General features: G+C 35.7%; 57 protein-coding genes (2 of these 57 running past the window's edge). 42 read left to right on the plus strand and 15 right to left on the minus strand.

All coding sequences use genetic code 11. The annotated features are described in order from the left end of the window. The 12 genes from H7A25_10695 to H7A25_10750 all read left to right on the plus strand — a co-directional run. Positions 1-2343: the 3' portion of an MCP four helix bundle domain-containing protein gene (locus tag H7A25_10695; GenBank protein MCP5500362.1), read on the plus strand. It extends 21 nt beyond the left edge of the window; 2343 of the gene's 2364 nt are visible here — the last part of the coding sequence; its start codon lies beyond the left edge, outside the window; it ends in the stop codon at positions 2341-2343. Beyond that, positions 2321-2485, plus strand: coding sequence for a hypothetical protein (locus H7A25_10700; GenBank protein ID MCP5500363.1), 165 nt, complete (start codon positions 2321-2323; stop codon positions 2483-2485). The genes H7A25_10695 and H7A25_10700 overlap by 23 nt, the downstream gene beginning before the upstream one ends. Positions 2486-2532: 47 nt before the next feature. Further along, entirely contained in the window at positions 2533-4335 is a 1803-nt protein-coding gene (locus H7A25_10705) for an MCP four helix bundle domain-containing protein (protein MCP5500364.1), read from the plus strand. A 71-nt stretch (positions 4336-4406) separates the two neighbouring features. Further along, positions 4407-4712 (plus strand): hypothetical protein, encoded by a 306-nt coding sequence (locus H7A25_10710; protein MCP5500365.1) that lies wholly within the window; start codon positions 4407-4409, stop codon positions 4710-4712. Positions 4713-4714: 2 nt separating this feature from the next. After that, positions 4715-7216, plus strand: a complete 2502-nt coding sequence (locus H7A25_10715; GenBank protein MCP5500366.1) for a chemotaxis protein CheA — start codon at positions 4715-4717, stop codon at positions 7214-7216. Between the two features lie 14 nt (positions 7217-7230). After that, positions 7231-7668, plus strand: coding sequence for a chemotaxis protein CheW (locus H7A25_10720; GenBank protein MCP5500367.1), 438 nt, complete (start codon positions 7231-7233; stop codon positions 7666-7668). 21 nt (positions 7669-7689) lie between these two features. Further along, positions 7690-8052, plus strand: coding sequence for a response regulator (locus H7A25_10725; GenBank protein ID MCP5500368.1), 363 nt, complete (start codon positions 7690-7692; stop codon positions 8050-8052). Positions 8053-8054: 2 nt separating this feature from the next. Further along, positions 8055-9314, plus strand: coding sequence for a hypothetical protein (locus H7A25_10730; GenBank protein ID MCP5500369.1), 1260 nt, complete (start codon positions 8055-8057; stop codon positions 9312-9314). A 54-nt stretch (positions 9315-9368) separates the two neighbouring features. After that, positions 9369-10028: a flagellar basal body L-ring protein FlgH gene (locus tag H7A25_10735; protein MCP5500370.1), complete on the plus strand. Its 660-nt coding sequence runs from the start codon at positions 9369-9371 to the stop codon at positions 10026-10028. Beyond that, on the plus strand, positions 10025-11074 hold the full coding sequence (locus H7A25_10740; GenBank protein MCP5500371.1) for a flagellar basal body P-ring protein FlgI: 1050 nt from the start codon (positions 10025-10027) through the stop codon (positions 11072-11074). Before H7A25_10735 ends, H7A25_10740 begins: the two co-directional genes overlap by 4 nt. Further along, the gene (locus H7A25_10745; GenBank protein MCP5500372.1) at positions 11071-11538 is read left to right on the plus strand and encodes a rod-binding protein; all 468 of its coding nucleotides are present in this window, start codon (positions 11071-11073) and stop codon (positions 11536-11538) included. Before H7A25_10740 ends, H7A25_10745 begins: the two co-directional genes overlap by 4 nt. Positions 11539-11553: 15 nt before the next feature. Beyond that, entirely contained in the window at positions 11554-12819 is a 1266-nt protein-coding gene (locus H7A25_10750; GenBank protein ID MCP5500373.1) for a diguanylate cyclase, read from the plus strand. Here H7A25_10750 and queF read toward each other — a convergent pair. Further along, complete coding sequence (queF, locus tag H7A25_10755) at positions 12816-13217, minus strand: NADPH-dependent 7-cyano-7-deazaguanine reductase QueF (protein ID MCP5500374.1); 402 nt, start codon at positions 13215-13217, stop codon at positions 12816-12818. The genes H7A25_10750 and queF overlap by 4 nt on opposite strands. Positions 13218-13259: 42 nt before the next feature. Then, entirely contained in the window at positions 13260-14294 is a 1035-nt protein-coding gene (locus H7A25_10760; GenBank protein MCP5500375.1) for a saccharopine dehydrogenase NADP-binding domain-containing protein, read from the minus strand. A gap of 189 nt (positions 14295-14483) precedes the next feature. On the opposite strand from H7A25_10760, the gene H7A25_10765 reads away from it, so the two are divergent. The 8 genes from H7A25_10765 (at position 14484) to H7A25_10800 (ending at position 21020) form a co-directional block, all read left to right on the plus strand. Next, positions 14484-15146, plus strand: coding sequence for a Uma2 family endonuclease (locus tag H7A25_10765; protein MCP5500376.1), 663 nt, complete (start codon positions 14484-14486; stop codon positions 15144-15146). A gap of 288 nt (positions 15147-15434) precedes the next feature. Next, the gene (gene gap / locus H7A25_10770; GenBank protein MCP5500377.1) at positions 15435-16442 is read left to right on the plus strand and encodes a type I glyceraldehyde-3-phosphate dehydrogenase; all 1008 of its coding nucleotides are present in this window, start codon (positions 15435-15437) and stop codon (positions 16440-16442) included. A gap of 8 nt (positions 16443-16450) precedes the next feature. Continuing rightward, a complete protein-coding gene (locus tag H7A25_10775) occupies positions 16451-17644 on the plus strand; it encodes a phosphoglycerate kinase (GenBank protein ID MCP5500378.1) in 1194 nt (397 codons plus the stop codon). Beyond that, complete coding sequence (locus tag H7A25_10780; protein ID MCP5500379.1) at positions 17644-18390, plus strand: triose-phosphate isomerase; 747 nt, start codon at positions 17644-17646, stop codon at positions 18388-18390. Before H7A25_10775 ends, H7A25_10780 begins: the two co-directional genes overlap by 1 nt. 38 nt (positions 18391-18428) lie before the next feature. Next, a complete protein-coding gene (secG, locus tag H7A25_10785; protein ID MCP5500380.1) occupies positions 18429-18815 on the plus strand; it encodes a preprotein translocase subunit SecG in 387 nt (128 codons plus the stop codon). 163 nt (positions 18816-18978) lie between these two features. Continuing rightward, a complete protein-coding gene (locus tag H7A25_10790; GenBank protein MCP5500381.1) occupies positions 18979-20166 on the plus strand; it encodes a pyridoxal phosphate-dependent aminotransferase in 1188 nt (395 codons plus the stop codon). After that, positions 20141-20773 carry a hypothetical protein gene (locus tag H7A25_10795; GenBank protein MCP5500382.1) on the plus strand — a complete coding sequence of 211 codons (633 nt, stop codon included), beginning with the start codon at positions 20141-20143 and terminating at the stop codon, positions 20771-20773. Before H7A25_10790 ends, H7A25_10795 begins: the two co-directional genes overlap by 26 nt. A gap of 22 nt (positions 20774-20795) precedes the next feature. Beyond that, on the plus strand, positions 20796-21020 hold the full coding sequence (locus H7A25_10800) for a hypothetical protein (GenBank protein MCP5500383.1): 225 nt from the start codon (positions 20796-20798) through the stop codon (positions 21018-21020). On the opposite strand, the gene H7A25_10805 is transcribed toward H7A25_10800, so the two are convergent. Continuing rightward, positions 21009-23354 carry a hypothetical protein gene (locus H7A25_10805; protein ID MCP5500384.1) on the minus strand — a complete coding sequence of 782 codons (2346 nt, stop codon included), beginning with the start codon at positions 23352-23354 and terminating at the stop codon, positions 21009-21011. The genes H7A25_10800 and H7A25_10805 overlap by 12 nt on opposite strands. A gap of 76 nt (positions 23355-23430) precedes the next feature. Beyond that, complete coding sequence (locus tag H7A25_10810) at positions 23431-24402, minus strand: PrsW family intramembrane metalloprotease (GenBank protein ID MCP5500385.1); 972 nt, start codon at positions 24400-24402, stop codon at positions 23431-23433. A gap of 188 nt (positions 24403-24590) precedes the next feature. On the opposite strand from H7A25_10810, the gene H7A25_10815 reads away from it, so the two are divergent. The 4 genes from H7A25_10815 to H7A25_10830 all read left to right on the plus strand — a co-directional run bounded on the left by H7A25_10815 (position 24591) and on the right by H7A25_10830 (position 29413). Further along, positions 24591-24953, plus strand: coding sequence for a PilZ domain-containing protein (locus H7A25_10815; GenBank protein ID MCP5500386.1), 363 nt, complete (start codon positions 24591-24593; stop codon positions 24951-24953). 9 nt (positions 24954-24962) lie between these two features. After that, a complete protein-coding gene (locus tag H7A25_10820) occupies positions 24963-26183 on the plus strand; it encodes a hypothetical protein (GenBank protein MCP5500387.1) in 1221 nt (406 codons plus the stop codon). A 230-nt stretch (positions 26184-26413) separates the two neighbouring features. Continuing rightward, complete coding sequence (gene adhE, locus H7A25_10825) at positions 26414-29071, plus strand: bifunctional acetaldehyde-CoA/alcohol dehydrogenase (GenBank protein MCP5500388.1); 2658 nt, start codon at positions 26414-26416, stop codon at positions 29069-29071. Positions 29072-29083: 12 nt separating this feature from the next. Next, complete coding sequence (locus tag H7A25_10830; GenBank protein MCP5500389.1) at positions 29084-29413, plus strand: STAS domain-containing protein; 330 nt, start codon at positions 29084-29086, stop codon at positions 29411-29413. Positions 29414-29453: 40 nt separating this feature from the next. Here H7A25_10830 and H7A25_10835 read toward each other — a convergent pair whose 3' ends face one another. After that, entirely contained in the window at positions 29454-30788 is a 1335-nt protein-coding gene (locus H7A25_10835) for a C69 family dipeptidase (protein MCP5500390.1), read from the minus strand. A 90-nt stretch (positions 30789-30878) separates the two neighbouring features. Between H7A25_10835 and H7A25_10840 the strand changes: the two genes are divergently transcribed. From H7A25_10840 to H7A25_10865, 6 genes are all read left to right on the plus strand, one after another. Next, complete coding sequence (locus tag H7A25_10840; protein ID MCP5500391.1) at positions 30879-32123, plus strand: adenylate/guanylate cyclase domain-containing protein; 1245 nt, start codon at positions 30879-30881, stop codon at positions 32121-32123. A gap of 27 nt (positions 32124-32150) precedes the next feature. Further along, the gene (locus H7A25_10845; protein ID MCP5500392.1) at positions 32151-33047 is read left to right on the plus strand and encodes a hypothetical protein; all 897 of its coding nucleotides are present in this window, start codon (positions 32151-32153) and stop codon (positions 33045-33047) included. A gap of 87 nt (positions 33048-33134) precedes the next feature. Beyond that, positions 33135-33767, plus strand: coding sequence for a hypothetical protein (locus tag H7A25_10850; GenBank protein MCP5500393.1), 633 nt, complete (start codon positions 33135-33137; stop codon positions 33765-33767). 52 nt (positions 33768-33819) lie between these two features. Beyond that, positions 33820-34656 carry a formyltetrahydrofolate deformylase gene (gene purU, locus H7A25_10855; protein ID MCP5500394.1) on the plus strand — a complete coding sequence of 279 codons (837 nt, stop codon included), beginning with the start codon at positions 33820-33822 and terminating at the stop codon, positions 34654-34656. 86 nt (positions 34657-34742) lie between these two features. Beyond that, a complete protein-coding gene (locus tag H7A25_10860; protein MCP5500395.1) occupies positions 34743-35768 on the plus strand; it encodes a membrane protease subunit, stomatin/prohibitin in 1026 nt (341 codons plus the stop codon). An 11-nt stretch (positions 35769-35779) separates the two neighbouring features. Beyond that, on the plus strand, positions 35780-36796 hold the full coding sequence (locus tag H7A25_10865; protein ID MCP5500396.1) for a sugar kinase: 1017 nt from the start codon (positions 35780-35782) through the stop codon (positions 36794-36796). Here the strand turns inward: H7A25_10865 and H7A25_10870 are convergent. Then, a complete protein-coding gene (locus H7A25_10870; GenBank protein ID MCP5500397.1) occupies positions 36789-37325 on the minus strand; it encodes a YceI family protein in 537 nt (178 codons plus the stop codon). The two genes, H7A25_10865 and H7A25_10870, sit on opposite strands and share 8 nt — an antisense overlap. 9 nt (positions 37326-37334) lie before the next feature. Further along, complete coding sequence (locus H7A25_10875) at positions 37335-38012, minus strand: hypothetical protein (protein ID MCP5500398.1); 678 nt, start codon at positions 38010-38012, stop codon at positions 37335-37337. 176 nt (positions 38013-38188) lie between these two features. On the opposite strand from H7A25_10875, the gene H7A25_10880 reads away from it, so the two are divergent. After that, on the plus strand, positions 38189-39622 hold the full coding sequence (locus H7A25_10880; GenBank protein ID MCP5500399.1) for a hypothetical protein: 1434 nt from the start codon (positions 38189-38191) through the stop codon (positions 39620-39622). Positions 39623-39682: 60 nt separating this feature from the next. On the opposite strand, the gene H7A25_10885 is transcribed toward H7A25_10880, so the two are convergent. Both H7A25_10885 and H7A25_10890 read right to left on the minus strand, forming a co-directional pair. Continuing rightward, entirely contained in the window at positions 39683-40396 is a 714-nt protein-coding gene (locus tag H7A25_10885) for a hypothetical protein (GenBank protein MCP5500400.1), read from the minus strand. Between the two features lie 98 nt (positions 40397-40494). After that, positions 40495-42261, minus strand: coding sequence for a SpoIIE family protein phosphatase (locus H7A25_10890; protein MCP5500401.1), 1767 nt, complete (start codon positions 42259-42261; stop codon positions 40495-40497). 193 nt (positions 42262-42454) lie between these two features. On the opposite strand from H7A25_10890, the gene H7A25_10895 reads away from it, so the two are divergent. The 4 genes from H7A25_10895 to H7A25_10910 all read left to right on the plus strand — a co-directional run bounded on the left by H7A25_10895 (position 42455) and on the right by H7A25_10910 (position 45964). Beyond that, positions 42455-42937 (plus strand): TlpA family protein disulfide reductase, encoded by a 483-nt coding sequence (locus H7A25_10895; GenBank protein MCP5500402.1) that lies wholly within the window; start codon positions 42455-42457, stop codon positions 42935-42937. Positions 42938-43025: 88 nt separating this feature from the next. Beyond that, the gene (locus H7A25_10900) at positions 43026-44378 is read left to right on the plus strand and encodes a thiolase family protein (GenBank protein ID MCP5500403.1); all 1353 of its coding nucleotides are present in this window, start codon (positions 43026-43028) and stop codon (positions 44376-44378) included. A gap of 150 nt (positions 44379-44528) precedes the next feature. Next, a complete protein-coding gene (locus H7A25_10905; protein MCP5500404.1) occupies positions 44529-44849 on the plus strand; it encodes a hypothetical protein in 321 nt (106 codons plus the stop codon). A gap of 53 nt (positions 44850-44902) precedes the next feature. Beyond that, positions 44903-45964: a PA0069 family radical SAM protein gene (locus tag H7A25_10910; GenBank protein ID MCP5500405.1), complete on the plus strand. Its 1062-nt coding sequence runs from the start codon at positions 44903-44905 to the stop codon at positions 45962-45964. On the opposite strand, the gene H7A25_10915 is transcribed toward H7A25_10910, so the two are convergent. Beyond that, positions 45953-46339, minus strand: coding sequence for a hypothetical protein (locus tag H7A25_10915; GenBank protein MCP5500406.1), 387 nt, complete (start codon positions 46337-46339; stop codon positions 45953-45955). The genes H7A25_10910 and H7A25_10915 overlap by 12 nt on opposite strands. Before the next feature lie 272 nt (positions 46340-46611). Between H7A25_10915 and H7A25_10920 the strand changes: the two genes are divergently transcribed. The 4 genes from H7A25_10920 to H7A25_10935 all read left to right on the plus strand — a co-directional run bounded on the left by H7A25_10920 (position 46612) and on the right by H7A25_10935 (position 51032). Beyond that, entirely contained in the window at positions 46612-48732 is a 2121-nt protein-coding gene (locus H7A25_10920; GenBank protein ID MCP5500407.1) for a response regulator, read from the plus strand. Then, positions 48725-49891, plus strand: a complete 1167-nt coding sequence (locus H7A25_10925) for a fused response regulator/phosphatase (protein ID MCP5500408.1) — start codon at positions 48725-48727, stop codon at positions 49889-49891. Before H7A25_10920 ends, H7A25_10925 begins: the two co-directional genes overlap by 8 nt. A 50-nt stretch (positions 49892-49941) precedes the next feature. Continuing rightward, a complete protein-coding gene (locus H7A25_10930) occupies positions 49942-50319 on the plus strand; it encodes a hypothetical protein (GenBank protein ID MCP5500409.1) in 378 nt (125 codons plus the stop codon). A gap of 155 nt (positions 50320-50474) precedes the next feature. Next, positions 50475-51032, plus strand: coding sequence for an HAD-IA family hydrolase (locus tag H7A25_10935; GenBank protein MCP5500410.1), 558 nt, complete (start codon positions 50475-50477; stop codon positions 51030-51032). On the opposite strand, the gene H7A25_10940 is transcribed toward H7A25_10935, so the two are convergent. From H7A25_10940 to H7A25_10950, 3 genes are read right to left on the minus strand one after another with little or no spacing between them, the layout of a single operon-like run. Beyond that, positions 51010-52218, minus strand: a complete 1209-nt coding sequence (locus H7A25_10940) for an HD-GYP domain-containing protein (GenBank protein ID MCP5500411.1) — start codon at positions 52216-52218, stop codon at positions 51010-51012. The two genes, H7A25_10935 and H7A25_10940, sit on opposite strands and share 23 nt — an antisense overlap. A gap of 3 nt (positions 52219-52221) precedes the next feature. Further along, positions 52222-52701, minus strand: a complete 480-nt coding sequence (locus tag H7A25_10945) for an SET domain-containing protein-lysine N-methyltransferase (protein ID MCP5500412.1) — start codon at positions 52699-52701, stop codon at positions 52222-52224. Beyond that, positions 52676-53371, minus strand: a complete 696-nt coding sequence (locus H7A25_10950; GenBank protein ID MCP5500413.1) for a 1-acyl-sn-glycerol-3-phosphate acyltransferase — start codon at positions 53369-53371, stop codon at positions 52676-52678. The genes H7A25_10945 and H7A25_10950 overlap by 26 nt, the downstream gene beginning before the upstream one ends. A gap of 130 nt (positions 53372-53501) precedes the next feature. On the opposite strand from H7A25_10950, the gene H7A25_10955 reads away from it, so the two are divergent. Then, complete coding sequence (locus H7A25_10955) at positions 53502-55223, plus strand: EAL domain-containing protein (protein ID MCP5500414.1); 1722 nt, start codon at positions 53502-53504, stop codon at positions 55221-55223. Beyond that, positions 55220-56275, plus strand: a complete 1056-nt coding sequence (locus tag H7A25_10960; protein MCP5500415.1) for a hypothetical protein — start codon at positions 55220-55222, stop codon at positions 56273-56275. The genes H7A25_10955 and H7A25_10960 overlap by 4 nt, the downstream gene beginning before the upstream one ends. Before the next feature lie 96 nt (positions 56276-56371). Here H7A25_10960 and H7A25_10965 read toward each other — a convergent pair whose 3' ends face one another. Both H7A25_10965 and H7A25_10970 read right to left on the minus strand, forming a co-directional pair. Continuing rightward, positions 56372-56860 carry a DUF3368 domain-containing protein gene (locus tag H7A25_10965; protein ID MCP5500416.1) on the minus strand — a complete coding sequence of 163 codons (489 nt, stop codon included), beginning with the start codon at positions 56858-56860 and terminating at the stop codon, positions 56372-56374. Beyond that, on the minus strand, positions 56847-57104 hold the full coding sequence (locus H7A25_10970) for a UPF0175 family protein (protein ID MCP5500417.1): 258 nt from the start codon (positions 57102-57104) through the stop codon (positions 56847-56849). Before H7A25_10970 ends, H7A25_10965 begins: the two co-directional genes overlap by 14 nt. 160 nt (positions 57105-57264) lie before the next feature. Here H7A25_10970 and H7A25_10975 point away from each other — a divergent pair, with 160 nt between their 5' ends. Beyond that, positions 57265-57671 carry the 5' portion of a hypothetical protein gene (locus H7A25_10975; GenBank protein ID MCP5500418.1) on the plus strand. The gene runs 76 nt beyond the window's last position, so the window shows 407 of its 483 coding nt (coding positions 1-407); its start codon is at positions 57265-57267; its stop codon lies off the right edge, out of view.

Here is a 57671-nt window from a genome sequence, read left to right on the forward strand (position 1 = left end):
GGAGCCAGACTCAATCTGGGTTATTTAACCATGATTGTCCTTACTGTTTTATTAGTAGTTTATGTTTTGTTTAAATTAAACGACTTAAATCAACTCATAAACCTCGTATCGAAAGATAGGATTCCCAAAATGGATAGGGTAAGTATCATGTCGGATAATCTCAACCAGATAGCCAGATCTCTTCGTAACCTCCTTTTGTTCCAAACAAAAAAAGAAATATTAGAAGAAAAGGAACTTATCTTAAAAACCAGGACAAAGGTCGGAGAAGATGCTGATTACCTGAAAACGGTTGTAAAGTCAGAGAAAGGTAAACAACTTCTTGGAAATGTCTTAACCCAGAGAGAAAAGTTTATTAGCTACCTGGATAAGTACATGGAATTGATTATTGAAAAAGAAGATAAAGAAGCAGCTTCCAAACTTCTTTTTGGAGAATTACGACCTGTCCAGCTCGACTTAATCAATTCCCTGGCTGATCTTTATAAGTTCCAGGTAGGTCTCACAGCCAATAGTGCAACCGAATCAGAACAGATGGTATCGAATTCTAGAAACATTCTGATTGCTTTAACCCTGACTTTTTTAATTCTTGCTTTTGCAATTAGCTTCTTCACTTCCAAATCGATTACGGCACCCTTACAGGAAGTGGTGAATACATTAAATATAGTCGAAAACAATGGAGACTTTTCTGTCCAGGTAAAACTTGAAAGTAAGGATGAAGTTGGAAAAGTAGGAGATGCTTTAAATTCCCTTCTTTTAATATTTCAGAATATGCTAAAAGACACAGAAACCCTGATTCGTGCAGCTATCGATGGAAAACTGGCTACGAGGGCAGACGCAAACAGGTATAAAGGAGACTTCCGGAAAATCGTAGATGGAGTCAATCAGACCCTTGATGCAGTGATTAATCCTTTAAACGTAGCAGCCGACTATGTGGACAACATATCCAGGGGAAACATGCCTCCTAAGATTACCGATAATTACAATGGAGACTTTAATGTTATTAAGGAAAACCTGAATAGCATGATAGGAAACCTCAGTGGTTTTGTGGGAGATATTCAAAAAATGCAGGAAATCCACGATGCAGGAGACATTGACTACAAAGCTCCAGCTGACAAATACCAGGGCTTCTACAAAGATATGGTGAACCAGGTTAACAATCTGGCACATTCCCATATTACTTTAAAACGACAGATCATTGAATATGTTTCTACCTATTCGAGAGGTGACTTTTCCAAAGTCATGGATAAACTTCCCGGTAAGAAAATCTTCATCAATAATGCTCTCGATGCTCTCAGAAGCAATATGAAGACTCTCAATGAAGAAATGCAAAAAATCTACAATTCCGCTTCTGTAGGTGAACTCTCTGTCAGAGGAGATACCAAACGCTTCGACTTCGATTTCTACAGCAATATGGTGGGAAGTGTCAACATTCTTCTGGATTCCGTTGTCAACCCTCTCAACGAAACCATTCAGGTCGTCAACTCTATGTCTGCCGGAAACCTCAATAAAAAGGTCAACGGAGACTATAAGGGTGCTTATCTCAAACTCAAAGATTCGGTGAATGCTACCATTGTAAAAATCTCCGAAATTGTTATTGAGCTTACCAAAGCTTCCAAAGAACTCAACCAGAACTCCAATAAACTCAGCGATGTGGCTCATAAACTCAGTTCAGGGGCTACAGAACAGGCTGCCAGTGTAGAAGAATCTTCTGCTTCCATGGAAGAAATCACGGCTACTATCGCCCAGAATAATGATAATGCGAAAGTTACCAATTCCATCTCTGCCAAGGCTTCTTCTAAAGCGGAAGATGGAGGCAAGGCAGTTCTCGACACTCTCGATGCCATGAAAAACATCGTGAAGAAAATCCACATCATCGAAGAAATTGCCTCTCAAACCAATCTGCTCGCGGTTAACGCTTCTATTGAAGCTGCAAGGGCCGGAGAGCACGGACTCGGTTTCTCCGTTGTGGCTACCGAAGTTCGTAAACTCGCTGAAGGCAGTAAGCTTGCCGCCAAGGAAATCTCCGAACTCGCGGCTAACAGTCTTACCGTCGCAGAAGAAGCCGGTAATCTCATTCAGGACATCATCCCTGATATCAAGAAAACGGCAGATCTCGTTCAGGAAATCTCGGCTGCCTCGGAAGAACAAAAAGCAGGCATGGAACAAATTAACGCTGCCATGAGTCAGCTCAGCAGTGTTACCCAATCGAATTCCGAAGAAGCAGAAAATCTCGCCGCTACTTCAGAAATTCTCAAACGTCAATCGGTTAGTTTGAGTGAAACTATTTCTTACTTCAAGTTGCAGGGACATCTTGAAGATGAAAATGAAGAAGAAAACAATGAATGAAATGCTTGTTGAAAAAATAAAGAGTTACACCAGTCACTGTATTTTCTCAGAAAACTCAGGAGGTTTTTTCAATCGTAGGCGAGCCACCGGTGGCTCGCTGGCTTCTTTAAAACAAAAGGTTCCACTGGAAAAAGTAAATTGACTGCTTTCGTATATTCAAAAGAACTGTACTGCTAAAAAGGTGATTAAATGAATTTCATAAAAAGATACAAACGTAAATTGCATTCCCTGAGTATAGCAAAAAAACTTAAATTAGGTTTTAGTGTATTAGTTTTTTTAACTTTATTGCTTGGAGTAATAAATGTTGTGCAAATGTTTAGCCTTGCAGGCTTAACCGAAAAATTGTATAAACATCCTTATACTGTAGGTAGATCCATTCGAGATGCAAAAATCAACATAATAGCGATCAATCGTTCCATGAAAGATGTTGCTCTGGCACAAAACAATAAAGAAGTAGAAGATGCCGTTCAGAAAATAAATACTTATGAAAAAGAAGCTTTTTTAGCTTTTGATATTGTGCTTGAAAGGTTTTTAGGTGATAAAACAGAGATAGAGGAAACAAAGAAATTATTTGCTTCCTGGAAACCTATACGAGATGATATCATCGAGCTTTCCAAAAAAGGTAAAAGAAAAGAAGCCGCCAATAAAGTTAAGGTCCAGGGAACAAAATTCGTTGGGGAACTTACTATTAGAATTGATAAAGTAATCAGTTTTGCGAAAAATAAAGGTGACACGTTTTATTCGAACGCTCAAACTACTAAGATAGTTATTATTATGATAACGATTATTTTAATCATTATCATTACCCTGACTTCCCTCAAAGTTAGTTCCCTGATATCCGATTCTATCATGTCCCCCTTATCCCTTCTGCTTCAAACCATTAATAATGTAGAAAAGAAAGGTGATTTCTCTTCACAGGTAAGAAATATTGGAGTCGATGAGATAGGAAAAGTAGGACAGGCCTTAAATAATATGCTTAAGGTTTTCCGAAAAATGAGTGAAGACATTGAACATCTCCTGGATTCTGCAAAAGCAGGAACTCTTTCCGTTCGAGCTAATGAAGAAGAATACACCGGTGATTTTCGCAAAATTATTGAAGGAATTAACTCTACCTTAGATAGCATCGTATTCCCTATCAACGAATCTATAAAGTCTATTAATGCATTAGCCAAAGGAAATCTTGATAGAAAAATTGAAGGTGAATTCAATGGTTCTTTTAGAGAACTTCAAACTTCCATAAATACCACTATCGATCAACTTTCTGGAACTATACAGACCATCAGCAAAAGTTCGAAAGATTTATACGAATACTCTAACAAATTAAATAGCGTTGCAAGTGCTTTAAGCTCAGGCTCAACCGAACAGGCAGCCAGTGTCGAAGAATCTTCTGCATCTATGGAAGAAATTACAGCTACAATTGTTCAAAACAGTGAGAATGCAAAAGTAACAAATAGATTGTCTTCTAATGTTTCCAAAAGGGCTGAAGAAGGTGGAAAAGCAGTAACCAACACCCTTGAGGCAATGAAATCCATAGTAAAAAAAATCCAGGTTATCGAAGAAATTGCTTCGCAAACAAATCTTCTGGCTGTAAATGCCTCTATTGAAGCTGCCAGAGCAGCTGATCACGGATTGGGTTTTTCGGTTGTAGCTACCGAAGTCAGAAGGCTTGCAGAAAGTAGTAAATTAGCAGCCCGTGAAATTGTAGAATTAGCTGCAGCGAGTTTGGAGGTAGCAGAAACAGCCGGAAATCTGATAAATGCAATTATTCCGGACATACAAAAAACTGCTGATTTAATACAGGAGATATCCTCAGCTTCTGAAGAACAAAAAGCAGGGATGGAACAAATTAATGCTGCTATGAATCAATTAAGTAACGTAACTACAAGTAACTCGGAAGAGGCAGAGAAAGTATCATCAACATCGGAAATTTTACAGGAACAAGCACAAAAGTTACAAGAAGTAATCTCATTTTTTAAGATCAATCGATTATGAATAGAAAAGTTATGAAAGCATAAAAAAGCAATTGAATTATTTAAAAAGGAATATTATCTTAGGGGTATACTATGAATGTTTTTCAAAAAGCCGGAACCATAAATGTTTTTCTGGATGAATCAGATTTCGAAAATACAAATGATAGATTTGTATCATCCCTTATAGAGCTTATATCTCTTTCAGAGAACAAAGAAATTCGGTATAAGTTGAAAAATATAGTGGATATCCCCCTTGATAAACTTGGTATATTACTTTCATTTTCTCAAAACCTGAGAAAGAAAAATGCGACTATCTCCATGCAGGTGAATGAAAAACTGGAAACCGCGCTCTCAGAACTCGGTGTCGGAGATTTATTAGATTCTATAGATAGGGAATAATTATGTTACCTGATTATGAAAAATTAATAGCTGATTTTGTAGTCGAAGCTGAAGAGCTTTTAAATACAGCCGAGACCGCCATTCTGGATCTGGAAAACAATTATGAACCCGAAAAAGTTCACCTTGTATTTCGGGCCATACACACACTAAAGGGCAATTCTGGAATGTTTGATTTTCAAAATGTAAAAGAATTATCCCACCGTTCGGAAAATTTACTGGATCTAATACGCTCCGAAAAAATAAGCCTGAACAAAGATATTATTGATTTATTATTAAAAACCATTGATAAACTTAAAGTTATTTTTAATAATATCAAGCAAGAAAAGAATTTCGATGTTTCAGAGTTAGTCCATGAACTCGAAGCAATAATCAATCAGCAACTCTTACCGAATACTCCCTCTGAACCAAAAATTGTAGATATAGAAGACAATGATATAAATTCTAATTCAGATTATTATTCAAATTATATAGAGATTGCAAAAGACAGAAACCTGAATCTATTTCACGTTGAACTAAATCTTACCGAACAAATAGGAATCGGTCTAATAGACTTTATTTCCGCTCTCCAAAGCCTTGATGAAAATATCTTACAAAAGAAAGTTATATCTGAAAGTCTAAAGCCTATTGAAGAAGGGAAAGATTATTATTGTTTATATTCTATATTGCTTTTGTCTAATAAAGACCCCATTAATCTACTTGCAGAAAAAGGAATCAAAGCTTCTTTTATTGAAATTATTCATAAAACAGAATCTTTTGAAATCGCAAAAGAGCAGGACACAAATCAGGAAAAACCTTTAAATAAAGTAACACAGAATGCATTCGATGCTTTTACGAATCTTCAAAAAGAAAATTCGCAAGAGTCTTATTTAAAAGTAAAAATCCATCTCTTAGATGATTTAATTAATCTTGTAGGAGAAACCATTATTACCCGCAATCAACTTTTGCAAAGAGCTGCGATTATAAATGACTCAGAAGGAAGTGTGATTCTTTCGAGGATGAGCCAACTCATCACCCAACTTCATGAGAAAATCATGAGAACCAGGTTGCAGGAATTAAACACTGTCTATCAGAGAATTACCCGAATAGTTCGCGATACCGCTAAAAATCTGGATAAGAAAGTAAGTCTGGATCTGGATGGTGGAGAAGTCGAATTAGATAAAACCATGATTGATACCATTCTGGATGCACTTGTCCACATTTTGCGTAACTCTATCGATCACGGAATAGAAAGTCCGGAAGAGAGATTACAAAAAGGCAAAAAAGAAACCGGAATTATTGCCATTTCAGCATCCCTACAAAGTGGCAATGTTCGACTCGAAATTGAAGACGATGGTAGAGGCCTGAACCTTGCAAAAATAAAAGAATCCTCTGTCAAGAAAGGTCTTATCTCCAGGGAAGAAGCAGATAAGCTCACAAAAGAAGAAATTGAAGAGCTTATATTTATGCCGGGTATCAGCACTAAAAGCAAAGTTACAGAAACCTCCGGTCGCGGAGTGGGAATGGATGTAGTACGAAGTAGTTTTAAAAATATTGGAGGAACCGTCCATTTAAAAAGTGAAGAAGGTAAAGGTGTTAAGATTACAGCGGTGATTCCCCAGACAGTTTCTGTGATTTCCTGTTTGCTCATCTCTGTAATGGAAAAGAAATATGCACTATTTCAAAAATATATCTCTGAACTTATTAAATTCGATCCATCGCTTTACACAACTGTCAATGGACACAGTATGTATCGCTTAAGAGATAAACTCTTACCAATCGTACATTTAGGAAACCTGTTATATCCGGATAGAGAAAGCAAATCTCAACCAAGTTACATTGTTGTTGTAAAATCAGATAATTACTTTTTTGGACTTCTTTTTGATGAAATGCTCGGAACAGAAGAAATTGTAATTAAACCACTGGGAGAACACTTTAGCGATTTAAAACTGTTTTCAGGTGCTACCATTATGGGAGATGGTGAAGCTGTGCTAATTCTTGATGTTCCCGGAATGGCTGATTTCTACGGTATGCAAAGCAGTATGCAGGATAAAGAAAAGAAAGAAGAACTCAGGGAAGAACTCAAAGTTAAAAGCGGTTATTTATTATTTGAGAGTTCAGGTCAATACTTTGCTACTCTCTCTTCATCAGTTGTGGTTATTGAAAAAATCAAATCTAATAGTATCGAAACCTTATCCGGTATTGATATTATCCAATACAAAAATGACATTGTTCCTGTTATACGATTGGAAGATATTTACAATATACAACAGAAAGAATTAGAAACCAACGAACTGTATGTCATCATAACCTCTATAGGCAAACGAAATATTGGCATCATTATTCATAGGATTATTGATGTTATAGGAGATATAAATTATATTGAATCTTCCGGAAGTTTTGAAGGAGTTGCTATCATTGGAGAAGCCCTTATCGATGGCCATACGACTCTTGTTATTGATTCGGTAGATCTTCTTTCAAAACTCAACAAAGAAAGATTTCATTATATAGGGAAAATTTTCGCATAAAGAAGGCAATTACAGTGGAAGCAAAAAATGATAAACTACAAATTTTAACCTGGGTTATCGATGGCCAGTTATACGGTGCTGATATTCGTTTTTGTTTTGAAGTACAAAATTCAATCCAAATAGTAGATGTTCCCCATTCTAAAGAGTATATTGCCGGAATTGTAAACCTCAGAGGAGATGTTGTAACCGTTTTGGATCTCCTTGTTTTAATGGGACAAAAAGAAAAAGCTTTCAATGGACGATCTGTTATTATTCGTTTGAAAATGAATGAAAAACAGGTAGCCATCAAAGCGGAGAGCATATCTGAAGTTATAGAAATTTCGCACTCAAGCCTCGAACCGGCAAGCCAACATTTAAGTGGAAAGGAACTAAATTACATTCCTCATATCGCTTACACAAATTTAGGCTTGATATTATTGCTTAATGTGGAAGAGCTATTTATTGTAAAATAATCGGGAGGGGATAGTTAATATATGGAAAAGAAAAAAGTGTTATTTGTGGATGATTCGGGAACAATGAGGACAATAGTTGCTCAAACCCTTGAAATGGCGGAATTTACCGTACTCAAAGCCGGAGATGGAAAAGAAGGACTTTCCTGTTTTACAGCACAAAAACCGGATATAGTCATAACCGATGTTAATATGCCGGAAATGGATGGCATCACTTTTATTAAGGAACTCAGAAAATTAGATCCGGAGATTCCTATCCTTGTGCTTACCACTGAATCCAAAGATTCTCTAAAGGATGAGGCATTTTCTAGCGGTGCTAATGGCTGGATAGTAAAACCTTTTCGACCAGCACAAATTATTTCAATGATAAAGGATATCCTGGACTGAGAATGTTTAGAGAAATCACAAAAAAGACAATTGATATTTTGATTTATATTTCTCAACCTGAAGAGTTGTCTTTATGTGAAGAAAGATTAAAAAATTATAGTGTAATATCCACCAATAACCTGGAATCAGCAATAAAGTTGCTTGTAGAATATGAGCCCAAAGTAGCTTTACTCGAATCATTTTCCAAAAGCTTTGATATCGAATTTTTAAAAGGCTTACAAAGAATTAAGTCCAATACTATAGTCATAAAAATCGTTAAAGAAGTTGAAGATTATATCTTATATCAAAAAGCATTTAATTTCATTTACGACTATATAAAAAAACCAATTAAAATAGAAGTCTTACAGGACTCAGTTGAAAAAGCTTTACGATTTTTAGATTATAGGGTAAGTAATACCGATTCCCTTCTTTCCGAATTTGATGGACTTAAAAAAAAAGAATACGAATTCCTGCTCAGGAAAGAAGAAGAAAGATTAAAAGAAAAGCAAAAGACAGGTCGCAATATTATTGAAACCATAGTTCATTCTATATACCAGGGAATGGGAGTCGGAAATCTGGTAAGTCTTGTAGATTTTCTGCAAATGTTTATGATAGAGGATGGGGAATACACGAAAGTCCAAACAGAAATACTCAAATCTATTATTTCCAATGCCGAGCCATTGCAGTTAATGAAGGAACGAATGGACTATATGATGGAATTAATGGATAGAAACTTCGAAATTCAAACTATTGATTCAAATGAACTAAATCATTGTATCCACAAAAGTATCGAAGAAATTGAAAGTATACGGCAAATTAAAAATCAGGAAATAATCTTAGGACCGCCGGTAGAAGGAAAACAAATAAAATCCAATTTACATTTCTTAAAGATAAGCTTCAAAGAACTATTGACAAATGCACTCAAATATTCTCCCGAAAAATCAAAAATTCAATTCAGGCAATTCTTATCTCCCGAAGGCCTTTCTATAACCATATTAAACTCCCTTCAAAAAATAACTATTGGTATTCAAGGAGTTCCTTCCGAAGCAGAATTTTCTGTTTTTGAACCATTTTATAAATTAAATAATATGTATGATGAAAGATACTTTCGGGAAGAGCTGGGGTTTGGAATCGGTCTTACCATTATTAAGAATGGTTTGCGAAGTCTGGGTGGAAGAATAAAACTTTATAATGTAATTGATTCATCAACATCCAGCGAATTGGAAAAGAAAGTAGCTGCTCATATTGTGCTTCCCCTTTTTCAGACAACATCGGCTATTTAAATTCAGGCAAATTAAACTAATTTCTTAAACGAATCATACGATACTATTAATATCATGCGACTAAAGCAATTTTTATTCCTTACATTCTTTCTATCCCTGTTTTCAGGTGTCCTGACACAATCAATCTTTACAGATACCAACCCTTATTCCAGCGGACAAAATGTTCCTGTTGGAACTCCGATAAAAGTCCTTATTACAGATAATATTAAGGCTGAGTATTTTTTTGAATCCCAGAGAGACGAAAACCATTCCATAAAGAGCACGCCCGATAAAAAATACGTGCCTGAAATAAAAGGTTTTTATTCCGATAGAAGCGTGGTTCAAAAAGATAATGGCCTCACCAAATCCAAAAATAAGTTTATTGGTAGCCTTTCCGTTCTGGTCACGGCCAGAGACCCCAAAACCGGGGTGTTAAACATAGCAGGAAATAAGATAAGTCAATTTGATAACCAGATTTATGAAATTCGTCTTTCCGGTTTAATCGCCCCTGACGATTTAAAGAATCATAGATCTATTGAATCAGACTCTATTGCGAATCTAAAAATTGAACTCATATCAAATCCAACGAAAAGAAATCTTCAGGATCCAGATATTAAAATGAAAACCTATCCAGGAAGAAATGGTGAGACAATTCCCAGGGCAGAGCTTTCTGAATCCGAAAAGCAACAGATTATTTTACAATATATGAAGCGAATGCTGGGAGAAAGTAAATGAAATATAAAATTATAACCCTTCTTTTGGTATGCTTTTCTTTACCGGGTTTTGCTCTCGAGGTTTTCTTGAAAGATATTGCCTCCATTGAAGGCATCCGAGAAAACCATTTGAGCGGATACGGAATCGTAGTGGGTCTTGGTGGCACCGGTGATACGAAAAGCAATGTCACCTCAGAGAGCATGAAAAATTATTTAAAGAACCTGGGAGTTAGTTCAGCCGGCAAAAATGCTCAGTATCGAAATATCGCCTCAGTTCTCGTAACAGCCAGCATTCCTTCTTATGGAAAAGCCGGGGACCGAGTAGATGTAACCATTTCTTCCATCGGAGATGCAAAATCTCTGGAAGGTGGTGTCCTTTTGCAAACTCCCTTAAAATCCATAAATGGTGAAACCTATGCGGTAGCTTCCGGCAATATAGCCATTGGAGGTAAAGACTCAGGTGAAAGGAGTTCTCTATCCAGGAAGCAAAAGAACACAGTAGGAATCATTAATCGTGGCGGAATTATTGAAAAAGAGTTAAAATCCGACTTCTTTCAGCAAAAAATTTTCAGAATAAGGTTGAAAGATCAGGATTTCGGTACCCTGAACCAGCTAAAAGAAAGATTTGATTCTAACTTTCAGGTAAAATCTAAAGCAGTCTCTCCTTCAGAATTAGAGATTGAGATTCCGGAATCTCGTAAAGAAAATCCGCTTGCATTTTTAGCGGACTTAGAAAAGATCAAAGTAAAAACAAGTTCAAAAGCAAGAGTTGTCATCAACGAAAGAACAGGTGTTATTGTTATGGGTGGAAATATTGGACTTGAAGAAGTTGCCATAGCACGGCAGGGGATGAATATTAAAGTCCAGAAAAGCCCTTATCCCCTTTACCTGGGAGAAGATGAAAAAAAGGAAAAGAAACCTGAGATTCAAAAAATTGAAGAAGCAACTACTGTTTCAGATGTAGTAGATGCTTTAAATAAATTAGGTTTATCTACTAAAGATATAATTGCAATACTAGAAGCTTTAAAAACAGCAGGAGCTCTTCACGCAGAGGTAATGATACAATGAATCCTATTTCAGACTATACGGATAGACTAAACATTTTAAATCCCAAAGAACTAGAAAGATTTGAAAAAGCGAAAGCTGATTTAGAAAAATACAGCGGTTCTTCTCAATCTTTTGAAAAACTACTCAGAGAAGAGGTAAATAAGAAGATTGAAGGTAAAGTCCCCTCTTCTTCTGTATCAATTCCAAAAAACATTAAAGATGAAGTGAAAACTGATCCTTATAAAAAGAAACTTTATAATGCAAGTGTTGAGTTTGAATCTATATTTGTTAAAATGATGCTAAGTCAGATGAAAAAAAGTGTTAATAAATCCGGTCTTATTTCCGGAGGACATGCCGAGGAAATTTTTGAAGATATGCTGTATGATGAATACGCTAAAAAGATTTCTCAGAGCGAAAATCTGGGACTCGCTGAGCAAATTTATACTTCACTCTCTGCTTCATTACCTGATTCTAAAAAACAATAATCTTTTCTTTCTCTGATGAAAAAATTAGAGATAAGTGTTCTATTTGTCGAGGATGAACCATTAGTAAGAGAAGTAACAAACCGTATCTTACAAAAGATGGTATCAACGGTTTATATCGCTTCCGATGGACTGGAAGGTTTAGAAAGCTTTAAAAAAAATCAACCCGATGTCCTTTTAACTGATATAAATCTTCCTAATATGGATGGTTTAACACTCGGCAAATTAGCCATGGCTAAAAATAAAGATGTCCAGGTTATCATTATAACTGCACATACCGATACCGAATATCTTCTCGACGCCATCAAAACAAGAGTTCATGCCTTCATTGTAAAGCCTCTGGATAAAGATTTCCTATATTCCCTTTTAGCAAAACTTACAAGAGAACTACGTCTAAAAAAAGAGGTTCAGAAACATACCATCCGAATGCAAACTCTTCTGGATTTTCAGGCGGATATGTTGATAATGACAGATGGAAGAGATATTTATGAAGCAAATAAAAAATTTCTTTATTTCTTCAACTGTTCAAATCTGGAAGATTTTAAAAATAAACACCAGTATTTACCACAAGTTTTTTCTCAGGAAGAAGGTTATGTATTTAGTGAAGATTGCAGTAATAACTGGCTAAACACACTCAATGAAAATCCACCTTCTCAGAACAAGGTAAAAATCTTCGATAAAAGAACAGAAGATTATAAGACTTTTCTAATTAAATACAACAAAATACCTTATGAAGATAACTATATTATCTCATTCGTTGATATTACTGAATTAGATAAACAAACAGCAAGCCTTGAAAAAGAAGCGAATATGGATCAATTAACCCGTATCTATAATCGAAGAAAATTCAATGAAGTTATATCCGAATTAATTAAAGAAGCTCAGAATGGGATTTCTTTATCTCTGATTATCTTTGATATAGATCATTTTAAGCAAATAAATGATACATACGGTCACGATAAAGGTGATGAAGTATTAATCGAACTTTCAAGAATCATAAAAGCAAAGATACGTTCTTCCGATACCTTTTGTCGCTGGGGAGGAGAAGAGTTTATTATTCTTTGTAGTAAAACTTCTCTGGAAGGAGCTGAGAACCTGGCAGAAAAGATTCGTATATTAGTAAGTAATCATAATTTTCCCATTACCCGAAATGTTACAATTAGCCTCGGTATTTCAGAATATCATAATGGTGAAAGTAGTACAGAGCTAATGTCTCGAGCTGATAAAGCCCTTTATAGAGCCAAATCAAACGGAAGAAACAGGCTTGAAATCGGAGAACTTTAACTCTTTTTTATATATTCTCTACTAACAAGTGTTTTTACTCCACCCCTGATATTGTAATCCCCTACTACTTTTAAGTACAAAGGATCTATATGTTTAATAAAATCCTCACAAACTTTATTCACTACATTTTCATGAAATATCCCGATATTACGAAAAAAGAAAAAATATTCTTTCAAAGACTTTAGTTCAGCACAAATCTTATTTGGTTTATAGCTAATATCAATCCTTCCAAAATCAGGAAGACCCGTCTTGGGACAAATTGCCGTAAACTCAGGAATACTAAACTCGATTAAATAATCTCTTCCTGCGTATACATTTTCAAATGCTTCAATTACCGGAGTCATTAACTCAGGTATATGACTCTGCAAACCTTCATAGCTGGATTGTTCTTCTATCATAAATCTAAACCTTTCATTCGAATATTAGATGATACCTATTATCTAAATCATTATTTTTGTACCCGGTATTCTGTCCAATAATTCAGAACCTAAAAGCATAGATGGAGTACAAAAACCTGTCCTTACTTTTCCATTTAAAATTTCTTCAATGATTATAAGAGATGCATCCACCGTTAAACGATAACCTTCTCTAGTTTCATATTGCAGCATTAAAACTTCACCATTACTATTTTCAATTTCACCCCAGATGAAAGATCTTCCTTCCTCTCTTTTTTGTTTATTCGGACCTTCTATCATTATATCCACTATAGAACCGGTTGCCTGCAATACAGGTTCCAATTTTAAAAGAGAAGTAAAGGGTGCAAAAAAACTAATGAAGTTAGCTGCTGCTTCAGGAATAGAAAAGAATACACTAATATTCTCAATTCCAGTAGAATAATAGGCAGTAAAAACGTCACCCCAGGGAATGGCAAAAAAACTATGTTCCTGTCCCTGTATTCTTACCCTTTTTTTCACAGATAATTGAGGAATAATTTCCAGTCTTCCGTTCCTGCGAATCATAGAACCATTAGGAATTTGCTTTAACATACTTTTCAGGGTTCCTCGACTGATGTCACTCAAACCAAAAAAACCAAGTCTCAAAGTTCTACCTTCCGGCATGGCTTCTTTTAACTTCTTAGCAAGACAATCGGTTGGAACTATATCAAAGCCTACTCCGGGTAAAAGCATTACATCGTTTATTTTTGCTTTTTCATCTAATCCTTGAAGATGTTGAAAAACCGGAATTTCTCCCGTAATATCAAGGTAATGAACCCGACTTGATATGCAGGCTGCTGCCATGACCTGACTCGTTTCAATGAAGGGGCCGGCACAATGGAGAACAAAAAAAATATCTTTGATGTTATCACTAACTTCTTTTATATCCGAAATAGGAAAAACTCTAGATTCAAATCCTAACTCACCGGCAAGTTTTTCAACTTTTGCCCGATTTCGTCCTGCAAGAATCGGTTTTAAGCCTAATTTTTTAGACTCTCTGGCGATTAACTCCCCGGTATAACCATTCGCTCCATAAATCATCCATTGCTTTTCCAATTCATATCCTCCAGTTTCCTTCATTTTTTTTTATACTTGCAATGAAAGCAAGTAATTAAGCAAGTCAGGAAAGCCTATACTTTTTCCGATCTACCAGTCCACAGAGATTCGGAAAGAAGACGTAGAGGTCAAAATTACTTGACAGCTTTTTCCAAATACTTAAATTTTGTTTCTATGTCAGCTGAACTAATCAGGCCATTCGAGCCGGAAGAGCTTTTAGGAGGGAGAAACTGGGCTTTCTTCGAGGGAAAGCTTATCTTTTTTGATGAGGCATCAAAACAGTACCTAATGGCCGAGATTCAGGAGGGAAAACAATATAGCTTCGAGGATTATATGAGCCTACCGGAAGGTGCACCCTTCCAACTCATCGAGGGAGAACTTATCTTTATGGCAGCACCGGAAATTAAACATCAGAGAATATCCAGAACTATTGTCTATGCAATTCAAACCTATTTGTTAAAAAATAACTTAGGTGAGCTGCTCTACTCCCCTGTAGACGTGAAGTTAGACGAGAAGACTGTAGTACAGCCCGACATCGTTTTTGTTTCTATCAAGCGTTCCTCAATCATTGACAGGCTCATTCATGGGGCTCCTGACTTCGTAGTGGAAATTCTCTCCAAAGGCAATGTTGCAACAGACAGGAAAAAGAAGATGAAGCTCTACGGAACCTTCGGTGTTACCGAATACTGGATTGTAAACCCCATGCAGGAAAACATCGAAGTCTACCATAATCGCATGGGCATTATGTTCAAAACAAAAACTCTCGATAAAACAGGAACCATACACTCCAAAGCCATAGAAGGATTCTCCCTTAAGGTAAGCGAGATTTTTCCTTAAATCGTGGGTTAAGGAAACCTGTATAAACTTCGTATTGAACCTTTATTTGCCAGTGATTTTTAGCCGCATATACTAAAACACTTTCTATAGGAAAGTGTTGCCTGCTCACTTCTCCTTCCAATAATTGATAGAGCTTCTAACTGATATTTTTTATAAAAACAATCGTGTTTTTTCTAAAAAATGTTCTTTATCGTCTGGATAGGTAAAATAGGATGTGACTTAAGTTATAAATTATTATAATCAACTCCTGTCTCAATGGCGGGGTGTTAAATTTAGGAGAATACCTGCATGACTAAAATTGCAATTAATGGATTTGGTAGAATTGGAAGACTGGTTCTCAGAGCCGGATTGTCAGACCCTAACCTGGAATTTGTAGCGATTAATGACCTCGTTCCATCCGATAACCTGGCCTATCTATTCAAATATGATTCTACTCACGGTAAATTCAATGGAACAGTAGAACATGATGCCGACAACCTCATTATAAATGGAAAAAAAGTAAAATGCTTCGCAGAAAGAGACCCTGAAAAACTCCCCTGGAAAGAATTGGGAGTCGACTTTGTAATCGAATCTACCGGGCTTTTCACTACCCGCGAAGGTTCTCAAAAGCATCTAAATGCCGGAGCTAAAAAAGTAGTAATCTCCGCACCTGCTAAAGATGCCGATATTCCCACTTTCGTAATGGGAGTAAACCATGAAAAATACAATCCGTCTAAAGACAATATTGTTTCCAATGCTTCCTGCACAACCAACTGTCTGGCCCCCATCGTCAAAGTAATTCTTGATAATTTTGGAATCGAAGAAGGTTTAATGACAACCGTTCATGCGATGACCGCAACTCAGCCTACTGTTGACGGTCCTTCTAAAAAAGATTTTCGTGGTGGCCGCGGTGCAGCTCAAAACATCATTCCTGCCTCAACCGGTGCCGCAAAAGCTGTTTCTCTTTGTATTCCGGAAGTAGCCGGAAAACTTACCGGTATGGCTTTCCGCGTTCCAACTCCCGACGTTTCTGTTGTTGACCTGACAGTAAAAACAAGCAAAGAAACCAGTATGGATGAAATCAAGAAAGCTATGAAAACAGCTTCTGAAGGTGCTTTAAAAGGTATTTTAGGATATACTGAAGAAGAAGTGGTTTCTACAGACTTTACCGGTTCTGCACTTTCTTCCATTTTTGACTCCGGTGCCTGCATCGGTTTAAATTCCAAATTCTTCAAACTGGTCTCCTGGTATGACAATGAAATGGGATATTCTAACAGAGTAGTTGACTTAATCAGGTATATGGCTTCTAAAGGTTAATTTAGAGTATGAAATTACCCAGAATAGAAACCTTAGATGTAAAAGATAAAAGAGTCCTCCTTCGGGTGGACTTTAATGTTCCACTTCAGGACGGGAAAGTTAGCGATGATACCAGAATTCGTAAAACACTTCCTACGATAGAACTTCTGGTGAATCGTGGTGCCAGGTTAATCATCACTACGCACCTCGGTAGACCGGATGGACAGGCGAATCCCAAGTATTCTTTAAAACCGGTCAAAGATAAGTTTGCCGAGATTATAGGAAAAGAAGTTAAGTTTTCAGAAAAAGCGATAGGCGATGAAGTTGTAAAAATGACGGAAGAACTCGCTGAAGGTGAGATTCTCATGTTAGAAAATATTCGCTTTTATCCCGAAGAAGAAAAGAACGACCCCGAATTTTCCAAAGCTTTGAGTAAACTGGCAGATATTTATATTAATGATGCTTTTGGAACTGCTCACAGGGCCCATGCTTCTACAGAAGGTGTAGCCAATTATCTACCTGCTTATGCAGGAACTCTGATGTACAGAGAAATTGAAGTACTCACCGACATAGTAAGTAAACCGGACAAACCTTTTGTAGCCATTATCGGTGGTGCCAAGGTTTCTTCCAAAATCAAAATCCTGAATAACCTGATGAATAAAGTCGACCACATGCTTATCGGTGGAGGCATGGCTTATACCTTCCTGAAATCACGTGCGGTACCTATTGGTTCTTCTCTGTTTGAAAAGGATTTTGAAGTACAGGCTTACCAGATTATGGACAAGGCTTCCTATGCCAATATTGATTTCCAATTACCTGTTGATCATGTTATCGCAGACAGCTTTTCCGAAAAAGCTAAAACGAAAAACGTGGATAAAATGGGGATTATTGATGGTTGGATGGGTATGGATATAGGCCCTAAAACCATAGCAAATTTTGAAAAAATCATAAAAAGCGCCGGAACCGTTTTTTGGAATGGACCCATGGGTGTTTTTGAAATGGATAAGTTTGCAAATGGAACCGTTCAAATTGCTAAAATTCTTGCCAAATGTGACGCAAAAACTGTTGTAGGTGGCGGAGATTCAATCGCTGCTATTAATAAAGCCGGTGTCGAAGATAAAATCACCCACATTTCAACAGGTGGTGGTGCTTCTCTTGAATTTATGGAAGGAAGAATTTTGCCGGGTGTGGCAGCCATCCTAAAACATGCAGGAGTAGAATAATGCGTAAAGTAATTATTGCAGGAAACTGGAAAATGAATCTCGGGCTGAAACAGGCCCGTGAGCTAGCTGAAGGGATTAGTTCCGGACTTTCCCAGGCCTCTCCCGATAGAGAAATCATGGTTTTTCCTTCAGCCGTTCATATACCGGTTGTAGCTGACATCTTGAAAGATACCAGGGTGATTCTGGGAGCTCAGAATATTTATCCATCAGCTCCCGCTGCCTTTACCGGTGAAAACTCTGTAGAACAAATGAGAGACTTCGGTGTTACCCATATACTAATTGGACACTCCGAAAGAAGACAATTCATAAAAGAAACGGACGCATTCTTGAATCAAAAAGTTCATTTTGTTTTAGAGCATCAAATGATACCGGTACTTTGCATTGGAGAAACCCTCGAAGAAAGGGAGAGTAATAAAACTCTAGAGGTTATAAAAACTCAACTTTTAGGTGGCCTTAAAGATGTAAATAAAGGAAATGTCTCTAAAATTATCCTTGCATATGAACCCGTATGGGCTATTGGAACCGGAAAAGTAGCCACACCTGAACAAGCACAGGAAGTTCATCTTGCAATAAGAAAAGAGCTTGAAGGTTTATACGGTTCACAGATTAGTGACAGTATATCCATATTGTACGGTGGTTCTGTAAAACCGGACAATATAAAATCTTTATTAGATATGCCTGACATTGATGGAGCTCTTGTGGGAGGAGCCAGCCAAAAAGCTGATTCCTACATGGCTTTACTTTAGGCATTCTATCTAAATCTAATAATCGAAAAGGTCAAGGTATGGGTTTTTTAACAGGTTTGGTGCTTTCTTTATTTATTTTTTCAGCAGTGATTCTGATTCTTTTAGTCACTTTCTTCCAGACAAAAGGTGGAGGAATGGGGGGTTTGATGGGCGGAGGAGCCAGTCAGACTCCTTTTGGTTCATCAAGTGCAGATGTACTAACTAAAGTAACCAGGTACACTGCTCTTTCTTTTATTCTTCTTTCTTTGCTTCTTTCTTTTTTGTTTGCCAGTAAACAGGATAAACTTATTCCACCGGAAGGTAAATTGATACCTGATAAAACGGCTCCGTCCATGAGCAATACACCAAAGAACGAAAATACAGAAACTAAAAAGCCGGATGCTGAAACACCAAAAAAAGAAACAATCCCGGTTGAAAAAAAATAAATATTTAATACCAAATAAAAAGAGTGGGTAAAAGCTCACTTCTTTTTATTTGTTACTACAGTAGCTTTAAGGTTAAATTTCTGTAGTTCGATAATTAATTGTAGCCTGTGTAGATGGTCATTTTAAATTTACATAGATGCTTTTCAATAAAAAGCGAGCGATAATGACATATATATCGGGAAAATTCGAATCCTATAGGGGAATAAACCTTCTAGCTAAGAAAATTAGTGAGATAAAAAAAAAGGGAATTCCTTATTTAGATCTAACTGTTTCGAACCCCACTATTGCCGGTTTAAGCTATCCGGAAAACGAAATCAAATTTGCATTAACAAGAAACGAAATTTTTAAGTACTATCCAAGTCCTAAAGGACTTATTTCGGCTCGAAATGCAATCTCTAAGTATTACTCAGAAAGAGGAAAAGAAGTTCAACCGGCTAATCTCTATCTTACAGCCGGAACCTCTGAGGCTGTAAGTCATCTTATTAAACTTTTTTGCAATGTTGGAGACGAAATTTTAATCCAGGCACCGGGGTATCCTCTTTATGATTTTATTGCTAATCTCGAAAGTGTAGTAGCCATTAAATATCATTTAAAACGAAAAGAGCTTAGTCCCAACAGCTTTTCTTATTCCTTTGACTTTGATGAGTTAGAGGCGAAACGCAGTAAAAAAACAAAAATTTGTATAGTCGTTCAACCGAATAACCCTATAGGAAAGAATCTTAATCAAAAAGAAGCAGATCGTATTCTTGAATTCTGTAAGAAATACAAAATTATACTTCTAATAGATGAAGTCTTTGCTGATTATACTTTTAATCATAAGTACATCCATTTCAATTCTCAGGATACACCGGTGATTACGATGAGTGGTTTTTCAAAAGTTTTAGGTCTCCCGCAGCTTAAACTCAGCTGGATGTATCTCGAAGGAAATAAAAAGTTTCAGGAAGAAGCCGGTCAGGCACTGGAAATTATTACAGATACATACCTATCTGTAAATACCCAGGTAATGGTTGGAGCTTCAGAACTTCTTTCTCTTCGTGAAAAAATACAGGACCAAATCTTGAGTCGAATCGAGCACAATTTAACTTTATTAGAAGAAATGATAAGAAATCAAAAGAACGTTTCCTATATCAAACCGGATGGAGGCTGGTATATCGTCTTATTTTTTCAAACGGATTTTACTGATGAAGAATTTTGTCTGAACTTACTTTCACAAAAATCAGTTTATGTTCATCCCGGTTATATGTTTGAATTTTCAAATGAAGGTTGCTATATTGTAATCAGTCTCATTACATCAACAGAAGTTTTTATTGAGGGGTTAAGAAGAATTGCCGAATTTATTGAAACATTATAAGCTTACTTTTTCTATATTTCTACTTTTTACATTTTCTCTTCTTGCATCAGATAAACTTCCCTCTTCCCTAAGTGAAAAAATTTGGGAAAATATTTACGCTGAGGATTGGAAAGAAGCAAGAAAAGTTATAATTGATAACTACAAGGAATATAGTGGAAATATAGATATTCTTTCTTTGTATGAAATTGTTTTAAACGGTCAGGGAAAAAAAGAAAACGCAGCCAAAATAAGAAAAAAGATATTGCGTATATGGAATGAAAAGCATAAAGATGAGTATGTTAAAGCGAATTATCCTCTCAATTTATCACATTATTTAAGACAGGCCGTAATTCATTCCCATTATCTAATCCTGGCTTCTGAATTTTTCCTTCCTTATCCGATTAACTCCTCCCGTGAAGGGTTTTATTATCATAAAATCATAGTTTATAACCGTAAAACGAGGAAAGCTGAACACCTTTATAAGTTAGAAAAATCCAAATTTACCGAGGAGAATTTCATTCTTTATGAGATTAATTCATCCGGCACCTCCAAGAAAATTCATTCTTATGGAAAAGAATTACCAGAAATTCAGGAAGAAGTAAAAAAAATTCTCGATATTATTAAGTAAGTTTATTATTTTGGGAAGTACTATGAAACAGGGCAGCATGTTAAAACGGAATATAGACTATATCGGACAACTGATTAAAGAAGGAAACCCTGCGGGTGGAATTTTACATCTCACGAGTGATGCTTTCAAGTATTTAGAAGACTCTTTACAAGGAAAGTCACTGGCACGGGAAGAAAGAGAAGTTTTCGATAATGAAATGAAACAAATTATAGATAGTCTTTACAGGTTAGAAAAACTAATTCCTTAAGCTATCCATTTTTGGAAGAGAGCGACTACGCAAATACCGCGAGTAATCTATTTCAATTGAGTTTATAATAAAATTGTAATATTTCTTTCCAAGTTCAGAAGATTCCATAGCCATTTCATACTTAAAAAATTCAACCAGTTGTGCTCTGATACTGGCAATTTTCAAATCCTGCTTACTCAAAACAATTATATCGGATTTATTTGCCGGTAGTATTTCTTTCGGAACTGAAATAACCGCTGAACTTAAAAGAATCACATTCTCAATCGTAGAAATTACCTTTTCATCATTTTTCATTTTTGAAAGATAGACAGAAGAAGCTTTAAATTGAGGTATATTAGCAGAGATTGTCTGTCTTAAACTTTTCCTATCATGAAATTTTTCTTGAATAGAACTATATTTCTTTTTAAAAAGTATCGCAGTACCGGTGTTCATAATCGCTTGCAAATTTTGCTTATCCGGACTGAGTCCCATTTCCTGAAAAATTTCAGCTCCCGTTTTCTTCTTCTTTCCTTTTATTAAAATAGAAAACATCCCACCTGTAAATATACTAATAATAAAACCCGCAAACAACAGGGCAGGAGAATCTGTTAAAACATAAAGAATCACAAAAACAACAAAACTTAAAACAAAGCCTCCTACTCCTGCTACCGGATTAAATCGGCCCAACATCTCTTCTTTCTTTTTTTTCTTTAGTAGAGCTTCTTCAGTTTGTGAGATTTTTGATTGTAATTCTTCTAATTCTTTTGGATCAATCAGACTATCAAGTCGTGGATGCCTGGCGGCTTTAAGCTGTTCTGCCAGTAAACGTGCAATTTTAAACTGCATATCATAAGATGAATTCTCAATAGAAAGTAGTTGAAGGTTATTTACTACAGCTGTCATATAGGCTGGGTCTACTACATAAGTATGTATCTTTCCATCATCCTTCTGTGTTTCATAGACAGCATATTTCGCACGTATGAGGCTCTTCGCTTTAATCCGAGTCCTGGCTTTTTGTTCCGCAGTTTCTATACGACCGGCCTCCGTTAGAGCGTTTAAATCAATAGGCATCAGGGTTAATTTTTCTTTTGTATAAGTTTGGATTTTTGTTTCCAATTGTTCTAAAAAGCGTTTTTGATTTTGTTCACCCTGTTTTTCCTGAATCGAACCGATCTCCGAAATCAGGGCCTTTAGCAAGCGAAGGCTATAAAAGCAGGTTTCCTGTAACTCTTTCATCATTTCGCTATGTCTTACGTCGAAAGGAAAATCTTCAATTATTGAGAATAATTCCTGCTCTCTCTCTTTCGTTGGTAAATCCAGAGGAGTTGTCTGTGGAGAAGGATAAGCGTGTACATAGTCCTGTACTCTCTTTTGTATCAAATGAAACCCACGTTCAGAAGAAATCTTTTTGAAGTAGTGAACACAATATTTTTCGAGAGAATAAAAATGCATTCGAATCTGTCTGTAAAGTTCTGGCTCACGAATAAAACTCCCATCCTTATCGAGGGCTGGTTGACTGTTTATAATATGATAATCAGGTAAGACTTCAAGGATTTTGTCGGACCGAAGCCCATATTCCATAAAATCATCCATAAAATCCTGTAAACGTATAGAAGGATAGGGTTTAAAACCGGGTTTGATTATCTCCTGTAAATAATAATCAACAGCTCCCAGTCTTGGATACAACCAGGGACCATACTTGGATTTTCTTACCAGAATATTCTCCAGTTTTCCTTCCGGAGATTCAAAACTTGTTTTTCCTTCAAGAATAGAATGAATAGCATCTAAAGAAAACAAGAAACAGGCCTTTCGGAAAACAGAGGTAGAAACTTCTTTTTCGATTTGAGGAGAAATAAGAACTACTTTCGATTCTATATAACCCTCATGTTGGAAGAGATAAGGATAAAGATAGCCAATCTTCTTGGCTCCTCCATTAAAAAAATCTATCATCTGCTTCAAAGCACTATCCAGATGAGTGGGAGTTTTTTCGGTCAAAGGTATCGAATTATTTTTGTTAAGAAGTTCAGAAAGTTTATCTATGGTTAAAAAATAGTGAGGATGCACTTTTTTACCGTGCATTTCTATTATTTTTTGCTGCCTCTGGAAAATTAAACGGAGTATTTCCTTCAATAAACTTGTTGTACGAGAAGTATGAGGTTGAAAAATAAGCCTTGTGGGATTTGTTTCCGGAAAATCTTTCGAAAATAACATTTTATCAGTTATTTCATTATCAATAGAGATGAGTTCAGCAGCAATTTGAAACTGATCGGACTTTAAAGGTGCATCATTCATACCAAAGTCTACATCTTGAGAAAAATCAAAACCTTCTGTTGAATTATTTCTGTCTTTGCTCATTCTACCTGTGCCCCAAAAAATCTTCCGAATAAAGTATTTCCATTCCTATCATTGCGGTCAATAGAAATTATATTTCTCATAATCTCACGTTTTCCGGTATTCTTTTTTTATTTTGGTAATAAGAAAACTCTAAAAGAAAAACCAGGCTCAAGGGAATAACCGTCAAAATAATTCCTCCCATAATCAGTTCATATACTTCATGCTTGCCAGAACCAATAAAAAGTAATACCCAGAAACTGAAACATAAAATGAAAATTGGTCGCGAAATCCAGATTTTCCACTTAGAAATAGAAACTTCTCCATTTGTTTCAGGTTCTCTCGTATGGTTTATATTTAGACCTGCTTCTTCAGAATGCAATCCCCATCTGCTTAAAGAAAGCTCCCTGCCCTTTTTTAATGTCTTGATTCCCACTACAATTAATAAAATTACGGTAGGCAACAGTAACAAAGCAAGATTCGTCCCTGACATGGCAAATGAATCATAAAGTCCATGAATCACAACAGCCAGAACAAAACCTAAAAGAATCTTTTTCTTTGTTTCCTGGTAAGATAAAGAAAATTTAGCTAATCCTACATAGTATCCCATAATTACACCCGTAAAGCAATGTAAGGGCATAGCTGTAACAGAACGCAATATACCGATACTCAATCCGCCCTCTAAGACATAGAAAATATTTTCAAACATAGCAAAACCAATCGCACTGGCACTCACATAAACAATACCATCATTCTCTTCATTGAAATCCGCCTGTTTCCAAATAAATAATAAAACTACAATTAATTTACTAAACTCTTCGATAGGAGCTATTTGAATAAATGATTTTACAAAAGCAGATGTTAAAGTTTTATTTCCATCGGTAAATATAGGGTGAAGAGATTCAAAAGCTACTTCTACAGCAATCGCCAGAAGCGTAGATAATGCTCCAAGGCTAACAGATTTTATGATTAGACCTATCGGTTCTTTCTCATTTCTGTCCATATAAAATATATAGTATAGAAGAATCAGACCCGGGAGTAAAGATGCGACTAAGAGAAGTAAAAGTTCCATTTTGTTTCCTTATATTTAGCTATAATCACAATCCAACACATTTCCTTAATTGCAAGCAAATCAACAGAGACTCAAAAGATAAAGGTAGAGTAAGGAAACTTATTTTCTAAAAACTAAAAGAATCTTATTGACAGTTTTTGAAAAACCCAAGGAACATTGATAAAAATCTATTTTAACGGGTGCATGCTTTGAAAGACAAACCTATTGAACACAGAAAAAGCCAGAGGTATCTTCTCGAAGATTTTGGAGAGGTGGTGATTCCCGAAACCGGTGAATATTTTGGTTGTTATATTTATAATTTTAGTACCGGTGGTCTCATGGTTTATTTGAACCACGACTTTAAAGAGGGTGAAGTCTTCCACATTAAATTCACAGTGGGAGAGAAAACTTTTGAAAGGGACTGCATTGTCCGTGCATGTCGAAACTTTACCCATAATCAGAAATATGTAATGCAAATAGGCAAAAGCCTGAATGTTTCTTTCCGAGTAAACGTTGAATTCAAAGAATCACTTTCTGATGAAGACGTCAAATACATAAATCAGAACCATTAGGAAGATACTATGAAAAGTGATATTAGAAAAATCTATCAATCCAGTAAAGATGTTGTTTTAACTACGAAATTAGGAACCCGTCAGGAACTCGAAACTGTAGTCGAAGGGGAAATGACGGAAGAAACAAAACGGTTTATCCGCCTTATGGAAGAAATCAACGGTCCCTTTGAACCGGAATATAGCTTCAGTGTGGTTAAAAACGTCTTAAGTTTTATAGATAAGTATTATTTCCGTGCTCGTTTTGTAGGAATCGATAAGGGCTTCCCGGAAAGAAACGATCCTTTACATCCGCTGATATACGCCAGTAACCATTCCGGAATGTCCTTTCCCTGGGATGGAATCATGATAGCCAGTAAAATGCTCAGGATAAACCAGATGAACTTCAGTAAATCGATTCGTCCTGTGGTAGCCCCTATGCTATCTCAATCTATCTATATGAATCCTTTTATGATTTCTGATTTCTGGAAACGTTTAGGTGGAGTCGATGCTACACTTGAGAACTTTGAGGCAATGATGCATTCCCCGGATGCAAACATTTTAATTTATCCGGAAGGAGTCCCCGGAATTGGAAAAGGTTTTGATAAACGATATCAACTCCAGAGAGTTTCTTCTTCTTTTATTCGTATGTCTCTCAAATTTGGTGTGGATATTGTTCCGGTTTCTACTATAAATGGAGAATTCTTAAACCCCTATAGTTATAAATCAGATCAGTTAAATAAAATTGTCAATCAGCTTAAAATCCCCTTCTTGCCCTTAGGACCGATTACTGCTATTGTTCCGTTTGCTCCCTGGGCTTTCTACTTTGCTCTACCGGCTAAACTGGTCTTCTGTATAGGTAAACCCATTAAAACCTATGAATTAGTTGATAAACCCTTCCATAAAATAAAAAAGAAAGATATTAACTATGTAAAAAGCATTGTTCAAAAAGAAATGCAAAGGGAAATTGAAGAAGGTCTGGAACTTTATGGTAAAGATCCATTTGAATGGGATGAATTAAGAGATCTTTGGGCAAATAATATGGATAAAATTCTCTATATCATGCCCTCCGGTTGGCCTACTCTTTTCTTGGAACATGATCGCCTATACAAGGAAAACAAGGGGAAAGAGTTTCAAATGGACTACAGCAATGGAGCTTTTATTGCTGCAAACTTTAAAAATCAGGATTCTATTCCTTTCAATATCCCGGTTGCCGGTTGGTTTATGCTACTAAAGAATAAAGGGATTATCTAATCCAGGAATTGTTTAGTACTGTTTCGAATATAAAACATGCGACCCGCCCGTGGGTCGCCTGCGATTCATTAAATACTCCCTATCTGTTTTTAGCAGATTCTATCTTACCTTAAAATAGAATATTTTTTTTCAGACCTATAATTTTCTAAAATAAACTCTTGTCTTTTAAACTCTATATTGCTTTTCTATTCTTGAGTACTTACTTTTTTAATAATACAAAGGGTGAATATATGTCCAGAGAAACTCAAGACAAGAAGCAAAGCGAAGAAAACACAGAAACGAAAAACCCAACCGAAAATAAAAAGCAGAGTGTAGAAGAAAGACATGCCTATCTGGACAAAATGGTAGAAAAGTCAAAAGAAGCCGCTGCACTTTTCCTGCAATACAGTCAGGATGAAGTTGATAAGATCACCAGAGAAATCGTACGTGCCGGGATTGCCAATGCTCATGAGCTGGCAGAAATGGCCGTAATGGAAACCGAAATGGGGATCATTGAAGATAAGATCATGAAAAATATGGTTTCAACAGAATTTGTTTGGGACTATATTAAGCATGAGAAAACCGTTGGTGTTTTAAAAGAATATCCAAAGCAAAATCTAATGGAAGTTGCTGAGCCTCATGGAGTTATTTTTTCCTTAACACCTGTTACAAACCCAACCTCCACCACCATGTTCAAATGTATCATGGCACTAAAAACACGTAATGTTCTCATTTTTTCAGCTCATAACAGAGCCGAGAAGTGTTCAGCCAGAGCGGCCCAAATTATGTATGAAGCAGCTCTTCGTGTAGGAGCTCCGGAAAATTGTATTCAGTGGATAGAAAAACCTTCTCTTGAAGATGTGGATTATCTTTTCCATCATACGGATGTGAAACTTATTGATGCAACCGGTGGAACCAGCATGGTAAAAGCAGCCTATGCTTCCGGAAAACCAGCCCTGGGCGTGGGAGCCGGAAATACTCCAGTTTATATTGAAAAAACCGGAGATGTAGAAATGGCTGTTGTAGATATCTTAACTTCCAAGTATTTCGATAATGGTGTTATCTGTGCATCAGAATCTACAATGATTGTTGATGCTGAGATTTATGACTTTGTTCTGGATAGATTCCGTCATTATGGTGCTCATATATGTAGTGATGAGCAAAGTAAACTTATCGAAACAAAAGTGTTCCATAAAGGAAATCCGAAGCCTTCTATGATAGGAAAACCGGCTGCCTATATAGCAGATAAATGTGGTTTTGAAGTTCCACCCGGAACAAAAATCCTGATTACCCCTATCAATGCTATTGGCAAAGAACATCCGTTGTCCAGTGAAAAACTCTTCCCGGTTCTAAGTATCTTTGAAGCAAAAAATACCCAGGAAGCCCTGAATGCCTGTCTCGATGTCAATTATCACGGTGGAACAGGACACACAGCTTCTGTTTTTTCTCAGAATGAAGCTGTTATTCGTGAATTTGCAGACAAGATAAATGCAGGAAGGATTGTGGTCAATTCTCCTTCTTCCATCGGCGCTCTCGGTGGGGTTTATAATGACCTTATCCCTACGTTTTCCTTCGGTTGCGGAACAGGCGGAGGAAATATCACCATGGATAACATTAATGTAAAACACTATTTGAACATCAAAAAAGTAGCTAAAAGGACTACCGCCAGCATGTGGTTTAGAGTTCCCAACGAAATTTATTTTAACCAACACAGCGTAGAAGCCCTGCGTACAATACGTTCCAATACAACTATCATCATCACAACTCCGGGTCATATTCAAAGGGGCCAGGTAGAAATGGTAAAAGCCCAGCTTCAGCAGGTTCAGGTTGTTCAGGTTTACACCGACACAGATCCGGAACCTCCATTTAGCCAGGTATTACGTGGTGTTGAAATGTTAAAGCGTTTCAAACCTGACACTGTTATTGCTCTTGGTGGTGGTTCAGTTCTGGATATTGCTAAAGCGATTCGATTCTTCTATGAGCACCCTGATTTCGATCACAGAGAACTAAATATAGCTTTCTTAGATCCAAGAAAACGTGTGGTAGAATTCCCTGAGGATAAACCCAAGGTGAAGTTAATCGCAATTCCAACAACTTCCGGTACTGGTTCTGAGGTAACACCTATAGCCGTTATCACCGATGATGCAACCCATACTAAAATTTCTATGGTTGACTATAGCCTCGTTCCGGACATGGCCATTGTAGATCCAAATTTTACAATTTCTACTCCGGCTGATGTAACAGCTGATACAGGTTTCGATGCCCTCACTCATGCAATTGAGGCTATGGTATCAAGTGTTAGCAACGATTTCACTGACGGCCTGGCTCTCCAAACAGTTATATCCGTCTTTAATCATTTAGAAAAATGTTATAAAAATGGAAATGACATGGAAGAAAGACAGAGACTCCATAATGCAGCTACTATGGCTGGTATGGCTATCTCCAACGCTTTCGTAGGGGTAAATCACTCCTTATCTCATGCTGTGGGAGCTACTTTTGGTGTAAGTCATGGTAGAGCAAACGCAATCTTCTTGCCTTATGTGATTCGTTACAATGCCAGCACTCCTACCAAATTCACTCCGAGTCCGAATGTAAAAACCTATAGAGCGGATAAAAAGTTTGCTTATATCGCCGACATGACAAGGCTATCCGGTACAGCTAAAACTGTAGAAGATAAGGTGGAAGCCCTGATTAAAGCGGTACGAGAACTTCAGAAAAAATGTGATATTCAGTCCAGCTTCGCCGAATACGGTATTAATGAGCAGGAATATATCTCAAAACTTCCGCAGATGATTAAAATTGCTATGATGGATCCTTCCGGAAGAAGTAACCCGAGAATGCCTATGATTGAAGAAATGAAAGATATTCTCCTGGAAGCCTACTATGGCGATAAAATGAAGAAGAAGTAAGAGGAAGAACGAATGCCTATATTTGGAACCAGACATACAGAAGAAGAAATCAAAGAAGGGGAATTTTTTATTCCCCAGGTGATGAATGCAGACTCTCTTGCTGAGATTTATAAGAAGTTAGATGCTCTACCTGCGGGAAGAGCAGCTGATATTCATCTTAACTTTGAAAAGTGTAAAAGGATTGAAGCTTCCGGGGTAAAAGCCCTGGTGGAATTGGACAAGAAAATTACCGAAGCCGGTAAGAAAATCTATATTTACAATGTTCAATCAACACCTTATAAAGCTTTAAAGCTAACCGGAAAATTCGAACACCTGACCTATCCACATCGTGGAGATAAGTAAAAACTATAATTTCCTGATCGGTAGAATTCTACCGATCAGTTTATTCCATTCCAACCTCTCGGTTTAAGCCTTTCCAATAGTGATGATAAATGGGGTGAAAACTTTTTGAAATAGAATTAGTTTCAAGATTTTGTATCCATTCATCCATCTTCTTTAAAGATAGATCCAGAGCTTCTTTAGAAAATGTTTCTCTTTCTGAAACAGAGGCATTTTCTAATTCCCTTACCTTTTTTACAAATAAATTTTCCAATTCTTTTATTTCCTTTATAATAGAAGGAGCCAGTGCTTTATAATTTCGAATCACTCTTCTATGAATTCTTTCTCCCTTCCACCATAAACTATCATCAACAGAGTTAGCAGGTTCTTTCCAGGAATCTTCTCCTTCAGTAAGAACTCTTGTTTTAAAAAAGAAAGGTTTGAAAATAGAAATGCAGGGAGATGCTGTACCGGTTAAAAAAATAATTGGATCTTTCCCTTTCCGTAATTCCACAACCATTGAAGCTGTAGTTTGACTGGGTGTATGAAAACCGCTTGCATGTAAGCAGAGAGAATTCATCTTAGAATTTGCCGGTTCAAATTCCTCTCCTTCCTTTTTATGGGAATGGGTTCGTAAAATAGAAAAAGCTTCTTGAATACCAAGTTTTCCTTTATATTCATCTCCCCTTGTTAGATTTAAAGCTCTACGATTTTTACACATTCCAAATGTAGTAAAAAAGAAATCAGAAAAAGAAGAAGCAAAAGGAAGTTTTCCATTTTGAAAGCCTTTTGATTTAGCAAATTCTTTCAAACCCTCATTACAGTATTCATAATCATCATTAATACTCAAACCATTGGATATGGCATAATAACCCTTGATCTTTTTTGCGACCCAGTGTTTACCAACTGTTTCTAATACAAAGCTTTCTTCCGGATCGGTTATAATAAAACTATTATGATAAAAGAAGTTCCTATCCCGATAACCACCACAGGCATCCTGTCCATACTTTTCTAAAAGAGTAGTGATACACTCCAATGCCATTTCCGCTGTTTTAGTACTTTGTAGTGCATAGCGGATCATATCCATTCCTGTGAGTCCATCATTTCTTTTCTCTAAGCCTACCTTTGTAAATACAGCTTCATTTCCTATCACGAGCCCGTATTCATTAACCCCCATTTCAGCCCCCCAGAGGTGGAAGGGTTTAGAAAGTAGAACTTCGTATGATTCTTTTGGAGCAGGTAAGGAGATAAAACTTAAGTTCCAGCTTTTTTCTTCCGGAAAAAAAGCCGGGATTCGAAGTATGGATTGAGCCTCATTGGGTTCTCTATCTGAATTCTTTCCAAAAATCCATCTTTCGTCTAATGTATAACCCGGTCCTGCTGTAAATGTATCACACATAGAAAATCTCTATAAAAAAAAATTATTGATTGAAGCTTACAGAGGAATATTCTATGCTTTCAAGTAATAATTTAATAAATATCTCTTCGCATGAAAAAAACAAAAAATAAACAATTCTACGAAAGAATCACAAAGATAGAAATTCCCAGGGCCATTCAAATTTTAAATTTTGAACGATTAAAAATATTTTCGGGAATTTTAAGTCTCATAGGAATCGTACTTATCCTGGTAGATTATCTTATGGGAATAGATTTAAAAAAAGAAGCATTTCTATATCTGCATGCAAGTCACTGGTATTTCTTCCTGGTCTGCATTATATTCTATCTTATCTGTAGAAAAATACGATTTAAAAGATATGGTAATATTCTACTGACGATTTTTTCCTTTTTCATGGCCTTTAATGGTTCTTTTGTAGCCGGTGTTCCCGATACACTTTTAGGTCGAGGAGTTATGGCTTATAATATCACTCTTCTTGCAATAGCTGCCATTACCTATATAGATCTTATCTCCTCTATTGCTTTATATATCTTTGCTTATAGTAGTTTCTTAAGTCTTTTACTTGTTTTCCAGGAAGATAAAAATATTCTTGCGGGTAATTTAATTAATAGTACAATTATTACTATTCTTGCGTTTCTTTATTCACAGGTAAATTTAAGGAATCGAAAAAGAGAGATCAATCAAAGTATTATTATTCGTGAACAAAGTAAAGAAATCGAAAACCTTTTAAACAATATTCTTCCGGAAAATATCGCTTCTGAAATAAGAAACAATGGTAAATCAGCTCCAAAATATATAGAAGATGCCTGTATAGGCTTTATAGATTTTGTATCTTTCAGTAAAATAGCCGCTACTGTAGAGCCTTCTTATATAGTAAATAAGTTAAATTCTTTTTTTACCGAATTTGATACAATTATCCAGTCTTACGGACTGGAAAAATTAAAAACGATTGGTGATGGATACATGTTTGCCGGTGGCTTATTTACAGAACAAAACCAGGAAAAAGAAATGGTAATGGCTTCACTGGATATACTAAGATATATACAAAGTATAGAAAAAATTAACCAGGAAAAGCATAAGTGGCAAATCCGAATAGGGATTCATTCCGGTCCTGTAGTAGCTGGAGTTATCGGAGATTGGCGTTTTATCTATGATGTTTGGGGAGATACAGTCAATGTGGCTTCTCGCCTCGAATCAGCATCAGAACCAAATAAAATTAATGTATCTAAAAAAGTATATCTTGAGCTTTTGAAAGACTTTGACTTTCATTATAGGGGTAGCCTGCCGGTAAAAAATATGGAACCCATTGAAATGTATTATCTCATTAACTCAAAATAGCATGAATGATAAATTTAAAGGAAATCTATGAAACAGGACATTTATTACACTCCTTCCGGGAAATTTCCTATTTACTTACCTCCTCTTTCTTTTGCTTTCGGAATAGTAATATCTGCTATTGGAGGATTTATATATAGTTACGCAATGTACTATATTCCCTTTTTGTATATTAATTTTATCTTTACTATTGCTCTCGGCATTCTACTTGGAATGGGAACCGGGTTTATAAATACATTATTAAAAAACAGAAATATAAAATTCAGCTTTCTTTCGGGTTTTATTACCGGTATCTTTGGAATTTATTTCTCCTGGGTATTCTATGTGAAAGCTTTTACAAAAGGAACTGTTTATACATTTCAACCGGAAGAACTTTTAGAAATTATACATGAATTTTCTAAAACTGGAACTTTCGAAATAAAAGGCCTGCGACCCACCGGCATTTTTCTTTATACTTTTTGGATAATTGAGTCTTTTTTAATCCTCGTATCTTCCCTGTTTATTCCCTATTTTACTACAATTAGTGCTCCGTTTTGTGAACATTGTAATATCTGGCTGGAAGGAGAAGACTATGTAGGTCCGCTTGAACACATAAAAAATAGTAATTTACTTAAAGAAGAAATAGAAACCAGAAACTATAATATTTTGAAAGAACTCAAAACTGTCTCTTCTAATACAAACCATTTTACAATAATAGAATTATTCTATTGTACCACCTGTGATCATTCCTACTTTACAACAATTAAGGATATTGAATATACCTATGATTCAAAAGGAAAAGAATCAAAACTGGAAACCAGTATATTAGAGAATGTGATAATTTCCCATAAAGTTTTTGAGGAATTAAAATCAGAAGTAAGACAAGCAAAAGAAATCTTAGATATGGAAAAAGAAAAATTGGATGAATTTGATGAGGATAGATGGTAGTTCGAATCCCTTTATGGCTACTATTTCATTAAAGTTTTTGATTTACAAAATAGGCTCAAAAGCTTTTCTGGTTGACAGAGGAAGTATATGAAGAAGAGAATACTATTTTTTTTATTTTTTTTGTCAATTTTTACAATTCATGCACAGCAGGAAGACGCAACCAAAACCTTACTCTCTCCCGATAAGTTTAAATATACAGAAGAAGCTGTGGAAGCCATCAAGTTTTTAGAAAGTTATCAGGACAAAATTTATTATGATAATAATGATAACTTAATCTTTGGATACGGACACCTTGTCACAGAAAAAGATTTTGCTGCTTTAAAAAATGATTTTGGCTATGAGTCCCAGGCAGGTGGTACAAAACAATTCATTCAACCCATCAATAAACTTACTTCGGATGAGAAAAGAAAGATCATCGAAGAATACCTCCGGAAAGATATGAATTATGTGATTGATAAACTAAAAAAGAATATAACAATTCCACTTGAGCAGTATAGAATTGATGCTCTTGTTATTTATCTTTTCTGGAGAGGGGCCAATGAGCAAAATCTTGATGTTTTCGAACTCTATGAATTAATTAATAAAAAAGATCACAATGCTGTGGCTGATTTCATCAAGAATCGACCCAAGAAGGATAAAACCTATCTTCCGGGAAATCGTAAGAGAAATGCACAGAATGCAAACTTATATTCAACCGGAGAATATCCCTACTGGTTTTAAACATTTCAGAAAACGATTGCCTCTTTTCAGGTAATCGTATAAGTTAGTTCTGATGAAAGATTTTATTCTCAGGGTAAAGTGCAGAGATGAGCTGGGACTTTTAAACCGCATCACTTCTGCTCTTTTATCCAGACAACTCAATATTGTTTCAAACTCCGAATTTGTAGATCCTATCCATAACCTTTTTTTCGTACGAACTGAGTTTACCGGAGATATAAATGAAAGCTCTCTTTTAAGTGAATTACGAGACAAGCTTCCGGAAAATGCTCTTATACAGCTTAATTCAAAGGAAAGAAAAAAGCTAATAATCCTTGTTACCAAAGAAAACCATTGCCTTGGAGATTTACTCATACGCTGGGATGGCGGAGATTTAAATGCAGATATTTTAGGAGTTATCTCCAATCATAATCAACTTCAGAACTTAAGTGAAAAGTTTGGATTACCTTTTCATTATATCACTCATGAAGAAAAAACACGAGAGATCCACGAAGCTGAAATAAGCTCCATAATTCAACAATATAACCCGGACTATATTATTCTTGCCAAATACATGAGGATTCTTACAGAATCTTTTGTTGATAAGTTCCCTGGAAAAATTATCAACATTCATCATTCATTTCTACCTGCTTTTATTGGTGCAAAACCCTATCAGCAAGCTTTTGACAGGGGGGTTAAAATTATCGGAGCTACCGCTCACTTTGTCACCAAACAACTCGATGATGGCCCTATTATTCATCAGGCAACTTCCTCGATAACACATCGAGATTCAGCTGAAGAAATGGCTAAACAGGGCCGAGATATAGAAAAGTTAGTCTTAGCCAAAGCAGTAAAACTTGTATTAGAGGATAGAGTTTTTATTTCAGGTAATAAAACTATCATCTTTGAATAAATTTCCTAATAATATCTGAATTTTAAAGAAAAGAGTAGAAATCTTTTTTTCTACTTTTATAATGACTATGTTAACAGAGGTATAATATGTTTGGAATTCGTTATATTAAGTTCAGTGCAATGAATTATGTTATCCATTATAAAAGTGGAAGAATCAAGAAAGAAGGAAAAGGACTCTCTTTTTTTTATTACGCTCCAAATTCCTCTATTATCTCAATTCCTCTGGGAAGTAATGATGTTCCTTTCATTTTTACTGAAATGACGAAAGACTTTCAAACGATAACGGTTCAGGGTATCATTGCTTTCCAGGTAGAAAAACCTCTTAAACTGGCTGAAAATCTTGACTTCACAGTCGATCAGGGAGGAAGCTATGAAAATGATAATATGGAAGTTCTTCATCAAAGATTGATTAATCAAGCTCAAACCGCTTCTGTCTCTTTTTATCATGGCATGGTTCTAAAAGAGGCTTTACGGAGTGCTCAACAACTGGAACAAAAACTAAATGATGATCTGGTCAACTCAAATATGATGGAGATGTTAGGAATTAAAATATTAGGAATTACGATTACCGAAATTCGCCCTTCTCCGGAAATGGGAAAAGCCCTCGAAGCAGAAACCAGAGAAGCCCTGCAACAGGATGCAGATGAAGCCATTTATAAACGTAGAAATTTTGCGGTAGAGCAAGAAAGAAAAATTCGGGAAAGTGAGTTAAACACCGAAATAGCCGTTGAGGAAAAGAAAAAGCAAATCACAGAAAAGAAAATGGAAGGAGAGATTTTAAAACAGGAGAATGAAAAAAAACTCCGAGTTATGAAAATGGAAGCGGATATCAGTATCGAAGAGCAAAAACAAAAGCTAATGGACTTAAAAGCTTCTAATGAGAAAAAAAATGCAGATATAAGAAATTATTCAGTGAAAGCTGAGTTAGAACCGTTTAAAAATTTGGACTGGAAAACCATTATGGCTATGCAATCATCCGGTAAAGATACAGGATTAAACATTGCCCTTGCGTTCCGAGAACTGGCAGAAAAATCAGAAAAAATTAACAATTTAAATATATCACCGGAGCTTCTGGATTCCTTAGCCAGGTGGGATTCAAAGACAAATAAATAGGGTTTTCTTTCTTGAAAGGTAATCAAACTGTAGTAATTGTTCGCCCAAAAACGGCTCTGGACGAAATAACAGCACGTTTTGGTGTGGCAAGACAGGCCGAATTTTACATGAAGCAAAATAAGGCAAATTTCTTTGGTAAACTTTCAGGCTCCATCACAAGTAAAAGAGAAGAATCCAGAAAGAAAATTGGTTCAGGTGAATTTCAAGATTTAAAAAAAGAAAAAGATAATATAACTCTTACTATCGAAGCCATTCAGGCTTCTCTTGATTCGGTTATAAAAACCAAGGTTATAGAAAGAGATTTCTTACCCTCTTATATGTTCTCAGATTCAGATATTGTGATTGTAGTGGGTCAGGATGGCCTCGTTGCCAATACTGCAAAGTATACAGCCGGTCTCCCTCTTATCGGGGTAAATCCGGATCCGGAACGTTATGATGGTGTACTTCTTCCGTTTCAATTAAGTACCTGTAAAAATGCAGTCTTGCAAGTGTTGGAAAACCGTCATCGTTTCCGAGAAGTAAGTATGGCACTGGTCGAAATGAATGATGGACAAACATTATATGGTTTTAATGATGTTTTCATAGGTCCAAGGTCCCATACTTCCGCCCGTTATAGTATTACATTCAGAGATAGTTCAGAAAATCACTCTTCCAGCGGAATTATTATATCTACCGGGGCCGGCTCTACAGGTTGGCTAAGTTCTATGTTCAATATGGCAAAAGGGATTTGTCAGGCATTTCCCGGTACGGGAAAAAATCATCTCTCTCTTGATTTTGACTGTCGTTTAAATTGGGATGCAGAAGAATTACGTTTTATTGTGCGAGAACCTTTTATTAGCCGAACCTCAGAAGCCAGCTTAATCGCAGGCTCCATTTTAAAAGGTGAAAAACTGATTTTAGAATCTAACATGTCCAATAATGGAGTCATATTTAGTGATGGAATTGATTCTGATTTCATTCAATTCAACTCGGGTTCTATCGCCACTATTTCTCTTGCTCCTCAAAAAGCCAAACTGGTGATTATTTAGATTTAAGGATAAATTTATAGTCTATCATAACTGTATCTTTGACTTTTATGAGAAGTAAGGAGGGAGCTTCTATAGAAAAGTCTTTTAAACTAAGCTCAAAAGAACCCTTCAAAATACTAGACTCACCATCCCGGCTATACTTTGCAATAGTAAAAACTTCTTTCTCTACATTCTTTATTTTTAATAAAGCCTTCAGCTTGTAAGTATCTCCGCTGGCTTCTACTTCTTTAAGATTCATGATTATTTGCTTATGTTTTGTATAATCAAGGGTTTCTAAAAGATGTGAATCACGATTGCTATTACCTGTACGCATTCCTTCTACGGGAACAATAATCATAAAGGGGAGTTCTGCTTGAAGAATATTATCTTTTTTAAATATTTTCCCTTTTATCTCTATTTTCTCACAATGACCTTTTACTGTTTTGAAAGCATGTGCAAAAGTGAAATAGATTTCCTTTTTCTCTACCGAAAGTTCCTGTGCACTAAGACCATACACTACAAATAAAAATAATAAAATTAGTTTCTTCATTCCGTTACCTTAAAAATAAAATACAAAAAAAGCCATACTCAGAGCTCCAAACCCGGCCCAGGCAGACTGCTGCATTCGTCTTGCTGCATCTGGTCCCTTTTCTTCAATTTGCTTACCGAGGTAAGGCATTGAAGCCATAGCAGCAAAATGCAGTACAGCTAAAAGCTTATGAGCAAAAATAGAATCAAAGCCTCCCTCAACCTTATCATTCAGTCTGGAAGGAGACGATAAAGACATAGCTGCTGTAAGCCCATAGAAAGCAAATGTGACTCCAGCTAAGCCCTTATGAACTCCTCCTCCACTTGCCTCCCATTCTCCTTTGTTCTTCAAATAAAGATAGAGTGGTAAATTTTCTGAAGGGTTTTGAAGTAAGAATAATGTGGCAGGTTTGGTAGCCGTGTTCTCTAGGTTATTCATCGCTTGTTCTCCTGCAATATTCGTAGCCAACCATAAGCCCCAGGTAGTAAAACCCAAAACCTGATGCCAGTCTAACATGCTTCTTCTTAACTTCATATTCTTTTCTTCTTCCTGATAATACTGAATTGAAAAAAGATTTTTGGGTCTTAAACTTTCTCCCATATACTGAAATGCAAAAGGAGTTTTCAAGAAATTAGGTGAATAAGGTTCGGCAGAAAGCTGAGTCAGGATACTAAAACACAGGTATATAAATAGCAGATAACGTATCATATAGATATTTTTTAATAGCAAGGACAGTTGTAAAACATTTTTTTATGCAGAGGCTAAAAGGAAAAGTATAGCGATAGCTAAGTACAAAAGAAATGTATACCCTAATTATCTAAATTCTAATAATTTTTTATTAATTCTGCTTATTTTTTCTTGGGAGATATATTTCAAAAAAATTTATGGACTTTTATAATAAGTTTTTTTCTTTAATCCTTATGAATGAAGAAAACTCAATTAAGAATTTTTTATATAATAGAACTCAGGAGATCAGTTCTGTTATAATTTTAGCCTGGTTGGTATTTTTATATATTTCTACCACGTGGCTTGTGTTAGGCTCATTAAGCGCAATTCACTTTCAAAACAGAGTATCTGATATAAAGTCCGGTGAGGATCAAACCCAGTCATATTCAGTAAATAAACTCCTCGACCTAACTGAAAAAAACTATATCAATAAAGAAACAAGAACCAAAATCGTTGAAAATTTTCTTAAACTTCATTCTCAATTTAATGAAATCGTTAATAAGGCTATTACCAATCCGGCTGCAAAAAGAGAAAAAAATGCAGATGTAATGATAAAATCTTCAGAAGAGATTTTAAAAGAGTTAACAAATTTCGCCACCATCTTTCAAGATTCATCTATTCAAATGGAGAAATCTTCTTCAGAATTTAAAAAATTTTCAACTACTCTAAATAATTCCTCTACAGTTACGGAAAGTCAAATTAAGGAAGTCATAAATAAGATAAACCAACTTTCCAAAGATTATAACGACTCCCTTGATAAGTTAAAAAACGAGTCTATTTCATCAAAAAATAAATCTACTTTCTTTACATCCTTAACTAATTTTGTAACGACGGTAAACAAGGTTTCAGAGGATGAAAAAGAAATCAATAAAGAAGTAGAAGAATTACGAAAGAAAATCAGTGAAAATCTGGAAGAGACTAATAAAATTTATAAAGAATTTCAACAATCAACTATAGATTCGGAAGATCTCACGGATGGACAAAAAGAACTTCTGGGAGAATTGACCTACCTTAGAGTTCTAAAGTTTAATTATCTCGCCATCATGCCGGCACAACTATTAACTTTAATTCTTACTCTTTCAATGGGTGCGCTGGGAAGTGTTATATTCATCACAAGAGAATTTTTTGGAGGAACCGAAAAGCGTCGGATAAGCTGGTATTTATTCAGACCTTTCTTAGGAATGGTTACAGCTATAGCCATTTTTGTTTTAGTTAAATCCGGCCAACTTGTAATTTCCGAATCAAAAGATGGATCAGCCGGAGCAGAAACATTGAATCCATTTTTTATTTCATTTTTAGCTATTATATCCGGTGTTTTATCCGAGCAAGCGTATGAAAAAATTCATAAGACAGGTGAATCTTTTCTTCAAACTAAAGATATTGAACCGGCACGGTGGGCCTTTCGTTTGAAAAAGCTAATGGAAGAGCAAAATAAAACTCGAGAAGAACTGGCGAAATTTGTGAAAACGGATGTAGCCGTTCTTGATAAATGGTTAGAAGAAAGTGAAGCCGTTCCTTATAAGGAACAAGAAATTATTTCTGCTTATCTTGCTACTCCCAGTCGGGAAATATTTAGTGATCAAAGTCCTTAAAAAAGTAAACCCTCATTAAAAAGCGAGCCATTAAGGGCTCGCTTACAAGCGTAAAAAGACTTACTTCAGATCTTCCAACCAACCAGACTCTTTTAACTCTTTTTGAGAAGCAGCTTCTTTAAATGCTTTTTTTGCATTATCATCATTGCTAATACTTTTTAAACTACCTACATAATTATAGCTTCCTTTCAGCATAGACATCCCTACAGAACTTTCCAGGGCACCGGGCTTAATTAAATTAGATATATGTTTTTGTAAAGCATCAGCATTTTCTAATTTTAAAGACATATCTACAGAAAGGTTTCCGGCAAAGGTAATTTTGTTAACCTCAACATCAATCAATGTTGATTTAGCAACTTCCTCGGAGAAAAATGTAATGTAGTCCGTTGGACCCGGAGTCACACTTACAGTAACTGTGCCGGACTTCCCTACCGAAGAACTTGAAGAAGATGATGGCCCCATAGCTTGCACAGAATAAAAAGCTGCAACCGCTACATACTTTCCGGGTTTTGCATTAAATAGATATTGCCTGTCATTGGCTGAATAGTTAGAAGCTACGACTTCAGTAGATTCAAGTAATTTGGAAGGATCGTTCACTTTTAAAAAATAAACAATACTCGGAGACTTTCCACCACCGAGAGCAAGTGGAGCATAAAGACTTACAGAAATAGCTCCGGCTCCTAACTCTTTACCAACTTTTACCGGAGGAGGCGGGGTAGCACAGGACATTAAAAGTGACGCAAAAACCAAAAAAACAAATATTTTTATTCTCATTTTTACTCCTAATTTTTTACACTATTCATTACTATCTAAAAAACTTGCAAATAAAAATCATAAGATAGTTTCTTTTTCTAAAAAGTATAATGAGAGAATTAGAATATTTCAATTCTTAGAATAGACAGATCATCAATCAATCTGCCCTTAGTTTTTAAATTGTTATAAATATTATCTAAATTTCCTTCAGCATTTTCAATACATTGCCAGAATAAAGTTTCATCTTCATTTATATTCTTCGAGCCATCTCTTCCTGATAATTCAATATCATCCTTTCCATCACTTCCAATAAACAGGATATCTCCAATTAAGAGCTTTGATTGACGAACCAAAATCTTTTCGAGAGGTAAAGTTCCCAGTTTCATATAGTGAGTTCTATTATCAAAGAAAGAAACTTTACGATCTCTATATAAAATAGGTGCCGGATGTTCACAATTGCTATACAACATTTTCTTTCCTGCTTCTTCAATAAGGCCTATAAAACAGGAAACCTGCATAAGCCCTCCAAATGTTAAAAATATATTATTTATTTCTAATATTATATTTTCCAACCATTTCTTAGGCTCTATTTGTTCTGTAGAACTTGCTGTCTTTAATTCCCATAAGGCATTTAAGATAACAGTTCCTAAAACAATGGCTCCGCTTGCACCCTGCATAGACTTTCCCATTGCGTCTGCATTAAGAAAGAAAATATAGTTTTCTTGTTTTGAAGGAAACTTTAGAGTATCCGTGTAGCAAAAATCCCCTCCTATCTGTTCATGATGATCTCTAAATTTAAACTGTTTAAATTGCTTGATTAGAAAATCAGTTTTAATTATTTCTGAATGGTTATTATTTTCCATCATAGGATTCAAGATTAAAGAAGTCAGAAAATAATCACCATCCTGTAACTCTTTTAAATGCGTAATTCGAAAAAGAGATTCACGAATTTCGCTTGTTTGTTCTCTTACCTTTGACTCCAAACTATCATTGATTTCTTTTATTTTTTCCTCCACCTTTCTTCTTTCACTTGCCTCTATCGCTCTTGAAACGAAATCTGCGAGGGAGCCGGCGAAATTAATTTCTTCTACTGTCCATTTTTTATATTTTCCAACAGTCTCGTTACAGATAACACCGATCATTTTTCCTTCAATTCGAATAGGTGCATCCAACATAGATTTAATATTAAAAGGTTTTAAATAAACTTCGGAGAACTCATACGTATTCGGATCTGTATAAGCATTATTCGCCCCCAGGGCCCTCTCTTCATACAGGTAACGAAAATAAGCCGGAAAATCCTTTGCGGTCAACTCATAGCCGGAAGAATGGGATTTCTCTAATTTATTATAGAGATTCATGGCTCGAATCTTACTATTATCTTCCGTAAAAAACCAGACACCTGACCTTTCACAATCCAGGGCTCTTGTGGCCGCTTCCGTTATTTCTCTAACAGCTTCCTCCAAATTGCCACTATCTATCACAGAACTCCTGGTAAGCTCAAGCAAAATATTGTTTTGCCTTCTTAAAATAAGTTCTTTATCTATGTCTCCTTCATAAGGGTACACCCTGGATAAATATGCTGTATAATTTTTAAATCGTATAAAGTGGGTGGACACTTCTGTTTCTAAAAGAAATTCTTCCTGGTGGAAAAACTTTCTATAGTTTTTGGAATATTCGCCTGATTTCTGTAAGTCTTTAAGATATTCCAATTCTTCCAGAAAAGCTTCTTCTGAACATATTTCAGATTGTAAAGATGGAATGTTTTGCAGGTTTAAAAATGAGAGAAACCCTGGATTTGCATAAATAATTTTCCCTGTAGGTATCCAGATTAAAATCTTTTCATAGCTATTAAAAAAGATATCATCCAATATTTGTTCAATTTTCATATTTATAATGTATGTTGGAATATCCTTCCGTCTTGTGGAAACAAACCACTATTGTAATTTCATAATATTGAAGCAAGTAATAATACAATAATTGCTAAAATTCGAGTTAGTCTTTCTCGAAGGGTAATTTAATTTGTCTTAAGGGCTAAGGAAAAAAGCTGGTAAGACATTCCGTATCTCATTTCATAGAATTATGACCCGTATAAGCTCACTCTTCTTACTCTTCTTCATTTCCTGCTCCCCTCCTCCCAAAAAAGAAATTCCTTTATATCTAAATGTCGAACTAAAAAGCCTGGATGGAAAAATCTACAAAATAGGAGATTTGAAACGACCTCTTGTTCTGGATTTCTGGGCCAGTTGGTGCGAACCCTGTAAAGATGCTGTTCCAATTGTTAATCGTCTTTATAAAGAACTGGATCCTAAAAAAATTACCTTCTACGGAATAAATACAGATAGTCCTGATAAAGCTCGAATAGAAAAAGCTATACAAGAATTTGGAATTTTATACCCAAGCCTTTTAGACCCGGAACTAAAACTGGTAAAAAGTCTGGAGGTTATAGGACAACCCGGCATTATTATACTAAACAAGGAAGGCGAAATCTACTTCTCTCATTATGGCCTAAAACCTAAAGATTATACCCTGCTTTTAGGTAAGCTGAGAAAAATCATGGAATAGGATATGTGTATCTACACATATTTGATATTGACTGATAGGAAAGATTCAGAGTAATGTCAAGAAAAACCAATAATAGAGGGTATATAGAATGAAATTTACCACGGTAGACGGCGAAAGAATCGTTTTCGCATCCGGCCTGAGAACTCCGGTAGGACAGGCAGGAAAATCCCTTTCCAACATGTCATCCACTGATTTAGGTTATCTGGTTACTGAAGAAATTTTTAAAAGAAGCGGTATATCCAAGGAAGAAGTGGACGGAGTTGTAGCAGGTGAAATTAGCCAGAGCTATAGAGCTCCTAACGTGGCAAGGGTAATTGCAGTTAAAGCTAATCTTCCTTTGAAATCCAGCGCCATCACCGTTGCAAATAACTGTGTATCCGGAACAGAAGCTTTATTGGATGCTGCCAGAAGAGTGATGATTGGTGAAGGAAAGCTTTATTTAGCACTGGGAATGGAAACCATGTCTCAGGGTCCATTCACTCTGGAAAACGCTAAAAATAATTCAAAACTGGCAACAGTAGATAAAATTAAAAAAAGTTGGGCCAATGTACTGGAAATGGGTGTAGAGGTAATCGATCCGGTTGACCAGGGACTCATTGACCCTATTCGCAATATCAACATGGCTGAGACCGGTGAAATTGCTGCCCAAAATTACAAACTTACTAAAAAAGATCTGGATACTTACGCTTATAACTCCTATAAAAAAGCTTACGATGCTATCGTTGCCGGGAAATATAGACCTTACCAGGTAGCAGTTCCTTTAGAAGATGGAACCAAACTGGAAGATGATGAGTATATCATGTCTAAAACCGGAATGGTAGAAAACCCGGGTCGTTTCGATAAAGCCGGAGTACTTTTCGATAACAAATATATCAGTCTCAAGCAATTCTATGAAAACAATAAAAACTGGATTCGCTACCCTTACAAAGAAGGTGAATCTCAGGCAGCTGTTACCCTCTTCAACGCCTGCCCACGTTCCGACGGAGCCGGTGCTGTATTTGTAACTACAGAAAGTAATGCAAAACGTCTCGGTCTGAAAATCCAGGCTGTCCTGAAAGGCTGGGGAATGTATGGAGTAGACCCGGCTCACATGGGAATCGGTATGGCTCATGCTATGAAAGCTGCTGTAGATAATGCCGGAATCAAGTTTGAAGATGTAGACAACTTTGAAATTCATGAAGCCTTTGCTGCTACTGCTATGGGCTCTTTCCGTGAAGTAAAAGAATCTTATGGTTTCGACTTAGAAGCTGCCAATGCTGCCGGAAAAGTAAACCCACACGGCGGAACCCTGGCAATGGGTCACCCACTCGGAGCTACCGGAATTCGTGTTCTTCTAAACCAGATAATGGCTTTTGATAACTTCCCTGAAGTCAAAACCTCTCTGAATGCTATTTGTGCAGGTGGTGGAGTTGCTGGTTCTATTCTTTTAGAAAGACCGTAATCGAAGTAATAAAACTACTTTTCTTAGAAAAGCAGCGTTCAGGCGCTGCTTTTTTTATTTCCAAATCTTCCTCTATTATACCCTTTTATATTTTTACTATTTTTTTGTTTAGTTCTTGCAATAAAAACTAAGCTCTTTTAAAATTGGATTATGACTCATGAAAATACATATTACTTCTGTATGGAATCCGGTAATTCAGTTCTATGCCTGACTGTTGGCAGGTTGAGCGGAAAAAAGAGAAAAGTATTTCTAAAAAAAGAGATGGAATACGTAATTCGACCCTTAAACAACCGGGTTAAAAAACGTAAAATTCGCCATTGCATTTTTAAAGACCTGAGTTATAGCCACAGCAAAAAAGAACCATTAGCCAGGGTTTTCTTTTTAGATACCGGTAAAATCGGACTATTAAAATTATCCCTTCTGGATTATCCGGCACCTGCAGAGCAAACTTTAAGTCGTCTAAAAGGATAATACCTATACAGAAAAATGCTTGCATATATTTGTATAGTATATATATTTAATGTATGCAAGCAGATCGTTTTCATACACCCAATCGCGGAGCTACAATAAACCCGGAAGGTCGCTTTGAATCCCAATCCTATCAGGATTTTCAGGACGGTTGGGAAATTCCGGAAGAAAAGCAAAAACTGGAAACCATCGTCTATACAGAATATGCTAAGTCTATCATAACACGAAACGATTCCCCGGATGTTCCGACCGAAAAAACTTTAAACCCCTACCGGGGCTGTGAGCACGGTTGTATTTACTGCTATGCAAGGCCGAGTCATTCTTTTTTAAATCTCTCTCCCGGTCTGGACTTTGAGACCAAACTTTTTGCAAAGAAGAATGCAGCCGAACTCTTAGACAGGGCTTTTCAGAGAAAGAACTATATTTGTCGGCCCATCAGCATTGGTTCCAATACCGACCCCTACCAGCCTATAGAAAGGAAATGGAAATTAACCCGACAACTTTTAGAAGTGTTCTTAAAATGGCAGCACCCGGTAGCTATCATTACCAAATCCTCCCTTATTAGCAGGGATCTGGATATCCTATCTGCACTGGCCAAAAAGAACCTGCTTCGTGTTTCCATCACTCTTAGCTCAGCCAATCCTGACTTATTACGTATAATGGAGCCCAGGGCAGCCTCTTTCACCAGACGCATTTCTACCCTGAAAGCTTTGACTGAAGCCGGAATTCCCACAGGAGTTATGACAGCTCCAATTATACCCAATATCAATGATTCCGAAATGGAATATATCCTGAATATTGCTTCAAGAGCCGGTGCTGTTTCCTGCGGATATGTCCTGATTCGTTTACCTTATGAGTTAAAAGATATCTTTAAAGATTGGCTTCAACAGCATTTTCCGGAAAAGTATAAAAAAGTCATGTCTCTAATTAAGCAAACAAGGGGAGGAAAGGAATACGATTCTGATTTTTCCCAGAGAATGACCGGTACAGGAGCCTATGCAGAACTATTACTAAACCGCTTCCGCCTGGCCAGGAAGAAATACGGTTTTGAAAAAGAACTAAAGCCCATGAGTACGGAGCTTTTCCAGAACGACAGACAACCCTGTCTATTCCCTTGAAATGGCTCTTTGTTCCAATTTTTCAAGATGTTCTTCTTCTGATAAATCAGGCTTATACAAGCCCTCAGTCAAATTTTTAAAACACTCTTCATAGGAATTTTTTTTATCTGATATACAGAGGGTTTTTCTAAATCGAATATATTCATTCGTTTTACAATTTTTTATATCCAGAGATAAGGAAGGATTCTCTTTCTTATAGATTAAACTTAGATAAAAAATGGCATCGACTTCCGAATTTTTTTGGCATTCGCTCTTTTTTGAAGTTGGATACTGGATATAATTAAAATGATAAGAAAGATATTCCTCAAATTTCGTTCCTATTGTTAATGTTTCAGAATTAATAATCGAAATTTCGATCCTTTTTACCTTTTCCATTTGACTGTTTTCCTTTTCCTTCTTAAGCTCTATGGTTCGACAAGTAATGGAAAGAAATAGAAAGAGAATTAGATAGATTCTTTTCATGAGCCCTCTGATTTTGTAAAAATTCTTTTTTTTTTAGAAATACATTTGTTTCCTGTATTATCTACTGTATTCTGGTATTTATATGGGTTTTAATAGAGTAATTCAGAGCTATTTTTATCGCTATTTTTTTTTCCTGTACGATAAATACAGACCTATTTGTTATCTATACAGTTGAGGAAACCTTTTTGAATTTCCGTATCCCAATACTACTACAAATCTACTTACTGGGCGGATTTATTCTCTTAGGACTTGGAATCTTTATTGTAATTTCCTTTAATGAACTATCTACCAAAGAGAATCTAAAAAAGTACAACCATATTTCTAATTTAATTGAAAAAAAATTCGAGGTAGAACTATCACAATGTAATAAAACCGACTGCAACTTAAATTCCTCTCTGGATGGAGTTATTTTACCCGAGGATGAATTCATTATTATCTGTAATAATCAGGGAAAAGTCTTATCCTCATTTCAATCCAATCATAAAATAGGGGATGTATTACAACTTAAAAAGTTAAAAGAAAGAGCTTATATAAATAATATCTATTACGCTCCTGTAAAAGGAACCAAGCTTTTAATAGTCTTAGGTCATAATAAAATTTTTAGTTCTTATTTAAATATTGAATATGTTACTGGTAGAATATTCATTGTTATGGCTATTTTATTTGTATTCTCAACTTATTTCTATGGAAATTGGCTTACTAAAAGATTAAGAAGAATACATTTCTCGATGAAAACTTTAATCGAAAGTTCAAACAATGATCCTTTGTTTTCAGATTCAATAGATGAAGTTTCTGAAATCGAAAATCTATTATTCCGACTATCTCAAAAATTAGAACAAATAAACGAAGAGACAAAAGGTAAATTACGAGATTTAAGTGAAGAGTTATTTATCTGCAAAGAAGAATTAGAAGTTTCCCTTTCCAATAATAAAGATGCTACAGAATCCAGAACGATTTTCTTGTCCCACCTAAGCCACGAAATAAGAACTCATATTAATGCCATCATGGGTTATTTGCAATTATTAAAAAAAGAAAAAGTTTTTGATAACTTTACTTATAAAACAAGAGACTATCTGCAAGGAATATCCATAAGCAGTGATAATTTAGTAGAACTTATTACGAATGTATTAAATCTTTCCAGGATAGAATCAGGTAAACTTGAAATAAAAGAAGAAAATGTGAATATAAAACTCTTACTTCAGGGAATTTACCACCTGAATAAATCAAAGGCAATAAAGAAAAGTATTAATTTCAATTATTCTTTTGATCCGGATGTTCCGGAATATATCTATGCAGATAGAGGAAAACTTAATCGTATCCTAACGAATCTTTCTAATAATGCTATCAAATTAAGCTCTCATGGTAGAAAAATAAATTTAAAAATAAGCCATCTGGAAGATAAACTAATATTTTCAATTCATTGCGAAGGTGTTAATCTGGCAGCAGAAATTAAGCAGTCTCTATTTGATTATAATATAAAAGACTATGAATTCAGGGAATTTGATTATATAAAAACGAGTCTCGGCTTTTACACAGCCAAACAAATGGCTAAGCTGATGGGAGGAGTTTTTGAAATTCAAACGGAATCCGGTGATGGTTGCAAACTTTTACTATCGATTCATTACATCGCATCCGAACCAAAGCTTGAAACAGTAAGTACTGAAATAAGCTATAAATCTGAACTCATATATAATATATTAATAATAGATGATGACCTCTTTAATCTGGAAATTTTAGAAAGTCTTTTTTCTAACCTTGGCATGAATGTTGAGAAGTCAGATAATCCTCATAATATATTCAAAAAACTTTCAAATTTTAAAGCTGATCTTATATTAGTAGATATGAATATGCCATTGATGAATGGTGTTGATCTGGCAAAACAAATAAAAGAGAGTGATGACTTCAAAAGTATTCCTATCATCGGAATGTCAGCCGATATTTATCTTTACCAGGACAAAAATATAGAAGAGCAATTTGTTGATTTCATTTATAAACCCGTCGATTTCTCTCAATTACAGGATAAGGTTAATCAAATCCTCGGAAATAAGAAAACAGAAAATGCTTCAGATAGTCAAATAATGTATCCCCCCGATCTACAAATGAAAATAAAAGCTCATCTTACAAAAATAAAGGCGATTCCCCTATTCTTTCCTGAAAAAATATTCTCTGAAATGAAATTAATTGAAGAACTATGTGAAACAAATAAATTAGCACCACCAAAACTTCTCTCTCAAATAAAAGAAGCTATTTACAACCGAAGGTCATCTGACATTCCCTCATTACTGGAGACAGAAGGCCATGTATAATATTCTTATTGTAGATGATGACATTCAAAACATTAAAATTTGTGAAAGCATCCTGCTTAAAAATGATTATTCTGTAGGTTTTTTGCTCGAATCCCAATTATTAATCGATCGCTTAAATGTAAAAAAACCGGATCTTATTTTATTAGATGTTTATATGCCGGAGATTGATGGAATCACTCTTTTACAGGAAATTAAAAAACATAAGTATCTATCTAATATTCCAATCATTATGTTAACCTCAGATGATGATCCGGATTTACTCTCCCGTTGTTTTGATGGAGGAGCATTTGATTTCATTCATAAACCTGTTAATGATAAAATGCTTCTTGCACGTATTAAAAATATTATTGATCGTAACTGGATAATAAAACAGGTAGAATTCCAGAAAGAAAGTCTTGAAATCTCAGAGAAAGTAATCAGTCAGTTATATGATCAAATATTAAGAGATTTGAATAGAGCCAGAAAGATCCAAACAACTCTTGTAAGTCAAAACTTCCCCAAGAGTTCACATTTTTCCTTTCATTCCCTTTATTCTCCGGTAGATATGGTGGGTGGGGATTTTATAATTTTTGATAGAACTCAGGAGGATTTAATAGAAATTTTCTTTGGAGATGTATCCGGTCATGGTGTCTCTTCTGCCATGATAGCCTGTATGGCAATCCTTGCCTTTAAAGTAGCCGTTCAAACCCCCAAATCTCCATCACAGAACCTTATACAAATGCATGAGCTCTTATTTCCCGTAATCAATGGAATTCATTTCATATCGGCTGTTTATTTGCAGTACAAACCTTTTTCAAAAGTCCTGCATTATTCTTATGCCGGCCATCATCCCATTATTTTAGAAAGATCCAACGAAATTCAAGAACTCGAAGGTATGGGAACTGCTATGGTTTTATTCTCCGAAATTCATGTAGAAGATTACCAAATTTCTTTACAGAATGATGATAAAATCCTTCTTTATTCAGATGGTCTCATTGAAAATTTTAACCAGGAAAACGAAATGTATGGCTTAAATGGCCTCACCGAATCCTATAAAAGAAGAAAGGAAGAAAAAGACTTCGAGTTATTTTTACAGGGTCTCGCCGAAGATGCCAGAAACTATTGCCTCGGTAATCTTAGAGATGATATTACCCTGCTTCTCCTAAAACAGAAATCTTAGATATATCCAAAAAAGCTTTACAAGTAAATATATTATGTTACTCTGTTATTATGGATTCAAAACTCAGAGCTTCTTTAATAAGAGAAGCAAATCAGGCCTTTAATGAAGGTGATATAACAAAAGCCAGGCAATTATACGTACAAACAGACTATAAAGATGGTTTAATTCGACTTGGTGATTACTATATGTATGATAAAAAGCTACCTATGCTGGCTTATGGTTATTATAAAAAAGCCGGCAAACAGGATAAGGTGGATGAAATCTTTCAAAGGATGTTGTACGCTCTTTCTGAATGGCTCGGTCGAGATAAATTTAAAATTCAAAAGGTTGAAACAAAACCACTGGATCCTTCTGATTTTACCGTACACCCTACACTCAAAGCCAAAGCTCTTGAAATCTTAAAAAATCAAAAGGGTAAACAATCCTGAAGCCCTATCTTTTCCTTGATGTAGGTGACACCTTAATTCGACTGCGAGTTCCACCGGGTGAAATATACTATGATATCTTTCGCTCGCAGGGCTACATTCCTTATGAAGTTTCAGAAACAGAACTAAAAGAAGCTTTTAATTCTGCCTGGCAGGATATGTCCACCCGGGCTCCCTCAGATCATAAAGACAGATATATTCATCATAAAAATGGGCACGATGGATATTGGATAGAATTGATAAATACATTTCTTAATTATATCGGATCCAAACGTTATCCTATGGCAGAGCTATATCACAGTATTTTTATTCGTTTTGAAGATGAAAATCTCTGGGAAGTCGAAGGTACTTTTTTTGAACTCTATGAGTTTATAAAATCAAAAGGAATAGGCTTTGGTTTAATTTCCAACTGGGATCTACGACTCAGAGGTTTACTTTCAAGAATGAGACTCCTGCCCTATTTTGATCCGGTTTTAATTTCAGCAGAATTTGGTTATGAAAAGCCTTCCTTAAAAATATTTCAAAAAGCAATGGAATTAAGTGGGGAATCTCCTGAGAACCATATTTACGTAGGAGACAAGCCTGAGCTTGATTACTATCCACCCAGGAAATTGGGTTGGAATTCTTTTATCATAAAGACAAAAAGACTTCCGGAAGATAATTCAATCCAGATGATTAGTACATTGTCTGAGCTTATTCATCGGATAGATTGGTAGAACTCACTTTTCGAATCCTGAGAGTTTCTCCATCTATTTCATCCCGGCTTAAAGCTCTTTTTATTTTTAAAGCTCTATCTATTTTCAAATTAATTTTTCTGGGTTTCTGTAATCTTTCATGTTTGGAATCTGTTAATATTTGAACAATAATTTCGGCTCCATCCGGATGATGTTTATGGTATAGTACCTGAGCGACCTCATGTGTATTTAACAAAACAAGAGAACCTTTTTTATATTCGGCTCGCTTCGCCAGAGAGGTCTGGATATCATGTATAAATTTCTCAGCTATTCTTGGAGCAAAATGTGTTCCGGTATAGGTTTCAATCACTTGAATTGACTCTTCAGGAGAAAAGGCAGGTTTATAAGACCGGACTGCCGTCAAAGCGTCATATACATCCGCAAGAGCTACGATCACAGAATAGTCATCTAATTTATCTCCCATAATTCCTCTGGGATAACCTTTTCCATCATATCTTTCATGATGCTCATAAGCCATATTTATCACCCGTGAATTTAAATGAGTATCTGACTTCATAATTCTATAGGAGTGGGTTGGATGAGATTTCATGATTCGTTTTTCTTCTTCTGAAAGCACACTTGTTTTATTGATTAGGCTGGAAGGTACCGCAATCTTTCCTATATCGTGCAGAAGACCGCCAAGGCCAATTAGCTTGATTTCTTCATCAGAATAGCCCATCTTCTGAGCCAGGCTTAAAGAAATAATCGCAACATTAACCGAGTGACAGAATGTATAATCATCATGATTTCGTAAATCCAGAAGATTAATAATAGTCGATGAATCCTGTTTGATTTCATCATAAATTTGGAGTATAGATTCCGAGCAGGATTGAAAATCTATAGCTTCATGATTATTTAAAAAACTAAAGGTTAAGTTCCTTAAACCACTCAAACAGGATCGAATAGATTCTTTGGAAAAAATCCCCCTGTGATAACCTGTGAGTAAAGACTCAAGTCTATCTTCTTCACGTTTTTCCCAATCAGATTTCTCATATTCCTCTTTTGCCCTCGGAAAATATTCAAGATAGGTAAGTTTCTCTTTTAAAAAAAATTTCTGTATTTCCCTGGTGAAAACAACACGTTCATTCAGTACAATTTCACCTTTTTCATTAATCAGAGTGCCATCCAGTATGGTTCCTATCCTGAGTTTTTCAAGAGCAATCTTCAATTTCTAGTTTCTGTAAAAGTTTTTTGCTTTTTCCGTACTGACATATAAGCGAGTGAAGTAAGAACCATAATTCAAATAGATCTCATCTCCTGCTTCAATTCTTTTTACAGCCTGTATTTGAATATAGGGAGAAGTTTTCTTTTCTAAAAACTCTACGTTAAACGCCTTCTTTCCGCTTACTCTTTTTCTATCTACAGTTGCCGGAGAATGATTTATATAACCCAGTAGCATTTTCTTATCAGGGTGAATATAAGCATATCCTTTTACTTCGAGACCGGTAATATCCAGCATGTGGGAACAATCTACTCCTTTTTCTTCGAGCCTCTCCCCCTCTTCCTCTGTTATAAGTTTACCTTCGTAATCACCCAGGATTTCTCCTTTTTCAAAATCCCTGGCAGCAAAAAGTCCATACCCCGCATTCGGTATAAGACTTGGCTTTACAATAAAATCTTTTGATTTATACAGAACTTTTTGTTGTTTCATTTCCTGTTCCCTCTTTCTTTTTTGGTGGAGGAAAATTATATGAGAAACCGGACAGTTCCCCCATTTCTACCATTCTTTCATGAAAAAATTGAGAAGCATCCATTCCTGACTGAAAAAAATGAACCTTTCCAATTTTAAGAGTGGCTTTTTTCCTTAAAAAACCTTTTTCATAAGAAATTCCCAGACAGACTACGGCAACTTTTTCTTTTGGTTTCCCCATGACAAACCGAAAACCGGCTTCTTTCCCTCTTCCCATTTTTCCCGGTACCCGGGTTTGCTCTGGAAATATTCCCAGCATGTTTCCCGCATGAAGTACTTTTCTCGCAAGAATTAACTGACTTTTACTTTTTTCAGGATTTTCTCGATTAATGGGTACCCCTCCACATTTTAAGAAAAAACCCATAAATATAGGAGAAGCGAGAGCGTCTTTCATTACACACCAGAAATCATTTCTTTTTCCGGAGGCCCTGGTAAGCACGCTATAGCCGAGTGGAATATCATGGTAACTGGAATGCTTGGATAGGATTAAAAGCGGACCCTCATTGGGTATATTTTCCGTACCTTCGATTCGAACATTAAAAAAGATTCTGTAAAATGCAGAACCCAATATATATAATATTCCGGAAGGTATTCTCCTTTTGCCCGGATGGCCTTCAAACTTTTCTTTCATTCTGGAGTTATTCTGCCCGGTATCAGGAATTGGATCAAGACTTTTTATTCCTCTTTAAATTTTTACAAAAAAAGACTTTTTTTCTATTCTTTTCCACCCATACTTTCTATCTTTGTTTTGGGACTTTGGAATGAAAAAGATTCTGGTAATAGAAGATCAGGATGATGTAAGAGATAATATTTGCGCAATTCTGGGCTTTGAAGGCTTTGAATGCATGGGAGGAGCGAATGGAAGGGAAGGAATTGAGAATGCCCTAAAATTCAGACCTGATTTAATTATTTGTGATATCATGATGCCAGAAATGGATGGCTATGAGGTATTGGATGCAGTTCGAAAGAATCCGGAATTAGGCAATATTCCCTTTATTTTTGTTACTGCTCGAACCACAATTAACGACATCCGGTACGGAATGTCAATAGGTGCCGATGACTACTTAACCAAACCGTTCTCAGCCAACGACCTGATTTCCTCTATTAATACCCGCTTAGAAAGACACAAAAACCTTTCGGCTAAATACGAGGAACAGTTACAAAAAACAGAAAAACAACTCCTCCAGGTTTCTTATCATGATAGTACCAGTGGTTTTCCAAACCAATTTTTACTTAAAAAAGATTTAGATAGCATTATCCTCGGACAGAATAAAAACGAGCCGGTATCACTAATTTTATTTCTTATGTCCAAACTGTATTATTCTTCTTTCGACACGGAAAATGATACAAGGGAAGTCATACATTTAATCATGAATGCAGTAAAAGATAAACTGGGTTTACGTGGCATTTCCATTTATCATCTCGAAAAAAGTTTATTCGCTATGATTTTAAAAGGAGACCATGCAAGATTATATGAAGAAATTGCCCGAACTCTTATAGATTTCTCCCATGCTCCATTTCAATATAAGAATATTGAAATCAGTCTTTACGCAAATGTTGGAATTGCTATAAGGTCTTATAATGAAGATAGTGCATCTCTTATTAAAAATGCACGCATTGCCTTAGAAGAGACAGGTAAAAAAGGTTCCAGAGAATATTCTATCTACAACTATAATATTGAAGATAAAATTCGTAATGAAATCATTCTTGAAAATAAACTTTTCCACGCTGTAGAAAACGAAGAATTTATTCTTCATTATCAACCCAGAATCAACATTCAAAAGAAAGTCATCGAGGGTATGGAAGCTTTAATCCGTTGGAATAGTCCGGATACCGGTTTAGTACCTCCTAATATTTTTATTCCTGCTTTAGAAGAAACCGGTTTAATTGTAAGTGTAGGGAAATGGGTACTCTATAACTCGATCCTTCAAACTAAAAAATGGGAAGAAAAAGGTTATGGTAAACTAAAAGTATCAGTGAATGTTTCTGTATTACAAATATTGAATACTGAATTTGATCTTACGGTTAAAGAACTTTTACATACCACCGGTTTTTCTCCTTCTCAACTTGAACTCGAAATTACCGAAACAAATCTTATGGCAGATGTAAATCGCTCAATAGATATTCTGAGAAAATTAAAGAGCCTCGGAGTTTCGCTTGCTATGGATGATTTTGGTACCGGCTACTCGTCTTTAGCCTATTTGAAAGACTTTCCCCTTGATTGTATTAAGATCGATAAACGTTTTATAGATGATGTAGATACAGATCCACGAAATCGTGCTATTGTTAAAGCGATTCATTCTATGTCCAATTCTCTTCAAATGAATGTAGTCGCCGAAGGAGTAGAAACGAGGGAGCAATTAAATATTTTGGAAAAAATTAATATTGATCAGGTTCAGGGTTACTTCTTTTCAAAACCACTTAATATTGTAAGTTTTGAACAGTTCTTAAAAGATAGTTCAATTCCCGGCAATAAAAAATGAAATTCTTAATAAGCTTTTGTTTGATTATACTTCATATATCCTGCACATTCCATCGTTTCAAGATGAATGGAGAAACCTTCTCTACTTTAAACAAACCTGAGTATTTAAATTCTAAGGTAGCATTTAGTTTGAATTACCTAAAACATGAGAACCTGGAAAAAAATATTTTAGAAGCTCATTATAAAAGCTATGTACCGGACGAACTAACACAATATTTTGAAAACAACTGCTGCATCGAAATAAAACCCGATTCCAATTTTATTATTAACTATTCTCTTCATCTCGAACCTAAAAATGAAGACCTTTCCTTATTAAGCAGTATTTTATCTATCTTTAGCCTTTTAATTTTCCCCGCTATAGAAAGATTCGATGCAATCGTAAAATTTGAAGTTACACAGAAAAATACCGGTAAGATAATTAAAACTTATCATTATAATATTGATGAGTTAGCCATATCATCCTGGCTAACCATTCCTGCAGGTATATTTGTAGATGTATTCGATATTCCCTCTTATTCTCAAAGCACCTTTTATTCACATAAATATCCTATAAAAATTATTATTCAATCATTTGAAAAGGATATCAGTAATGATATAAAGCAGGCTCTTTTTACTAAAACTATAGATAATTTACAAAATGCTAATTCTTCTAGATTCGATACAAATTATGCAATTCTACCGGTAGAAGCACCTCAAGAATATAAAAATCTATCAGATACAATTTACAACCAGTTAGAATCTTTGCTAATACAGAAACAACTTAATGTATTAGAAAGAAGTAAACTAACTTCTATACTTGAAGAACACAGATTATCCCAGGAAGGCATTAGCCGCAATGATCTGGAGTTGGGTAATCTACTGAACGTTAGTCACCTGATTTCCGCCAAATTACAAACGAGTCTGGAAGGAGATGGTTTTCTGGATCTAAGCATAAAAAAAATAGATGTAAAAACAGGAGTCATCCTCTGGAAATATAATTATAAAATTGATAGTAATAACCCCGAACTCTTCATCAGAGGAGCCATTGAGAGCTTAAAGAAAAGAGCATTTTAATAGCCTTAATGCCCAGAGTCAGGTAATTCCTATGCTTTATATCGAAGAACATAGCACTTATAGCCCGAAGGCAGAACTACCCCGGTAAAACGGGGTTTATTTTTCTCCTGCCCTGTTAGATAACATCGAAATAACTTCATCACTTATCCACATTCCGTTTTCTTTTAATTGGTATAAAGTTTTTTTAACGCTACTTATTAATTTCTGATTTTTTGCCTCTATGATAATTGAACCGGTTCCTAAAACAGAAAGCTTATGAGTAAAACAACATTTCTTTGCTGCTAAATCATCAACTATAGCAGTATACTCCGAATTATAAAAACAATAACTAATTACAGCAGTTTCTCCTTTTCCCAGGTTCCAGGATACTATTTCAGGAGCTATAGCAATTTCTTTTCTCTGAATATTCACTGCTAAATCTAACCACTTTTTTACTTCATCTCTCCCTACACCCATAGCTATCTCATCATATACAACTTCAGGTATAATAATTCTCTCAAATAACTTTTCCCATAAAAAACCAAGTCCTGATTTTACAGTTACAATTAAAGGTGAAGCATTTATAATCACTTTATTTTTCAACATAGCTTAATTCATAATCCAGTAATTCTTCTGTGTATTGTATTACAGATACTTTATATTTATGTAATACTTCTATAAACTCCGATCTTGATAGCTCCGCTATTTCGGCGGCTTTATTCTGTGAAATTTCCCCCAATTCATACCACTTTATTACAGCTGCAATCTTTAATTCTTTTATAAACTCGTCCGGTGTCTTACGAAAGGTTGCAAAAGCAGTTTCAGGGAGTTGTATTGTATATGTGCTCATAATCGTGTAATTACCCTGTTACAATTAGTATTATAAGCTTCTATAATTTCAATCAATATTTTAAAGCTCCAAGGTACATTCTCCTTTACCGGCTTAAGCTTAAACTATGCCGGTCAGGGAATATCATAAGAAAAATAATTGCCAGTTCCGTACCGACGGAATGGCAACCTATGTCCTCGCTGGCAATACCGAATTTATCATAGATACCGAAGACCTGGATAAGGTATGTAAATATAAATGGCGGGGAGAATCTACCGGCTTTATAGTCTCGGGTAAAGGTAAAACCTATACCCGGTTAAATAAACTTTTAGGAGACCCAAAAGCTACCTTTATACACTACATAAATAAAAATCGGCGGGACAATCGTAAAAACAATCTAAAACCCTTATACCCAAAAAAGAAAAATACCCTGATGGCGGTTCCCTTAACTACCCTTACAATAGACCATAAACCTATATGCTATACGGAACTTGGGGGTGTAAAGTATTACCGCTTACTCGAAATTGAAAAGTTCAGTAATAAAACCAATGTGGTTTATAAAACCAGGCTTCCCGAAGAAGACTTTAT

The sequence above is a fragment of the Leptospiraceae bacterium genome (assembly GCA_024233835.1).
Classification (GTDB): Bacteria; Spirochaetota; Leptospiria; order Leptospirales; family Leptospiraceae; genus JACKPC01.

Excerpts from the sequence above, each read along its gene's own strand:
- H7A25_10700 (MCP5500363.1), top strand. The coding sequence starts at position 2,321 with ATGAAGAAGAAAACAATGAATGAAATGCTTGTTGAAAAAATAAAGAGT.
- H7A25_10705 (MCP5500364.1), top strand. The coding sequence starts at position 2,533 with ATGAATTTCATAAAAAGATACAAACGTAAATTGCATTCCCTGAGTATA.
- H7A25_10710 (MCP5500365.1), top strand. The coding sequence starts at position 4,407 with ATGAATGTTTTTCAAAAAGCCGGAACCATAAATGTTTTTCTGGATGAA.
- H7A25_10715 (MCP5500366.1), top strand. The coding sequence starts at position 4,715 with ATGTTACCTGATTATGAAAAATTAATAGCTGATTTTGTAGTCGAAGCT.
- H7A25_10725 (MCP5500368.1), top strand. The coding sequence starts at position 7,690 with ATGGAAAAGAAAAAAGTGTTATTTGTGGATGATTCGGGAACAATGAGG.
- H7A25_10730 (MCP5500369.1), top strand. The coding sequence starts at position 8,055 with ATGTTTAGAGAAATCACAAAAAAGACAATTGATATTTTGATTTATATT.
- H7A25_10735 (MCP5500370.1), top strand. The coding sequence starts at position 9,369 with ATGCGACTAAAGCAATTTTTATTCCTTACATTCTTTCTATCCCTGTTT.
- H7A25_10740 (MCP5500371.1), top strand. The coding sequence starts at position 10,025 with ATGAAATATAAAATTATAACCCTTCTTTTGGTATGCTTTTCTTTACCG.
- H7A25_10745 (MCP5500372.1), top strand. The coding sequence starts at position 11,071 with ATGAATCCTATTTCAGACTATACGGATAGACTAAACATTTTAAATCCC.
- H7A25_10750 (MCP5500373.1), top strand. The coding sequence starts at position 11,554 with ATGAAAAAATTAGAGATAAGTGTTCTATTTGTCGAGGATGAACCATTA.
- queF (MCP5500374.1), bottom strand. The coding sequence starts at position 13,217 with ATGATAGAAGAACAATCCAGCTATGAAGGTTTGCAGAGTCATATACCT.
- H7A25_10760 (MCP5500375.1), bottom strand. The coding sequence starts at position 14,294 with ATGATTTATGGAGCGAATGGTTATACCGGGGAGTTAATCGCCAGAGAG.
- H7A25_10765 (MCP5500376.1), top strand. The coding sequence starts at position 14,484 with ATGTCAGCTGAACTAATCAGGCCATTCGAGCCGGAAGAGCTTTTAGGA.
- gap (MCP5500377.1), top strand. The coding sequence starts at position 15,435 with ATGACTAAAATTGCAATTAATGGATTTGGTAGAATTGGAAGACTGGTT.
- H7A25_10775 (MCP5500378.1), top strand. The coding sequence starts at position 16,451 with ATGAAATTACCCAGAATAGAAACCTTAGATGTAAAAGATAAAAGAGTC.
- H7A25_10780 (MCP5500379.1), top strand. The coding sequence starts at position 17,644 with ATGCGTAAAGTAATTATTGCAGGAAACTGGAAAATGAATCTCGGGCTG.
- secG (MCP5500380.1), top strand. The coding sequence starts at position 18,429 with ATGGGTTTTTTAACAGGTTTGGTGCTTTCTTTATTTATTTTTTCAGCA.
- H7A25_10790 (MCP5500381.1), top strand. The coding sequence starts at position 18,979 with ATGACATATATATCGGGAAAATTCGAATCCTATAGGGGAATAAACCTT.
- H7A25_10800 (MCP5500383.1), top strand. The coding sequence starts at position 20,796 with ATGAAACAGGGCAGCATGTTAAAACGGAATATAGACTATATCGGACAA.
- H7A25_10805 (MCP5500384.1), bottom strand. The coding sequence starts at position 23,354 with ATGAGCAAAGACAGAAATAATTCAACAGAAGGTTTTGATTTTTCTCAA.
- H7A25_10810 (MCP5500385.1), bottom strand. The coding sequence starts at position 24,402 with ATGGAACTTTTACTTCTCTTAGTCGCATCTTTACTCCCGGGTCTGATT.
- H7A25_10820 (MCP5500387.1), top strand. The coding sequence starts at position 24,963 with ATGAAAAGTGATATTAGAAAAATCTATCAATCCAGTAAAGATGTTGTT.
- adhE (MCP5500388.1), top strand. The coding sequence starts at position 26,414 with ATGTCCAGAGAAACTCAAGACAAGAAGCAAAGCGAAGAAAACACAGAA.
- H7A25_10830 (MCP5500389.1), top strand. The coding sequence starts at position 29,084 with ATGCCTATATTTGGAACCAGACATACAGAAGAAGAAATCAAAGAAGGG.
- H7A25_10835 (MCP5500390.1), bottom strand. The coding sequence starts at position 30,788 with ATGTGTGATACATTTACAGCAGGACCGGGTTATACATTAGACGAAAGA.
- H7A25_10840 (MCP5500391.1), top strand. The coding sequence starts at position 30,879 with ATGAAAAAAACAAAAAATAAACAATTCTACGAAAGAATCACAAAGATA.
- H7A25_10845 (MCP5500392.1), top strand. The coding sequence starts at position 32,151 with ATGAAACAGGACATTTATTACACTCCTTCCGGGAAATTTCCTATTTAC.
- H7A25_10850 (MCP5500393.1), top strand. The coding sequence starts at position 33,135 with ATGAAGAAGAGAATACTATTTTTTTTATTTTTTTTGTCAATTTTTACA.
- purU (MCP5500394.1), top strand. The coding sequence starts at position 33,820 with ATGAAAGATTTTATTCTCAGGGTAAAGTGCAGAGATGAGCTGGGACTT.
- H7A25_10860 (MCP5500395.1), top strand. The coding sequence starts at position 34,743 with ATGTTTGGAATTCGTTATATTAAGTTCAGTGCAATGAATTATGTTATC.
- H7A25_10870 (MCP5500397.1), bottom strand. The coding sequence starts at position 37,325 with ATGAAGAAACTAATTTTATTATTTTTATTTGTAGTGTATGGTCTTAGT.
- H7A25_10875 (MCP5500398.1), bottom strand. The coding sequence starts at position 38,012 with ATGATACGTTATCTGCTATTTATATACCTGTGTTTTAGTATCCTGACT.
- H7A25_10880 (MCP5500399.1), top strand. The coding sequence starts at position 38,189 with ATGGACTTTTATAATAAGTTTTTTTCTTTAATCCTTATGAATGAAGAA.
- H7A25_10885 (MCP5500400.1), bottom strand. The coding sequence starts at position 40,396 with ATGAGAATAAAAATATTTGTTTTTTTGGTTTTTGCGTCACTTTTAATG.
- H7A25_10890 (MCP5500401.1), bottom strand. The coding sequence starts at position 42,261 with ATGAAAATTGAACAAATATTGGATGATATCTTTTTTAATAGCTATGAA.
- H7A25_10895 (MCP5500402.1), top strand. The coding sequence starts at position 42,455 with ATGACCCGTATAAGCTCACTCTTCTTACTCTTCTTCATTTCCTGCTCC.
- H7A25_10900 (MCP5500403.1), top strand. The coding sequence starts at position 43,026 with ATGAAATTTACCACGGTAGACGGCGAAAGAATCGTTTTCGCATCCGGC.
- H7A25_10905 (MCP5500404.1), top strand. The coding sequence starts at position 44,529 with ATGACTCATGAAAATACATATTACTTCTGTATGGAATCCGGTAATTCA.
- H7A25_10910 (MCP5500405.1), top strand. The coding sequence starts at position 44,903 with ATGCAAGCAGATCGTTTTCATACACCCAATCGCGGAGCTACAATAAAC.
- H7A25_10915 (MCP5500406.1), bottom strand. The coding sequence starts at position 46,339 with ATGGAAAAGGTAAAAAGGATCGAAATTTCGATTATTAATTCTGAAACA.
- H7A25_10925 (MCP5500408.1), top strand. The coding sequence starts at position 48,725 with ATGTATAATATTCTTATTGTAGATGATGACATTCAAAACATTAAAATT.
- H7A25_10930 (MCP5500409.1), top strand. The coding sequence starts at position 49,942 with ATGGATTCAAAACTCAGAGCTTCTTTAATAAGAGAAGCAAATCAGGCC.
- H7A25_10935 (MCP5500410.1), top strand. The coding sequence starts at position 50,475 with ATGTCCACCCGGGCTCCCTCAGATCATAAAGACAGATATATTCATCAT.
- H7A25_10945 (MCP5500412.1), bottom strand. The coding sequence starts at position 52,701 with ATGAAACAACAAAAAGTTCTGTATAAATCAAAAGATTTTATTGTAAAG.
- H7A25_10950 (MCP5500413.1), bottom strand. The coding sequence starts at position 53,371 with ATGAAAGAAAAGTTTGAAGGCCATCCGGGCAAAAGGAGAATACCTTCC.
- H7A25_10955 (MCP5500414.1), top strand. The coding sequence starts at position 53,502 with ATGAAAAAGATTCTGGTAATAGAAGATCAGGATGATGTAAGAGATAAT.
- H7A25_10960 (MCP5500415.1), top strand. The coding sequence starts at position 55,220 with ATGAAATTCTTAATAAGCTTTTGTTTGATTATACTTCATATATCCTGC.
- H7A25_10965 (MCP5500416.1), bottom strand. The coding sequence starts at position 56,860 with ATGTTGAAAAATAAAGTGATTATAAATGCTTCACCTTTAATTGTAACT.
- H7A25_10970 (MCP5500417.1), bottom strand. The coding sequence starts at position 57,104 with ATGAGCACATATACAATACAACTCCCTGAAACTGCTTTTGCAACCTTT.